We start from the raw sequence: 57,671 nt of genomic DNA, 5'->3' as shown, positions 1-57,671 counted from the left end.
CATTATTGTGGGGTGGGATTGGAAGAGCAAGATCAGGTTGTGGAGCAGCTTTGGTTGGTACGCCAGAGCAAATTCTTTCTAAGATGAATCGTTATATGGATATGGGTATCCGAGCGTTCATTTTGTCAGGTTATCCTTTGATTGAAGAATGTCAACTTTTTGCCAAGCACGTTTTGCCCCACCTACCCACTGTTAAATTATCAGTGGTGCACAATCGGATGCACCCCCCTGTAGTCCCCCCTTATAAAGGGGGGACGGCGTTAGCCGGGGGTTAGCTCTTGGTTGGTAACGTATATCTTTTTACCTATGTCTAGTGTAAAATGTAGTGGAATTGGTGAATCAGCTGCTTGATTGCTACGATTGATTTGAAAAGACAGCGATCGCACTTGTTCTAAACGTAATTGAAAGTTGTCAAAAACTCTACCACGAATCTTTGGTCTAAAGTGACTTAAAGGAAGTTTCACCTTTGTCCACTCTGTTCCAACTACAAATTCTTGCTCAAACGTGAGAGTACCAGCATCTTGAATTGCTTGGTCGTCTTTCAGTGATAAGGTATAAACAACTGTGGGATCGTTGGAGCGGGCATAAAATTCTATGTACTTGTACTCGCTTAAATCTAAGGATAAAGGAGTCTCAACAAACGCAAATCCAACCAGTCCACCGTTCCCCTCAATTGCCGCAAGTTCGCCTTGAAATTGCAATTCTTGATCGGACTTGCGCAGTGTTGCTTCGCTGCTCCCAACTTGTGGTCTTTCTGTTTTATCAGTTTTGACTACCCAATCAGCCTCCACCGTTGAAATTGCTGTGGGATCTTCAGAACTGCTGGGTTGTGCGCTGGCAAAATTTGAGTTCATCAAAGAAAGAAGGAATAAGGCTACAACTATATTTTTTCTCATATCTAACTAAAATCTCAACCCAACGCCACCCTGTAAAGAGAAAGCTGTACCACCACTATCGCGGTAGGCATCAAAGGCAATAATGGCGTTACCAAAAATCACAGTGTTGCTATTTGGAATTACGTAATCAATTCCTGGTTGTAAAGCAAAGCTAATTTTATTACCTACAGGGGAAGGTGTATCACCACCAGCTAACACCAATCCAGCGCCTAAGTAAGCATCTGTTTGCCAGTTGAGAGGGAAATCGTAGGAAACACTAGGCACAAGTGCTACATTTCTGCCGATGAAAGCTTGCGCACGGAATGAAATTGGTACTTCCAACAATTTGTAACGTCCAGCAATTACCCCTCCAACTTGAACTTCATCTGTAAGACCTACCGATGGACCGATACCAACATAGCTACCATATGCTACTTGAGCTTGTGCTGGTTTAATGAATTGAGCAAAACTCAAAAGAGAACTAGCTAAAAAAACCGACAACAAATACTTAAGACGCTTCATTAAGGTGATCCCCACACAATTTTGTTAGTTGTTAATTGTTAATAGCTAATTGTTAAATAGTACCATTAACTATTAACAATTAACTATTAACCATCATTATGGACAACGAGGATGAATGCCTCCTTGAGTACAAATATACGCTAATTGCTTGGGATCTAAATTTTTTACTTGACTAAAATCAACATCTTTGATTACAGCCGATTGTATGCCTATAGCGGGTGTTTGCACAAATTGATCTGTGGCATCTTGTTTATCAGGAGTGAGAATTGCGCCCTGAAAATCAGCACCTGTCAAGTTTGCCCCTCGTAAATCTGCTAAACTCAAGTCAGTATTGCGTAAGTTAGCGTTCTCCAGATTGGCAGAGCGTAAAATAGCACCAGTCAGACGAGTGGCGCTCAGGTTCGCATCAGTGAGATTGGCGTGATCCAAATATGAGCCAGATAGGTCTGCTGCTTGCCAATCTGTTTTGGTTAAATTAGCGTATGATAATTGTGTACCTACAGCAATAACGCGACTTAAACGAGCCGCATACAATTCGGCTTCATTCAATTTCGCTTCGCCTAAATTCGCTCCAGTCAAACTAGCATTTTCTAAAACTGCTCCACGCAAATCGGCTCCTGTTAGCTGAGCGCTACTTAAGTTAGCACCAATTAGACGCGCATAGGAGAGGTTAGCTTTGTTGAGTGTGGCACGGCTCAAATCAGTGCGGTTCATCAAAACTCGACTCAGGTTAGCTTCGCTCAGATTGGCTCGTTTCATCTGAGCTTGGCTCAAATCGGCAATCCAATCATCGTAGGTATCCAGGCGATCGTCTTGTCCTGGTCCGCGAAAGCGGCTACCTTTAAAACTAGCTTGGTTGAGATTTGCTGATTTAAAATTGATGCCCCATAAATCAGCTTTGTCTAGTACCAAGTTAAATGAGTTTGCATCTGTTCCAGTTTGACTTAATTGAACACGGCTCAAATCAATGTCATTGGTTTTACCGCTATATACAGCTAGAATTTTGTTGATTGCTTGTTGGTTATGAAGTAGTTGTTTTTGCTTTTCTTCGTTATTGTTGGTGTCTACTTTGCTAGTAATAAATTGATTTTTCTGTTTTAAATTAGGGATAGCGTCAAGTCCTACGTTTACCAAAGCTTGCTCAATTGTATTCAGTAGAGTAGGATCTGTTTCTAGGGAAAGTAAATCGACGAGATATTGAGTCGCTTGCGGATCTTTGAGTGTTCCCATTGCGAGAATTGCATTACGCCGCTCTTGGGTAGATGCACCAGATTGAGGATTTAATTGTTTGAAGAGTGTGAGAAACTGTTGGCTGTTCCGCTGTTGTGTTTCTCTTTGGTTTTGCTGATTGTGAATAAATATTTGAGTACCGATTAAAGTTGCCAATACAGCAGTCATGCTGACGAGAGCTACTCCGAGAAGAGTCAAACTTGGATTTTGCTGTCGCATCCGCAACCAAAGGTTAGGCTCTTGGCTTGGTGTCATGACAACTGATGCGATCGCTTCTTCTTCCATTCCTTCTGTCCATTGTCCATGACGAACACGGTCGTGAACAGGGAAGGGTGTATTAGCATCCACTGTATAAGTACCTGCTATTCGATCATGTAATGCACGACGCCCTTGTTGCCCGGAAAAACCTAATCCTTCTGCCAGCATCAGCAAACTAGTCAAGGCGCTAAGACTAGCTAAATCTGGAAAAGCGAAGCTGTTACTCCATATGATGTAAGCAACCGAACCGGTGACAGTCCATCTACCAATTACTTCTCGTAGCAATACTGCTTTTAATCCTGGTGGCGCACCGCTACTGTTGACAACTTTAACACCAAACCAACGTTTAGGAATGGTACTACCTGTTTTTGCAAGTTCGTATATTTGCCAACCTGATAATGTTAGAGGTGCTAATAAAGCTATTGTCCATAAGAAATTCGTGGGCCATGCTACATTACGAATGCCGTAACTCACAGGTAGAGCTAAAGGGCGTGCGATCGCTCTTTCTGTGACTACTAGCACCGGATTTAGTGGCACTCTGTTGATGTTGCTAGAATTTGCATACACACCAATACCATAAGGCACTAACCCACTAGTAACAACGAGTGTGATTTCCGCTGCCCATGCGGCAATCCTTCTATAGGTTAAGGGCAGCAAGCTGGATTCTGGTTTTTGCGTGCGATGCGATTGATTACTACTAGTTCTCCTCACAATTGGGGTTGCCATTGGATTATTCCCTTTAACTTACCTGAGCGGACTGACAATCAGTTATTGATTAGATTGATGATTAGATACTAGAAATTTGTATCCTACGTATACAAGTAATGACAACAGTGCCAAACTAATTACTGCCGCAACTAGTTTGAGAACTGCTTGTACCAAAACAAAGCCGAGTACAACTGCTACACCCCCAAACCCCAGCTTTCCCGTTGTGGAAAGGTTGTTAAACCAAGTGATAAATTTTACTTTTGCCGCTTTGAGACGCTCATTACCTGGCTGGGAGGAATTAATTTCCACCTCCATTTGCTTGAGGCGATGGTGTATGTCTTCTTTTTGTTGAGGATTCATAAGTTTATTTACCAGGTTGGGATTGAACAACACAGCCATCATGGTTGGTGACTTTCTGTGATTTTAGCGACTGTTTCGGGCAATTACTCTAGTACTACCGCACGATAATGGCGATGATGGGCATAACCTCTAAGCTTGCTCGTTCCTTTATATAAAAATTTGTATTTCTTAACATTACTACTTAATATTTAGTCATAATAGGAGTGAGAATATACTTCACTCAATCAAAAATTATACTTTTTATGAGGGAACAAAGACTGTTTCTCAACATCTATCCAATATAGAATATGTGCAAAAATTCGGCTCTTGGAAGTTTCAATCTTCATAAATAAAATGAGTACTCGTTCGTTATTAGCGATTGTTAGAGCAGCGTTGGCGGCGATGAGTTTAGTTTTTTGGGATGCATCAGCTTATGCACAAATAGTCAGCATTAGTCCCAGCTTTAAACCAGATCCCCTGGTTGTGAATGGTAAATCTGGGGGAAATGTGAAAAGTAACTGTGGTAACATAGCTACAGCACCCAATCAAGTTATTCAAGTAACAGAATCAGTGCCTTATTTAAGGTTTACAGTTGAAAGCGACGGACAGCCAACACTATTAATTGAGGGACCTGGAGGACGCTTTTGTGTACTGCCTGATACCTACTCTGGCGGAAAGCCGGAACTATCTGGCTTTTGGCGGAAGGGAAAATATTCTTTATATGTAGGCGATTTATCTCAGGCACAGTATAACTATAATTTGTCAATTTCGCAACAGAAGAAATAGCAATATAATGAAATTTTATGTAGCAATTCAATTGTTCAGTGTTCAGGGTCAAAAGCAGCTAAACTAGACAAATGACAAAGGACAGTCCTGATTCATCTGCTCTTTTTAATTTAAGATGACATTTTCCCTGAACAAACTACTTCGGCTATTAATACTAACGCTGCTATTTCCTCTATTTTTTCTCAATGGTTGGCTAGTATTTCGATTTTTCCAATATTTTCAACCTATAGTTACCGTTTTTGTTTTGGCAACTTTGCTTGCTTTTATTTTAAACTACCCTGTTTCTATCTTACAGCAACGTGGAGTAAAACGCAACTATGCAGTTGCACTAGTTTTTATCGCAACAGTAGTAATTTTTGTGGCTATAGGAATCACCTTAATTCCTATAGTTTTACAGCAGTTTAATGAAATGGCTAAACTACTTCCCCAACGGATTGATTCTAGCCAACAAAAACTTCAGATTCTTAACGATTGGGTTGCTAGCCAAGGATTAAAAGTTAATTTGAGTCAAATTTTTACTCAAATCACAAATCGTTTACCGGATGAATTGGAGCATCTGGCTGATAAACTTTTTAGTATTGTGATCGAAACGATTGATAGTATTTCTGAATCATTAATCACAATAGTACTAACTTTTTATCTTTTATTAGATGGCGAAAGGCTCTGGCAAGGTTTATTTAAAAAGTTATCTGGTAATTTTAGTCAGAAGTTACAGCAGTCGCTACAGCAAAATTTTCAAAATTATTTGATTGGGCAATTAGCTTTGGCTCTGCTCATGGGAGTTTCACTGACTTTATTGTTTTTCGCTTTCCAAGTACCGTTTGCTTTACTCTTAGGTTTGGGCGTAGGTATTTTGAGCTTAGTTCCCTTTGGTGATGTAGTGAGTCTTGTTGTAGTGACTTTAATTATAGCATCACACAATTTTTGGTTAGCTGTCAAGGTGTTAGCTGTAGCTGTTGTCATCGATCAATTGATCGATCAGGCGATCGCACCCCGACTTTTGGGTAGTTTTACTGGACTTAGACCGATCTGGGTAATTATCTCTTTACTGATAGGGACTTATATTGGCGGTTTGCTAGGTTTGTTAATTGCTGTACCCGTGGCTGGGGTAATCAAAGATGCCCTAGATGGTTGGGGGGAGGATGTATCTGAAGCAGTACAGAATGCTGTGGAAGGTGAAGAATTACCAGAAATTTTCAGCAAGGATTCAGCATCTTAACCTTAGTAGTCCTGTCTAGCGATACAGCGATCGCACAATAGTCTGGTGTATTTACTGAATTGATTATGGAGATTAATGAATCATATTTTTCATTTCAGTAAAATCTCTCATAGGCAGATTTTGCTGAGTATGTTAAAAATTATTTAAGAGTAATTAGCTATGTAAAAATATGAAATTAAAAGTTAAGGCTGTTAATAGTTAATAGCTAATGGTAAAAAAGCAATTAGCAATCTTCTATTAGCAAATTGAAGACATGGTTACGCAAAAAACAGAATTAGATATTTATATTGGCAAGTTTTTAAATAATCGTTACCTAATTAGAGATTTAATTGGTAAAGGGGGTATGGGTAGAGTTTACCTAGCAGAAGATATTGCCAAAGGTGGAATGCCCATAGCAGTCAAAATGTTATCTCTAACTATGGCAAATCAGCATATGTCCCAACGCTTTGCCAGAGAAATTTTTATTGGCGCTCAATTAGGTAGAAAAAGTAAACATATTGTCCGGGTGTTGAGTTATGGTTTTACTGAAGATAAAATTCCCTTTTATGTCATGGAATACCTCCAAGGTAAAAACCTAAAAGAGATTCTCAAAACTCAACCTTTAACAATACAAAAATTTTTAGATTTGTGTCATCAAATTTGTTTAGGTTTGTATTGTGCTCACCAAGGTGTAAGTATGAAAGGTGAGATTTATCCAATTGTTCATCGTGATATCAAACCAGAAAATATCTTTATTACTGAAGATCCTAAAAAAGGGGAAACTGTCAAAATCCTAGATTTTGGTATTGCCAAGTTCTTAACAGAGCGTTCGGGAATGACGCTGACTGAGTCTTTCATTGGTAGTTTACCTTATTGTTCTCCAGAACATATGGAAGGACGTAAACTATTAGATGTACGCTCTGATATTTATAGTTTGGGTGTATTGATGTTTGAAATGCTGACTGGAAGACATCCATTACTAACAAAAACTAACTCTTTCGGTAGCTGGTATCAGGCACATCGCTTTCAGATTCCACCCAACTTTGAAGAAGTTATTCCCCAGGTAAAGATACCACAAGAATTGAAAAAATTAGTGATGACTTGTTTAGCTAAGGAGATCGGCAATCGCCCACAAAATGTTAGTCAAATTTTAGAAAAAATCGAAAATATTCAACGTAATATTGATAGTTATACTAATGATAGTATTACCTTAGAAAAACTAAACCCTAAATATTTAGTACCAGTAACGTCAATATCTGAAAAAGCTTGCTTACAAAAAACTTGGCCAGAAAATAAACCAATTGCATCTATTTGCTTTCCACATATGTTACATTTACCTCAGGGAAGCGTGCCAACTTTTTGGGCAATGTTACCTAAACAAGAAATTACTAAATTTTTAGATAAAACAATTAGTACTGAATTCATATTTAAAATAGAGTTGTATCCGATTTTATTATGGATAACAGTTTTGTGTGATACCTCCTTTAAACAGACACGTTGGCTATCATACTTTTTAGATCTAAAAGATAACAAGGGAGAAAATCTCGTCAAGTTTTTAGCCAACACTGGTTATTATCATCTACTTTTATTCTCACTAGAAGAACCTACTCGTTGCGCACATGTCATGACTTTAAGTCTATCTACTTGTCAACGTCAGCAACTTGTAAATTGGCTAGAATGTAGTAAAAAGTTAACTGCTAATATTCCTGCAGGAGAAAGCAAGAAGATTTTAAAAGCACAGTATGAAAAACTCAAACCCGAAATTCTCAAAACTTTAATAGCAAATCAACCAATTAGGAAAGTAACCGTAAAAGTTTGGTTATCTAAGCTATTAGCTAATTTTTTAACTTTTTTCTCTCATCCTTTAAAGTCAGCTTAAAGAATTAGCAGCGGAGGTTCTCAAAGTGAATAAAAATGCATTTGCATCTTCAACTGGTACGGGTTTAATTGCCAATCGTTATCAACTTAAACAGTTGATTGGCAGGGGTGGTATGGGTGAAGTTTTTTTAGCCAACGATTTATTGTTAGGCGAAGTACCAGTTGCAATTAAGTTTCTATCTCAAACAGTAACAGATATAATAATTAAACAAGATTTTGCTCGTGAAGCGCGTATTTGTGCAGCTTTGAGTCAAAAAAGTTTGCATATAGTGCGTGTTACAGATTACGGAGTAAGTCCAGAGGGTAAACCTTTTTATACAATGGAGTATTTGTTGGGCAAGAGTTTAAAGGATTTAATTCCTCTGCCTTTGCCCCAATTTCTAGCTCTTTGTCGTCAGATTTGTTTGGGTTTACAGTGCGCCCATCAAGGGATGAATATTGATGACAAAGTTTATCCGCTTGTACATAGAGATATTAAACCAGCTAATGTATTAGTTATTCCTGACCCTATATTAGGTCAGTTAGTCAAAATTTTAGATTTTGGTATTGCTAGATTTTTAAATTATTCAGCAATGAATGCATTTACAAATAAAGGATTTCAAGGCACTTTACCCTACTGTTCTCCTGAGCAACTTGAAGGAACCGAATTGGATAGTCGCTCTGATATTTATAGTTTAGGGGTAATGATGTTTGAAATGCTGACGGGTGAAAAACCTTGGCAACCAGAAACTAACATGTTTGGTGCTTGGTATAAAGCTCATCAATTTGAAACACCGCGATCGCTTTCTCATGTTAATCCCAATCTCAGATTACCAAAAAAACTTGATCATCTAATTATGGCTTGTCTGGCTAAATCACCAAGCTCCCGCCCTCAAACTCTCGCAGAAGTTTTAAAAGTTTTGGAAAGTGTGGAGTCAGCAGTCAGCAGTCATTATTCTCCCCCACTCACAAACTCACAAACTCACAAACTCACAAACTCCCCATCACTAGAGCTTTGTGGGAAACTTGTATGGCCTAAAGATAAGCCAATTCAGGAAATTGTGTTTCCTCATTTACTGCATACTCAACAAGGATCTGTGGCGGCATTATCATTGATGATGCCTCAACAACAAATCAAAGGCTATGCAGTTTCTACACCCTACAATCAGTTCAGCTTTGTCTCGTCTCCCTATCCGATGCTCCTGTGGGTGACTGTACTACATACATCAACAGGTACTAAGTGGCTCAAGAGTTACTTGGATATGCAAAATCCGCAAAATCACATACTTGTAAGTTCATTGGTTGAAAATGAACGCTATCCTTTGATTTTCTTTTCTTTGGAAGCACCTCATTCTTGTACCAATATTATTGGTAGTGTTATTCATCCATCCGATCGCCTCAAGTTGAAAACCTGGGTAGAGCAGAGTAAACGCCTACCACCCTGTCAAGGTTTCCAGTTGAGCAAAAAACTTTTACAAGAACAATATCAACTTTTGCAGCCGCGAATTTTAAGTCATTTGACATCAACCCCAAAGGCTGTGGCATGATAATTTATAATTAAGTGTTTTAATCCCAGCATAGGCACGGGTGAAAGGTTGAGTCGCTTATGAAATTATACCCTAGCACAATCAATGAACTGGTAGAAATACTCGTACCACTGGTCAATGGTGATATAAAACGTCAATCTTTATTAATTGCTGCTTTGGGAATCGGTGCACCCGTGCTACAACAAATTGATTACAGTGGTGCGCCTTTAGAGTTCATCATACATTTATTGACAGTGCTTGCACAATATGGAGAAGTTACTGCGGGCAAACAAGCACTTGTGGCATTACTGGAATACGTCCAAACGCAAGTAGGACTGGATGTACAGCAACGTATTGATAAACTATTTGATAAATTAAACGAGCAATCTACATCTCTACCTCAATCTCCATCATTAGCAGAAACAGAATATAGAAAAGTAGTGGAAAAAGTTGCTAGTGATGGTAAAGTTTCAGTTGCAGGTCGTTACCTTTTGGAACAATCCAAGAAAAATACAGGTATTTCCCAGGAAAAGGCTGAAAAGATTGAGAAAGAAGTTTTACAGCCCTTTTACGAATATCAAAAGCGGTTTGATGAATTTCGACAGGTATTGGTTGAGCAGAGTCAGAAGGAGTTACCATTTTCTAAAACAACCCGAAGCGATTTAGCGACGCTGTATTCGCAACTCAAAATCGCAGAAGTTGAAGAGCTTTATATTAAATTAGCTAAAGCATTTTATAAATCAAATGAGCTAAGAAAATCAATTGATGTTTATAGAGAAGTAATTCTTCTTAATCCAAACAATGCTATTACTCATCAAAATCTAGCATATATCTTGTTACAGTGTGAGCAATTAGATGATGCGATCACAGAATATCGAGAAGCTATTCGCATTGAACCAAATAATGTTAAACTCTATTTAGTTTTAGGAAATATTTTTGACTTTAAAGCTGAGTTTGACAAGGCTATAGAGACATATCAACAGGCAATTAAAGTTAACATTAATGATGCATCAAATGATTTAGCAGAAATACACTATTTGTTAGGATGTACGTTTTCTAGATATGAACGTTTAGAAAATGCGATTGCAGAACATAGGCAAGCGATTCAGATTAATCCGCAATATGCTGAAGCATACGCTGAGTTAGGCAAGTGTCAAAACTGGGTAGAAAACTTTGTAGATGCAGCTAGAAACTTACGAAAAGCAATTGCGCTCAAACCAGATAATTCAGAATTTCACTACTATTTAGGAATAGTTCTTAATAGCCAGGCCAAATCTAAGGAAGCAATTGTTGAGTTTGAAGAAGCTATAAATCTCAATATCATAAATAGCACTCCAAATCCAATTGCCTATACACACTATGCGTTTGCACTACTGTCACAAAATAAACAAAAGAAAGCAGAAGATGAAATTGGGTTAGCTATCGAACTATTTCAGAAGCAAGATATGGGTGATGCAGCTAAACAAATGGAACAATTATTTGAGCAAATTAAACAAGAAGGTAGTTGGAAAAGCTTTTTCAAACAATTTTTTAAATTTAGCTTTTAAATCATCATTCATTACGTATTTTTCTAGGATAGCGATTTCGAGGCAAAGTTTGCTAGTTGCGGTTCTCATCATTTGCCTGAACCTTTGATATGGCAGATTGAAGCGCAATTCTACCGAGCACGAAGATTGTCCTACTTCTTAAAATTAAGATCTTTTTTTGACTTTGCAGTTCTTGAATAGCTTGCTTTGCAGCTAACTCAGCATCTTGTTTGTCTTGATTGCTGAACACCCTTTTTCTATCTGTGTAACGCGCTGCTAGTACTTTACTAGCTGCTTCACTTGCTAGATAATAACTCTCTTCTACTTCTTGAAATGCTCGCTCGGTTAAGTTTTGAATTTGAGCCTCCTGATTGCTTAAATCACTGGTGATTAAATTTGCTTGAATCTTGGTAGTAGCAGCGGCAGCGGTAATGTCATCATTCATGGGTTGTAAGAGAATTTTCTCATTCCTCAATGACATATCCTTCAAAAGTTTTTGTACCGATTGCCTCTGCTGGGTTTTAGATATTACGTTGTCAACCAAACGGCTAACTGCCTTATTCTTCAAGCTGGGTTTTGGTAAGGGTCTAACTCGTCGTCGTATAATTCTTAGGAGTGGTTTAAGTTTAGGTATACGTTTACCAGTCTTAAAGCAATTAATAACTGGTTTCTTTAAAGGTCGTACTAAGTTATTATTAACAACTGGCTCAAAAATACTTATATGTATTATTTTTGTATTTAATTTAAGTAAATTTCCGGTGTAATGACTACTAGCTTCAAGTGAATTTTGAAAGTAATTATCTAACGCCAAACTTGATGCTGATGATAGTGAAACATTGCTCAACAAAATGGTAGCGAATAAAGCCTGCTTGGGTAACTGTTTCATACTTTCACGTGGCTGAGCGTGTATATAAGTTGACTTTCTTACAAAGAATTTAATTTTTGGGCGCTATATTTAACTTAAACAAGCTTTCTACTTGCAATTTCGGACAATTATATATTTATTATGATGTGATTTTATATTAATTTTTATTTATGTAATACTTAAATATACATTCTACCCTTTCAACTAGCAAACCCAATATTTACAATAAAGTAACACTTTGCCAATGTGTACTAAATACCAAATTTATACTTGTTATAGGAGTAATAACATTGACTGTCCAACTATCCCAGCCTGACTTCCAACGCCTCACCCGCATTGTGCAGAATTTACCCGACTTTGCTAATGTACGCGATCGCCGTCGTCTAGTTGCAGGTGCATTACAAGGTGTAGCTCAAGCAGATGTTATTTTGGCGCGGTTAGAGTTGGATGGTACGCCAATGGGTGTCTCTGTGGAAGTAGTAAGATTTTTATCGCAATTTGGACGAGTTGCTTATGATAAAGAAGCCCTTGCTGTCTTTCTCAACTATATTCAGCCCTATACAGGGGATGAGGATAAAGATTTTATAGTTGAACTTTTTCAAAATTATCCCCTTGATGTTCCAGCTAGTCCTAGCCGTGGAATTAATAACTGGAAGGGAATGGATAGTACAGCCGATATCAAAGAAAAGATTATTGGGGAAAATACGTTACGTGATATTTACATTTTAAACTTGGCTTTGGAAGCATCAAAAGCTGTAGTTCGTATAGCTACTCCCAACGGTTTAGGTACGGGGTTTATGATTGCATCTGATTTATTGATGACAAACAATCACGTTATTGAAAGTCAGGAAGTAGCGGAAGAAAGTAATTGTAGCTTTAATTATCAACTGGATATCAACGGTAAAGAGTGTCCAACACAAACTATTGGCACTTTACCTGAAGGTGCTTTTTATACTAACAAAGAACTGGATTATACAGTAATAACCTTGAAGGATTCACTCAATTTCGGCAAACCCTTAATCTTTAAAAGTAAGTTGATGCGGCAAGATGAGCGCGTAGCCATAATTCAACATCCAGGCGGTCATCTGAAGAAAATCTCTATACAGAACAACTTTGTTGCTTACGCAGACAAGCAAGTATTGCAATATACGACAAGTACAGAACCAGGTTCATCAGGATCGCCTGTTTTCGATGATGATTTTCAAGTGGTTGGTATTCACCACAGTGGTGGAATGCTTGCAGAACCAAATACACAACGAAGGTATCTACGTAATGCCGGAACGAGTGCGATCGCTCTTTTAGATGACCTGAGAAACAATGCACCAGCAATTTATGCTCGTTTGGCTAATTAGGGTAATTTTGTTTGAAAAAATCCTTGACAATTAAGCTCAGAGTAATTATTATAGAAAAGTACCAGTTGAGGGACTGTAGTTCAATTGGTTAGAGCACCGCCCTGTCACGGCGGAAGTTGCGGGTTCGAGCCCCGTCAGTCCCGTTTTTTTGTAGAGACGCCCCGGCGGAGCGTCTCTATCATATGTGAAATGTGGCGAGAAATCTGCCAAAGCATCAGTTATATAGTAGTAAATTAGATTTGCAAAAGAGAGAATAAACTGTGACTGTAAGAGTCCGTATCGCACCCAGTCCAACTGGGAATTTACACATTGGTACAGCAAGAACTGCTGTATTTAACTGGTTGTTCGCCCGTCATCATGGCGGTAAATTCATCTTACGTGTAGAAGACACTGATCTTGAGCGATCGCGTCCAGAATACACCGAAAACATTGTCCAAGGATTGCAATGGTTAGGACTAAACTGGGATGAGGGTCCATTTTTCCAATCCTCACGATTAGAAATTTACAAACAAGCAGTTAAAACCCTCTTAGAAAAAGGGTTAGCTTACCGCTGCTACACCACCACAGAAGAACTAGATGCTTTGCGAGAAATTCAAAAAGCTAAAAACGAGGCTCCCCGTTACGATAACCGTCACCGCAACCTGACACCAGAACAAGAAGCAGCATACAAAGCCGAAGGACGAAGCTTTGTCATTCGCTTTAAAATAGAAGATGACAGAGAAATCATCTGGAATGATCTAGTACGGGGTAAGATGGTTTGGCGCGGTAGTGATTTAGGCGGAGATATGGTGATTGCTCGTGCCGCAGCAGATGGGATTGGTCAGCCACTGTACAATTTTGCTGTTGTGGTTGATGACATGGATATGCAAATTACCCATGTCATCCGAGGAGAAGATCACATCTCGAACACGCCGAAGCAAATTCTGTTGTATGAAGCGATGGAATCAAAAGTGCCAGAGTTTGCGCACGCGCCTTTGATTCTGAATATGGAAGGGCGCAAACTATCCAAGCGAGATGGAGTAACATCAATCTCTGACTTCAAGTCTATGGGGTTTACGGCACCTGCCTTAGTGAATTATATGACATTGCTGGGTTGGTCACCGCCAGATTCAACTCAGGAAATTTTTACCCTAGAAGAAGCGGCAAAGCAATTTAGCTTTGAACGAGTTAATAAAGCAGGTGCAAAGTTTGACTGGGCAAAACTGGATTGGTTGAATAGCCAGTATATCCACCGTATGCCAGTAGATCAATTGACAGATTTACTCATACCATATTGGCAAGAAGCTGGGTATGAATTTACAGCAGGACGCGATCGCACTTGGTTAGAGCAGCTAACAACATTAATTCAACAGAGTTTAACGCGGTTGAAAGATGCTGTAACCATGACTCAACTGTTTTTTACCGACATTGAGTATAGCGATGAAGCTTCAGCACAACTAAATCAAGAAGGTTCTGCCACCGCTCTCCAAGGAATTATCACCCTTTTAGAGCAACAGCAACTTAGTGAAAGTGTTGCGCAAGACATAATCCAACAAGTGGTGAAAGAGCAAAAAGTTAAGAAAGGTTTAATCATGCGATCGCTGCGAGCCGCCCTCACAGGAGATTTACATGGTCCCGATCTGATTCAATCTTGGTTATTGCTCAATCAAATCGGTCAAGATTTGCCACGTTTGTCTCAGGCAATAGGGAAGTAGGGGAGCACAGGAGTAGGGGGGCACGGGAGAATTAGAGTTGATCTTCTCCCCCACTCCCTTACTCCCCCAATCAAGATCTTCCCGGAAAAAATAAATAGTCAAATACCCCCAAAACGGGAACTTGTTGTGTAAAATTCATGTCATCAAAAACACTGACAAAATAGTGTAATAAGAATGCCAACAAAAGTGATTAACCGAAAGATAAGATTATCGTTCTTAATAGTTACACTGGCGTTCACATCAGTGATTGATGCCAAGCTTCATGCTCAGGAGACGCCAATGCCCATATTTTTTGGGGATGTGACTATCGGGCGCAAGTTTTCCCCAGATCCTTGGACAGTACGTGGTATGAGCGGTGGCACATTAACAGGAAGGCAAGTTGCTGGTAGAGGAGAAACTCCCACAGGGCCATGTACTGGATTTTTTGATCAAAAACCAGACCATACCTTAGAATTAACAAGTAAATTCGACTATTTAAAAATTAAAGTAGAAAGTCCAGAAGATACTACTTTAGTAATTAGTGGTCCTGGCGGTAGCTGGTGTAATGATGATTTTGATGGTAAAAATCCTGGTATCATTGGTGAATGGCTTCCAGGAACTTATAATATTTGGATTGGTTCCTACAAAAAAGACCAGTATTTACCTTACACCTTAGAAGTTACAAAAGTTAAGTAAAGGTCTTATATTCGCTGACAATACCAGAGGTATTTATAATGATAGCCACCACATCCCCAGATTTATCAGAAGACTTTGCTGAACGGGGCTGGCGAACTGAAATTATCACCCAGCCTGATGGCAAAGAGCAGCATCATTGGCACAATTGCTCCGCAAACAAGGAATTGATCCAGACTCGGTTTGACTAAAAGTCACTATACCCCACACCCTCTGTTGTGGCAATTAGCAATTTACCTATAGTAAATAAGAGCAAAATTAAGTTAAATTTAATTAAGATTATTAATGATGTTACTGTTCACCGACGCTAAAGTTAGTGTTCGGGCGATCGCCGTCACATCTTGAATAAAAAACGTAGTTATAGACATCTCCCCTAGTTGGGGACGGCGTGCATTTACGCGCCGTGTCATGTTTCCTCCGTGGGTGGTTTAAGCGCACGGTTTCCACAACGCACAAGGGAGTTTTAGATGAAATTTTCTTGGAAAGTCCTAGTACTTTGGACATTACCTGCTTTATTAATTGGCTTTTTCTTCTGGCAAGGAGCATTTAGTAGTGCGCCTACAGATATGAGTAAGAATGCCGCCAGTACGCGCATGACTTATGGTCGCTTTTTGGAATACTTAGATTCCAATCGGGTGACAAGTGTTGACCTTTATGAAGGTGGTAGGACAGCAATAGTCGAAGCCGTTGATCCAGAACTGGACAACCGCGTACAAAGAGTAAGAGTCGATCTACCTGTGAGCGCTCCTGAGCTAATTACCAAGCTCAAAGACAAAGGAATTAGCTTTGATGCCCACCCCATGCGCAATGATGGCGCAATCTGGGGACTTTTGGGTAATCTAATTTTCCCAATTCTATTGATTACCGGACTGTTCTTTTTGTTCCGCCGTTCTAGCAACATTCCTGGTGGGCCCGGTCAAGCTATGAACTTCGGTAAATCCAAGGCACGCTTCCAAATGGAGGCAAAAACCGGAGTGAAATTTGACGACGTAGCAGGGATTGAAGAAGCTAAAGAAGAACTGCAAGAAGTTGTTACTTTCCTTAAACAGCCCGAAAAATTTACAGCAGTTGGCGCACGGATTCCTAAAGGAGTGCTGTTAGTAGGACCTCCTGGAACTGGTAAAACTTTGCTCGCAAAAGCGATCGCAGGCGAAGCTGGTGTACCCTTCTTTAGTATTTCCGGTTCGGAATTTGTCGAAATGTTCGTGGGTGTGGGTGCTTCCCGTGTACGCGACTTGTTCAAAAAAGCTAAAGATAACGCTCCTTGTATCATCTTTATTGATGAAATCGACGCTGTAGGAAGACAGCGGGGTGCGGGAATTGGTGGTGGTAACGATGAACGCGAACAAACCCTCAACCAATTGCTCACCGAAATGGACGGGTTTGAAGGAAATACTGGCATCATTATTATTGCTGCTACTAACCGTCCCGATGTTTTAGACGCGGCATTACTACGTCCAGGACGTTTTGACAGGCAAGTAACTGTAGATGCGCCCGACATTAAAGGTCGTTTGGAAATTTTAAAAGTCCATGCCCGGAATAAGAAGTTAGATCCAACAGTTTCCTTAGAAGCGATCGCTCGTCGCACTCCTGGTTTTACTGGGGCTGACTTAGCTAACCTACTCAACGAAGCGGCAATTTTGACAGCGCGTCGTCGTAAAGAAGGCATCACCTTAACAGAAATTGATGATGCTGTGGATAGAGTTGTCGCTGGGATGGAAGGTACTCCTTTAGTAGATAGCAAGAGCAAACGCTTAATTGCTTATCATGAAGTGGGACATGCTTTGGTGGGTACTGTACTTAAAGACCACGACCCTGTACAAAAAGTTACTTTGATTCCGCGAGGACAAGCACAGGGTTTGACTTGGTTTATGCCCAATGACGAACAAGGGTTAATTTCTCGTTCTCAGTTGAAAGCACGAATTACTGGTGCTTTAGGTGGTCGCGCTGCTGAAGATATAATTTTTGGTACTGCGGAAGTGACCACAGGTGCAGGCAATGACTTGCAACAAGTGACTAACATGGCACGGCAAATGGTAACCCGATTCGGGATGTCTGATTTAGGACCTTTGTCTTTGGAAAGCCAGACAGGAGAAGTGTTCTTGGGACGTGATTGGATGACTCGCTCTGAATATTCGGAGGCTATAGCCTCGCGGATTGATGCTCAAGTCCGCGTCATTGTTGAAGATTGTTACGAAACAGCAAAGCGCTTGATGCGAGAAAATCGCTTTGTCGTGGATCGCTTGGTAGATCTGCTGATTGAAAAAGAAACCATAGATGGTGAACAATTCCGGCAGATTGTAGCTGAGTACACTAGCGTACCTGAAAAGCCACAATACGTACCACAGTTTTAATCGTCTTTTTCAAACTAAGTATTACTTGGGTATGGTTCAAACACCATACCCATTTTTATTAGCAACAGCAGAAATCGCTAGAAAAATAAAAATAAGTAAAACAGAAGAAAAAATTGTAGCTGTTTTTTTTTGGTATAAAGCTTGACAATATCTAGTAAATCCGTTAAAGATTTATAGTTGTTATTCTTTACACTCTGAAAAAATGTCCGAGTCCAATATCATCGGTATAGATCAAAGCCCTCAACCAGCGACAGCAAATCCTAATCGTATACTTAATAAAGCTTGGATGATTCCAGATTTTAACGGTGATGGTAAAACCGATGTCTTCTGGCAAAACGAACCAACTCAAGGGCAGTCTCAGGCGGATATCGGTAAAAATGCCGTCTGGATCATGGATGGTACAAACCCTACTGGAGCTTTTCTACCCACACTTGGCTCACCCTGGTTTTTTGAGTTTGCCGATTTCAATGGCGATGGTAAAACCGATCTCTTCTGGAACGATCTAGAAGATGGTCAAAACATAATTTGGCTGATAGACGGCACAAATGCGACTCCCACTAACCTGTCATCGTCACTCGATCCAGTTTGGGCACCTCTAATTGTCGATTTGAACGGTGATAGTAAGACAGATATATTCTGGCGCAACATCCAGACTGGTGAGAACCAAGCTTGGCTCATGGATGGCACAAATATTACTGCTCAAGTTTTTTTGCCGACACTAGACACAAAGTGGGTTCCACTCATCAAGGATTTAAATAGTCCAGTTAGTGCCGATTTTAATGGCGATAATAAGACGGATGTATTCTGGCGCAATACTGAAACTGGTGAAAACCAACTTTGGCTCATGGATGGTGCCAATATCATCAATCAGAATCAAACTTCTCTGCCACAACTAGATACAACTTGGATTCCATCTCTTGCAGATTTCAACGGTGATGGCAAAACTGATGTTTTCTGGCGCAATCAGGAAACATCTCAAAGTGCTACCTGGATTATGGATGGTGCAAACCCCCCTGCTGGCTCTTTTTTACCCACACTAAGTACAGACTGGAATTTCTTAATTGTCGATTTTAACGGCGATGGCAAAACTGATGTTTTCTGGCGGAATAAAGAAACATTTGAAAACGCTACCTGGATTATGGATGGCACAAACGCCACTGGTTCTTTTCTGCCACGGCTTGATACAACGCCAGAACTTGAGAGATTTTGGACTGCGGGCGTTGCCGATTTTAATGGTGATGGCAAAACCGATATCTTCTGGCGCAATGAGGAAACAGGCGTGAATGCCGCTTGGATTATGAATGGCACAAACGCTACTGGCTCTTTTCTGCTGTCAGTTGCCCCTGAATGGAATTCTTATACTTTTTAACAAGAAAGCACCCTATAAGGGTGCAGCTATACATACAAAGCCTGCCTACGCAGGCTTTATTTTATTAGGTGTATAATTTGAATTTTTTCTGACTACTGAGTTCTGAGTTCTTTTTCAATTAAATCATAAATAAAATATTAAACATAATTAAAATTATTAGCTCAATCTTGTTTTTTTTTCAACAGATTAATTAACACATAGTAAGTGTTATTGAATAACATCTTTTATAAAAAAAATATTAAACAATAGCAGATGTTCTTATTAAACACTTGAATTTATTTTTGATTAGCAGTTAAAAGATTTATAACCGCTAATGTTCACCAAACAAAATGTTTACATCAAACAGTAACCTCGGCTCTGCAAGTCCTACTGCATTACAAACAAGTAGTTTTACTCAGACAAATAGTTTTGCAAATAATGATTTAAATACTGATTTGTACTTGGGTTCTTCACAATCAATCAATGAACAACCATCAGAGACAGCAATATCTCCTACGCTGAAGAATCCTAATCCGATCTTTACTAGTTCGGCAATTTTTACTGATTTTAACGGTGACGGTTTCAATGATAGGTTCTGGCGGAACTCTCAAACTGGTGAAAATGCCATTTGGTTAATGAATGGTACAAATATTGCTTCTAACACTGCTGTAAAGACTCTAGGTTCAGAGTGGAATTTGAATATTGCTGATTTCAACGCTGATAATAAAACAGACCTAATTTGGCGTAATAGTAACACCGGTGAGAACCTCATTTGGTTGATGGATGGCGCCAATATTGTCAGCGAAGTAGCTGTGGCGACACAAAGTCCAGAGTGGACTATGGATATTGCCGATTTTAATGGCGATCGCAAAACAGACGTTCTCTGGCGCAATATTCAAACCGGAGAGAATGCTATGTGGCTAATGGATGGCGCAAATGTTGCTAGTGCAACTGCTCTAGAAACATTAGGTACAGATTGGACAGCTAGTGTTGTTGAATTTAACCGTGATGGCAAAACAGACATCCACTGGAAAAACACCAAAACCGGTGAAAATTTGGCTTGGACAATGAATGGCACAAATGCCACTGCAACAGCATTACCAACATTGGCTCCAGAATGGGAAGCTACTTACGGTGATTTCAACCTTGACTATCAAACAGACGTGGTTTGGCGCAATAAGTCAACCGGTGAGAACCTCATGTGGCTCATGAATGGCGCAAATGTTGCTAGTGCAACTGCTCTACCTACACTTGGCGCAGGCTGGGAGTCTAGTGTTGGTGATTTTAACGGTGATGGTAAAACCGATCTGTTTTGGCGGAATGAACAAACTGGAGAGAACGCTGTTTGGTTAATGGATGGTGCTAACGTTGCTAGTGCTGCATCTTTGTCAACCCTTAGCCCAGCCTGGAAAGCTAGTATCTCTGATGTTGACGCTGATGGTAAAACCGATCTCGTCTGGCGTAATTACCAAACTGGAGAAAACGCTGTTTGGCAAATGAATGGTACTAACGCTACTGGTACTGCTCTGCCAACACTTGCTCCTCAGTGGTTCACATTCTAGGCAAAAATTAGAACCCCGACTTTGCAGAAGTTGTCGGGGTTCTTTATCGGATCTTTATAGATGTTATGCCTTAACAGAAACATATAAAAAAAATAGATAAAAGATGTATAAATACCAAAGCAAAAGAACATTATGTTGGCATCTGAAAATACCTTAAGTACAAATTCAAGTGGCTTACAATCTCCATTATTATCCACTAGTCTGACAGACATCATTGATTTAAATACTTATGGGATGGGGCATTCTGCGCAACCTGTAGAAGAATCATTGATGGGATCTGTTCAAGCGACAAAAAACCCTAATCCAAGATTGAATAATCCAGCAGTTATTGCTGATTTCAACGCTGACGGTAACACAGATAAATTATGGCGTAATGCTCAAACAGGTGAAACCGCCGTTTGGTTGATGGATGGGACAAAACCAACTGGCGCTTTCCTCAAACAAATGGACTCGTCTTGGAACTTTGCTTATGCTGATTTCAATGGCGATAATAAAACAGATATTTTCTGGCGTAATCAGACAACAGGTGATAACCTCATTTGGCTAATGAATGGCACAAATATTGTTTCTGAGACTTCTTTACAGAACATTGATTCAAATTGGACTTTTAATGTCGCTGACTTTAACAGTGATGGTAAAAGCGATATCTTCTGGCGCAATACTCAAACAGGTGACAATGCTACTTGGCTGATCAATGGCACAACTATTACTACTGCGGCTTTTTTATCTAACTATAATTTAGCCTGGAATCATAGTGTTGTTGATTTTAACGGTGATGGCAACAGTGATATCTTTTGGCACAACAAAACTACTGGGGAAAACGCCGTTTGGTATATGAATGGAACAAAATCATCAGAGTATTCTCTAGCAACAGTTGAACCAGCTTGGGACTATAGCACAGGTGATTTTAACGGCGATGGCAGAACTGATCTTTTCTGGCGTAATCCTGAAACCAGTGAAACTTCTATTTGGTTGATGAATGGTCTTTTCATTAGTAAGGAGTCTTTGGTAAAAGTTGACTCATCTTGGAAATCTAGCATTGGTGATTTTAACGCTGATGGCAAAACTGATATCTTCTGGCACAATGAAAATACTGGTGAAAACACTGCCTGGTTGATGGATGGCACAGAAGTTGATACTGCTGCTTTTCTACCTGCAACTGACATCGCTTGGAAACCGACAGTTGGTGATTTCAATAAAGATGGTAAAAGCGATATCTTCTGGCGCAATACTCAAACAGGTGAGAACGCTGTTTGGTTAATGGATCGTACTACCGCCAGTGGAGCTTTTGTTGATACTGTTCCTCTAGAGTGGAATGTTTTCTAAAGATTTGTGGTGATATCTCGAAAACTCGTTGTGCTTTAACGCAATTTACGCAGCAGCAATGCTAAACGAATTTGCACTGCATCATCAAAGCAACGAGGATCGAGTCCAGTGAGTGAGGTAATTTTATCTAATCGGTAACTCAGAGTGTTGCGATGAATTAATAACTTACTGGCGGTGGAAGATGGGCAGCAGTCTTGGGCAAAGAAAGTATCTAAGGTTGTCAGCAATTCCGGCTCGTGGTTGAGGGGACTGAGTAGATACGTGGCTAATTCAATTTTTGTCTGTTCATCAGAAACACCAATAAAAGCAGCAATTCCCAATTGATCTAAACAATGTACTTGGTTGCGATCGCCAAAGCGGCAACCCAGAGACAAAGCTGCCCGTGCATCTTGGTATGATGAAGCAAGTCCCTTAATTCCTGGGTGATACCGACCAATTCCAACGCTAATTGAAGCACCAGTATCACGACCTAATCCCCTCATTAACTCAAAAGCTGCCCGTTTTAGTGCTGTTAGATTTGCCCAAGAGGAACTGCATTCTGGTACATCACCACAATTTGCCCAGTAACCTAAGTTTTTTGTGTCACTCGCCTTCAGAACCGCAACTTCACCATCACCCAGATAAGCACAAATTGTATCATTAGGCAGATGAAAAAAGCTCACAACGCTACCAATCACCAAAGTAGCCCTACGTCGTGCTTGTGTTTCTAGAGAAGACACAGAGTCGTTTTTGCTTTGTACGTTACTATTGGAAACACTATTACCTAAAATGTAATCAGCAGCATCAATTAAAATCACCGCACGGGGAGGTGTTAAATCCAAACCCAAAAGCTTGCTATGGCGTAGAACAGTTGCCTCATCCTCAATCAAACCGTGAAGTAAATCGTAGATAAACTTATTCTTTAACTGATGTTGATTCGGCAACTCATCAATCATCGCTGTCTGATTAACTACTAACTCTACAATTACCTGTGCTAAACGCGGAGAAATTTCCTCGCCATTGTTTGGTTTGCCAATAATTACTTTTCCCATTTGTGTATCAAAAGTTAATTGTACTTCTAAGTAGTCAAGGGTAAGTTTTTTACTGACACGGTTGAAGGAAAGTCCTAGTAACTTGGGGTTGCTGCTAGCAACAATTATCCAATTTTGATCGATTACAAAAACCGTAGCACACAACAGCTGTGCCATTCGTTCTGCAACTATTTTGGCAACTCGCTCAAATTGTACAGTAGTAGTTAACACTGTCATCTATTAGTATCCAATGGTTCGCTATTGCTGACTTATCGAATGCAGTATGAAAGACATTTCGTGCATAAGTCATCACTCTTACGGTATAGCCGAGTCGTTTAAATACTGAGCTAAAGAAATATTTTGAGTCAGAAAAAAATGTATTTATACTACTCATTATTTACATAATTTAACGGATAAAAATATTCTGCCAGTAGCGGTATGTTTATTTGCTTAGCTTTATGTAAAACAGCTAGCAGTATAGTCATGTAAAAACATTTATGCAACTCTCAGGTAAAGTAGCACTAATAACCGGAGCAGGTTCAGGAATTGCCAAGGCAACTGCAAAGCTGTTCGCTAAAGAAGGTGCTAAAATTGGCGCACTAGGACGCACAAAAGAAGAATTAGAGGAAACCGTTGCGCAAATTCAAAGTGATAATGGTGAAGCAATACCAGTGGTAGCTGATATATCTGTGCCAGAAGAAATGCAACAAGCAGTAGAGCAAATTATAGATAAATGGGGACGCTTAGATATCGTCTTTGCCAACGCTGGCATTAATGGTGTATGGGCACCGATTGATGAATTGACACCCCAAGAGTGGGATAAAACAATCAACGTTAATCTGAAAGGAACATTTCTCACAGTTAAATATGCTGTGCCTTACTTAAAAAAGCAAGGTGGTTCTGTGATTATTACTTCCTCAGTTAATGGCACACGTATATTTAGTAATACTGGTGCGACTGCTTATTCTTGCTCAAAAGCGGCACAAGTAGCTTTCACAAAAATGGTTGCTTTGGAACTTGCTAAAAACCGAATTCGTGTGAATGTAATTTGTCCTGGTGCAATTGAGACAAATATAGATGAAAATACACAAAAACGGGATTTAGAACACGTTCAAGAACCAGTGGAGTTTCCTGAAGGAAAAATTCCCTTAACCGACGGCAAACCAGGATCATCAGAACAAGTAGCACAATTAGTGCTATTTCTAGCATCAGACGCTTCCAGCCACATCACTGGTACAGAAGTTTGGATTGATGGCGCGGAGTCTTTGCTCAAAGCGTAATCTACCGCCCCAGAAATTAAACGTACACAACCAATGTTTGTAGAGACGTTCCGCCGGAACGTCTCTACATAATGATCGCCACCCTCTAAATTTGATAGCATAGATTATCTGCTGTAAAAATTATTTCAATCGTGTGGGTAGTCTACCATTTCCTTCACCCAAAAACCGTTTCCTTCTGTTAGTTGTAGCAGCAGGAATTTTGTTATTTATTTTAGGCAGTTGCAGTAATAACCAAAATACCGTTACCCTATCCAGTGGTATCGCGGATGGATACTATAACCGTTTGGGAGATCAGATAGGTAATACTAGCACCACGGTGAGACTCTCGGTGCGCAATATTGAGTCACTCGGTTCCCAGCAAAACCTTGAACGCCTACTTGAGGGCAAGGTAGATTTCGCGATCGTACAGTTAGATGTTGCAAATCAAGCAATGCGCCAAGGAAAAGTCCAAGCAGTTGCAACATTGGCAAACGAATATGTTCACGTCATTGTACCCAAAGATTCTAGCTTAAAAACCTTTGCCGATCTTCAATCTAAGCGAGTTGCTGTTGGCACTAGTGGTAGTGGAATGAACTACACTGCTAACCAGTTAATTAAAGCAGATAACTTAAACATTCAACAGGATACTTCTGATTTTGATCAAGCATTCAACAAACTGCTAAATCAGCAAGTAGATGCAGTTATCTATGTAGGAAGTCTGGGTGCAAGTAAAAAGCTGCGGGAACAATTTATGCAAAACCCCAGTTTGACGCTGCTTCCAATCCAAACTGCATTAGTGAACAACTTAACTGTACTCGATCCCGGTTCCTACCAATCAGCCACCCTACCTACTGGAACCTACATGTCGCGCCCACCCATTCCAGAGCAAGAAGTACCAACTCTCTCCACTGCAACCGTTTTAGTCACTCGTCCCAACATGAATCAGTATAAAGTTGGGTTGGTCACTTGGTCAATTCTCTCTACTGCCCGTACCTATTCTCAATTTTATCCAGAACTACAAAACCAAGACGCGGCATTACTTTTACGAAAAGGACTATTCTATATTCACCCAGCAGCAGAACAAGTTTTTGAAAAAGGCGATCCCCGTGCGGGACTCATTCACTACTGGGAACAAAACAACGACTTACAAGCAGGAGTTTTCATCTTCGGGACAACTAGTTTTGTCGGATTACTATTGCAACAGTGGCGTAGACAAAGATCAAAAAAAGTATTGACGACAACCGCCAACAGAATCAGCGAACTGCGATGGTTACTACCAGATCATGCACAACAAGCATTAACAGGAATCGAAGACTTAAGTCAAGAACATCGACTCATGTTCATAGACGGAGCCGTAACAACAGAAGTATACGAGCAAATACGCCAAAAAACACAAACCTTTGCCGATCAATGCCGTAAAATCCTCGAACAACAACGCAAAAAATTTGTCATGGATACCCTCCTACTACTAGATGATTGGCAAGCAACATTGCAACAAGATCCAGAAACTGCCTTACAAAAGCTCAGTCAAATCAAACAGCGATACCGAGAAATGCTGCTATCAGATCAAATTGACATAGAAGCATACGCCGAACTCATGGAACTCACTCTTATATCCCTCATGACACTCATGCCAAAAAGCGATCATCGCCCCACTTAAGAGGCGGAGCCTCTAAGTAGGCATTCCCAGTCGGAGACTGGGAACGAGGGGAAAACTGAGATACCCGACTTTTTTAAGAAGTCGGGTATCTTAAGATACTCGTTGCACGACGCCGCGATTTGGTAGCTCGAAGGAGACGGTGGTAGTAATTGGTGCGTTAGGATCGCTGACTGTTGCCCCAGTTGGTGGTGATGGAGCTAGTAGTCGGTAGTCAGTACGCCATCGCTGTGGGTTCAAGTCGCAGACAACATAGCCGCGCTGTCTACCGTTGAAGTACTTCACCCAGGGGCTTTCTGGTAAGGCAGCTTCAATGCGATCGCTCGCTGTAAAATTAGAGGTAATCGACGTCCCGACAAATTCCGTGCCTACAGTAGCAGAATTTGGCTGGTTAAAGTCAGCTTTCAGGTCATTTACCCAGTTAGAATGGGTATCACCAGTAAGTACAACTGGGTTCGATGGCTTGCGTCGAGCGAGGAAATTGAGGATGCGCGATCGATTTGCTACATAACCATCCCAAGCATCAACATTGAAAGCTGAATCTTCACCTGCAGTCCAATCGTGCTGAGCAAACACAACTTGCTGAGCGATGACATTCCATACTGCACGAGAACGATCTAAACCCCTAAATAGCCAATTTTCTTGTTCAGAACCAGTTAAAGTAGCACTGGGATCAAGAGCTTCTGGGCAGCGTGGCTTGATACCATCATCACAAGGTTGGTCAGTGCGATACTGCCTAGTATCTAACACATTGAATTCTACCAGATTTCCGAAACGAAGACGCCGATATAGCTGTAAGCTAGAGCCTCTAGGTATGGAAGATTCACGCAGAGGCATGTTTTCATAGTAAGCTTGGAAGGCAGCCGCACGCCGTGCCAAGAACTGTTCCCGTGATTGTAGTTGTGGATCTTGAGGAATGTCAGCCGCCCAGTTATTATCAACTTCGTGATCGTCCCAAGTTACAATCCAAGGGAAAGCAGCATGTACTGCTTGTAAATCTGAGTCACTCTTGTATAAAGCATAGCGATTGCGGTACTCTTCGAGAGTAACTGGTTCTGGTCCGTTATGCTGCCTAATTTGATTAGCTTGTGCTGCCCCTTCGTAGATATAATCACCGAGGTGAACAACAAGGTCGAGATCTTCTTCTGCCATGCGTTTGTATGCAGCAAAGTAGCCTTGCTCGTAGTTTTGGCATGAGGCAAAAGCAAAGCGGAACTGTTTGGCTAATTTTCCTGATGCCGGTGCTGTGCGAGTACGCCCAATTGGGCTCGTTTCATTACCTACTTTAAATTGATACCAGTACCATCGCTCAGGCTGTAATCCGCCGACATTCACGTGTACAGAGTGTCCCAATTCAGGCGTTGCCATGACTTCCCCGCGCAACACCACTTTGCTCATTTTCTCATCTAGAGCAACTTGCCATTGTACTGGCACATTCTCTGATGGCATTCCACCGCCATTAAGTGGATCGGGCGCTAGTCTTGTCCATAATATGACACTATCTGGAAGCGGATCGCCAGAAGTGACACCAAGACTGAATGGATAGGCGGAAAACTTTGGTTGTGCTAATACTGAACGCCATTGGCTAGCAACGGCTAAACCTGTAAAGAATCCTGCACCCAGCAAGATATTCCGTCGGTTGCACTTCTTTAATAGCAAGCGATCAAAATGTGTGTTCATAAACACCCCTATTGAAATGTTGACGCAGTTGGCATTTAATCCAAATCCAGCTTGCTCAACTACGCAATAAAAATTTACCAATGTATGATCAAATAGGCATTAAGGTAACGTTAAAACTAAGTACCAATATTTTGTTGCAGTGGAATACTTACCACAAACTCAGATCCTTGTCCAGGTACTGAAATGCAATACAATTTTCCTTGATGTTTTTCTACAACAATTTTGTAACTAATAGATAATCCCATACCAGTGCCTTTACCTATTGGTTTTGTAGTGAAGAAGGGATCGAATAGGTGTTTTTGTACTTCTTCTTTTATACCAGGACCATTATCAGCGATGCGAATAATCACATCATTGTTTTTTACTGAAGTGCGAATAATAATCTGGGGATGATCATTTATACTTTGTTGAAAATTTAATGACAAATGATCAATGACTAGTGATTCTTTGAGCGCATCAATTGCATTAGTCAACAAATTCATAAAAACTTGATTTAGCTGTCCAGCGTAACACTCAACTAGTGGCAAGTTACCGTACTCTTTAATTACCTGAATTTCTGGATGTCCTGGTTTAGCTTTGAGTTGCTGCTGTAACAACAGTAAAGTGTTGTCAATGCCTTCATGAATATCAACTGCCTTCATTTCAGCTTCATCTAGGCGAGAGAAGTTGCGTAAAGATAGGACAATCTGACGAATGCGTTCAGTTCCCATCTTCATAGAATTCAAGAGTTTAGGCAAATCTTGACTAACAAACTCCAAATCGATCGCCTCGATTTCTTGTTCAATTTCTGGTACAGTTGTAGAATGGTGCTGCTGATAAAGTTGAAGCAGACGCAGTAAATCTTGAGTATATTCACTGGCGTGAGTGATATTTCCGTGGATAAAATTAACTGGATTATTAATTTCATGAGCAATACCTGCAACTAACTGCCCTAAAGAAGACATCTTTTCAGTTTGAATGAGTTGAGATTGAGTTTCTTTGAGTTCGCGGATAATTTCTTCTAATTGTTGTGCTTGCTTTGTCGCAGTTTGTGCTGTTTGATGTAAAGTTTCTTGTGTTTGTTTGAGATCACTGATATCACGAGCTACAGCATAAATTAAATTTTTATTGAGTACTGTTTTCGATTTCCATAATAACCATTTATAGGAACCGTCTTTACAGCGGTAACGGTTTGTAAAAGAAATGGAGTCAGCACCAACTGACATTTTTTGGACTTCAGCAAGGGTGTCAAGGCGATCATCTGGATGAACAAATTCAATGAAGGGTGAAGCTTTGAGTTCTGATAAACTCCATCCCAGAGTTTCTTCCCAAGCTGGGTTCAGTTGCTGGAAGTAACCATCGCCATCGGCTATACAAAGCATTTCTAACGATATTTGAAAAAACTCCTCGCTTTGTTGCATTGTTTCACCTAGCAATTGCTTTAAGATCTAATTTTTACAGCTAAACAATTTGATGTTAGTGTATTCAGCCCACCTCCAATGGGTTTTGGTAAGCATTATCCACCATACTTTAGTAGTTTTTTTAGCTCATAAAAACTAGAGTAAAAATACTGAAATTACTAGGATTGGGGACGAAATTCTACAACGTCACGCTTGATGGTAATGTCATATTTACCAAAAAAGTCGTGTCCGAGCAAGCCTGTGTCTAGTTCTGCTCCGGCGATCGCCACTGCTAGTTGATTCACCGTTAGTCCACCGACTTCCACAGAATTGACATAACCGATTTGAAATTCCACTGCTTTAGAGCTAGCTGTGTTTGCCTTGGCTTTGCCCACGGGAGTAACAGCCAAAATACTTGCCATTTCTTGAGTAATGACTGTACCACTAGCTCCCGTATCCACAATCATCTCGAAGCGTTCGATCCCATTGAAGGTAACTTCGATAATTGGTGTACCACCAACACGTCGTTTAATGGGAACTGTAAATACTTGTGGTTGCTGAGTGAGAAACTCTGGTGGAGGTACAGGTATTGGTACTGACTGTTTTCTTTTTGCTAATAATGAAGGACATTGACGGTTGTTGGTTCTTTGAGTAATATCATTACAATCTACTTTTGGTTGTACGGATGGGGCAATGGTTGGAGATGGTTGGGGAACTGCTACTACCACTGGTTCTAGTTCTTGTGGTGGTGTGACCTTAACTAGACGAGTAGCTTGACGTTTGGCATACTTAATTTGGCGTTGGTATTCTTTGATTTTTTTTTGCGCGTTGGCAAAGTAAATATTGTCAGCTTTTACCTGTTTCATAAATGCGATCGCATTTTGATACTGGCTGACTACTAATTGCCAATCTTCTGTCGAATAAGCTGATTTGCTGATACTAACTGCCCCTGCTGCTTTATCTAAGCCATTTTCATAAGAACTTGGATCAATATCTAACTGTGGTGTTGCCTCAGGTGTGGGACTAGCTGAGTTAGAGGTTGTTGCTACTGGTGTAGACTGTTGATGAGTAACAGTGGCTGTAATCTGTTTTTCTTGATTACAGGCAACAGTAAAAATAGCGACCGTAGTTGATAGAACAATTAGCGGTACACGGGATAGATAGGAATTTAGCATAATTACTTATTATATTACTCTTCTTTTTCCAGCAGATAAAGCCATCTCTATTCAAACTTGATTAAAGATTGGTGAGATTTTTGCTAAATTTTTAATTAACTTTACCGCTGATCTCACGCCGACAACTAACTCATGGCATAATTAGTTTTCACAGTAGAGTGCATAATGAGAAAAGACAATTCCCAATTGCCAGATCTCAAGAACTGAATATTGTTACAATGCAAAACTTATGCCTGTTGTTGACGCAATCCCAGCTCTGTTAGTTCTAGAAGATGGAACTAGTTATCGAGGTTGGTCTTTTGGTGCCACGGGAACAACCATTGGAGAAGTGGTATTTAACACTGGAATGACTGGATATCAAGAAGTGCTGACAGATCCCAGTTACTGTGGTCAGATAGTGATTTTTACTTATCCTGAGTTGGGGAATACTGGCGTCAATCCAGAAGATGAGGAATCAGAAAGACCCCAAGTCAAGGGAGCGATCGCCAGAAATATTTGTACTCGCCCAAGCAACTGGCGCACAACACAAACCTTATCAGACTACCTCAGACAGCACGAAATACCGGGTATATATGGGATAGATACGCGATCGCTCACCCGGAAACTCCGTTCTCATGGAGCAATGAACGGTGGCATTTCTACAACCATTCTTGATGAAGCTGAGTTACTAGAGCTTGTTCAAGCAGCTCCTAGTATGAGTGGATTAAATTTAGTTGGCGAAGTAACTACCCCAACCGTTTATGAATGGTTTCATCCTACAGAGCCAAATTGGGAATTTAACACAAACAAGCGTACTGAACCAGAATTCACAGTGGTAGCCATTGATTTTGGTGTAAAACGCAACATTTTGCGCCGATTAGCAAGTCATGGTTGTCGCGTCATAGTTGTGCCAGCAGATACTAAACCCGAAGAAATTTTGGCGCTCAATCCAGATGGAATCTTTCTTTCCAATGGACCTGGCGATCCAGCTACTGTAACAAAAGGAATTGAAACTACCAAAGCGCTGCTTTTAGCAGAAAAACCCATGTTTGGCATTTGTATGGGACACCAAATATTGGGACATGCACTGGGAGCAGAAACTTTTAAGCTCAAATTTGGTCATCGTGGTTTAAATCAACCAGCTGGTTTACAACAAAAAATAGAGATTACGAGCCAAAATCACGGTTTTGCCATTGACGCAGAATCAATACCAGCTAGTATTGTAGAAATTAGCCACCTCAACTTAAACGATCGCACAGTAGCTGGGGTACGTCACAAGTCCCTGCCTGTGTTTTCTGTACAATATCACCCAGAGGCTAGTCCTGGACCCCACGACGCTGATTACCTGTTTGAGCAGTTTGTTCAAGCCATGAGAACTGAGCGTCAAAGTGGACAAAGGGAGTGAGGGAGTTTGTGAGTTTGGGAGATATTTTCTCCTCTACCCCCCGACTCCCCTGCATAGCTCCGCCTTTGAGCGATCCTTCCATGCGGTTGTAGACAAAATACACCAAAATTATCTATACTTGAGCGTTCACCATAACTATGAGGAGGGAATTATTGCTGAGCCATTGAATTTAACCGTTAGCCTGAGAGGCACTCGAGAAGTGCGGGATAACTGCCAGCTATTCCGCCTCACAGGTTTATTAGATGCCTTTTCAGAGCCGACATTTCGCAAAGTACTAGGAAGCAAGATCGACGAGGGACCAAAGCACATTATTCTGGATCTCTCTAATATCGACTTTGTGGATAGCTCTGGTTTGGGTGCGTTAGTGCAGTTAGCTAAGCAAGCGCAAACCGCAGAAGGAACTTTGCAAATTGTCACCAACGCTCGCGTTACTCAAACAGTCAAGCTTGTGCGCTTGGAGAAGTTTCTCTCTTTGCAAACTTCGGTTGATGCGGCTCTAGAAAACGTTCAGTAATCTAGGCTTGAGGGCGTGAGCAAAAAATAGCTATCCAACTCAAATCTGGATAGCTAAATTTTTATGAGATTACCGTTTTACATGTGCCAATTTCCAAAGAAAAAGGTAAAATGGGAAATGACTTTTTTAAGAGTCATGAGTAGGTTGGCATTAAGACAATCGCACCAAGACTGATCCCTATATGTAGCATACGAGGAATGATGAACTTGTGAAATCCAAGGAGGATGAGTTAGAACATGAATCTGAGCAAGCTTTAAACCAAGATTCATACTGGAATCAAAAGATAGAAGCAACCACAGATTCGTTGTCTGTTCATATTTCTCAGTCACAACTACAGCAAATTTCTCCTACTGCTTTAGCCTACCTGGGGGATGCAGTATACGAACTGTACGTCAGAATGTTTTATCTATTTCCACCCAAGCGACCAGACACTTATCATAGTTTAGTTGTGTCGCAGGTGAGGGCAGAAACGCAAGCGAAAATTATGCGTGATCTCAGTCCCCATTTAGTTAGTAGCGAGTTAGAAATAGTTCGACGGGGACGCAACGCCGCAGGTGGACGCCGGCATCGGCTTGAAGGCGAGATTTATCAACAAGCATCTAGTTTAGAAACTTTAATCGGCTATCTGTATCTCACTGATTGTCGGCGTTTAAAGGAATTGTTGCAAAAACTACGGTTAGAAAAGTAGCGTACTAACCTGAATACAAGCATTCATTCTTTAATGCAATTTGAGTAAATAAAATTAACAAAGGATGCCTTAAATTTTGGTACCCAAAAAACCCATGACTAATAAAACCAGAAAAATCAAGCTCGACGGTGAAAAGAGTAGCAGACAACCGCTGAAAATAAAGGGCGATCGCGTCCTGAGTCCCATCCGTCATCCTAGACGGAAAGATGGCGATGCTGCACCATCATTATCACAAAAGCAAAATCGTTCGCCTCATCCCAGGATAGAGCGAAAACCAGCAGAAGAGACGGATTTAATCTATGGTAGATATCCGGTGTTAAGTGCACTAGAAAATCAGCGCGATCTCAATCGCATCTGGATTACTTCCCGCCTACGCTACGATCCCCGATTTCACTCCCTGATTTTACAAGCAAAAGAAAACGGCACGATTATTGATGAAGTAGATCCCAAGCGCTTAGATCAACTTACCTCCCTTGCTAACCACCAAGGTGTCGCCGCGCAAATAGCACCATACTCCTATATTGATTTGCCTGAGTTAATTACCAGAGCAAAAAAACATAGCGATCCTGTCATTATCGCTGCTGATGGGATCACAGATCCCCACAACTTAGGCGCAATTATTCGTACAGCAGAGGCGATTGGCGCTCAAGGATTGGTAATTCCTCAACGTCGAGCAACTGGCATTACTTCTACAGTGATGAAAGTTGCCGCAGGTGCTTTAGAAAATTTTCCCGTAGCTAGAGTTGTCAATTTACACCGTGCTTTAGAAGAACTTAAAGAAGAAGGCTTCTGGATATACGGTACAGCTACTGATGGAAGTTTACCTTTGCACACGGTAAATTTTACTGGTGCTATGGTTTTGGTAGTCGGTTCTGAAGGCGAAGGGATCAGTATGCTGACACAACGCTCCTGCGATGTTTTAGTGTCAATTCCGTTACAGGGTAAAACACCCAGCTTTAATGCTTCAGTAGCAACGGGAATGGCGTTGTATGAAATTTATCGCCAACGTTGGACAAACACTTTACATTTAACTTAAAGAAATTGCTAAGAAATGCTTTGAAAAAATTAGCGTAAAAGAGTATAAAGAAATGTAAATCATACAAAATCAGTAACACGCCCTTTAACACGCTGTACCACATTTAGAAATTGGTGAAATCCATGAAAAGCATTTGGAATAACCTGAAGGAATTGTTGATTAATACTTTTCACAATTTTGGTTTGGCTTGGTGGGTTGAGATTATAACACAAAATCCCCGTTGCACATACTACTTTGGACCATTTCTCAGTGAAGTGGATGCCAAAGGCGCAATTAAAGGCTATGTGGAAGACTTGGAACAGGAAGGAGCACAGGGCATTGTGATTAATGTCAAGCGCTGCAAACCCCAAGCTTTGACTATTGCTGACGACTTGGGGGAACGGATTGACCGCAAAGTAAGGCCTGTCTTTAGCGGTCAGATGTAATTACTTCAAGGCTAATAGGTTGACAAATGTCCGTATTTATGTAATGTCGCTTTTAACAGGTCATTAGCGATCCGCATCTACCCCCTCCTCCGAATTTTTTCTTTGGAGGGGCGTTATTTCAATTCGTAATTCGTAATTCGTAATTATGAAGCTAGGGTATGGGCTGGGTTTTGATAGGAAAATCATTCAGCGTCACTTTTGGGAAAAAGTCGGTTTAAGTCTAGTAAGGTATCTTCAAAACCAGGAATTGGCACTGATTGGTTAGATAAAGAAATCTGCTTGCCCAGATAGCTAAACTTCTTCTGAGCATTTTGATACGGTTGGTTGTAACGCTCAAGTTGACGCTCCGGCAAATTCACAATCCAGTAATTGGAAATTCCTGCTTCCGCATACAAACATAGCTTTGTTGTTTGATCGTAATCTAGCGTTTTGTCCGAAATTTCGATCACTAACAAAATATCTTCAGGATAAGGATGATGAGCGAGATAGTCCTCATCTTTTCCTCGTGCAATTACTACATCTGGCTCAGGCTCACTTTGATTGGGAAGGGTGATGGGATCTTGTCCACGAATAACAGCGCTTTCACCTAATAGCTGATCGAGTTGGCGGCATAGAATGGAACTACAAACTGTATGCGGCGTTCCCTTTGCAGTCATTTGAATCAGTTCTCCGCGAATCAATTCAATGCGATCGCCTTCTGTTATAAATCCGAGTTCAATCAACCGATGATACTCGTTTACAGTAAATCGCTTTGGTATAGCAATCATGGACATCCATCAGATAAATCTGTTTTCACTTTAGCTTGCGTTACAGGAATTCGCAGTGTTGCTTTTTCAAAGAACTCGTCCGTCAATGGTGGGATGTCAGAGTAATCAATATCCTCATCTGACAGGGATGCCACAAATAATTTTTTCTCACGATCTGCGGCAAAAGCAAGACAAGCTTTGATATCTTCGTCCGTGAGTTCAGAAAAATCTTCCAAAATCTCTTCTGGTGTCATCCCACCCGCAAGATATTCTAAGATGTCGGAAACTGTGATTCGCATTCCTCGAATGCACGGCTTACCACTGCGTTTACCTGGTTCAATCGTAATAATTTTGTCGTAATTCATGTATCGGTACTTATGCAAGATTTATGTTTATGATAGTTGGAGGTTAGGGAACTACACAATCTGTGCCTCAAACTGTTGCCAACAGAGGTATAATGCACGGGGTACGTGAAAGCAGCCTTTCCATTTGCCACCTTTGAGGTTTAACAGTACTTCCCCACGGCGATTGAGATAGCCAAACCACTCACCGTGCTTTTGATCGCTAAAGTGTGACCAAGCATATTCATGTACTTTTTGATACCAATCCCAACAAGCCTCGCGTCCCGTCAGGCGTAAGCCCATTGCCAATGCAACCAAAGATTCTAAATGTACCCACCAAAGCTTTTGATCCCATTCCAGTTGCTGTGGAGGATAACCGTTTGCATCCATAAAATAATACAACCCACCGTACTCGCTATCCCAAGCAAAATTCAAGATATTTAGTACCACATCAACAGCTTGGTTAATAGTTTTGGTATCGTTGTTCCTCCGGGCAATGTCCATGATAAACCACATTGCTTCGATCCCGTGACCTGGATTAATTAACCTTCCCTCAAAACAATCAACGTGAGAACCATCGGGAGCAACATTTTCATACATCAACCCCTGTTGTTGATCGAAAAAATCCGTCATCACTTCACTGACGGTTGCAGCAAGTACGTTTTCCAATGTTTCCTTGGGCAACAGCCACTCCATTTCCAGAGTTAAATTGGCTAAAATCATCGGTACTGCCAAAGCTTTCATTGGACGTGTGCCTGGATAAGTCTTGTTATAATTCCCCTTCGGGTTATCCTTACGACGCAAAACGTTGTTGTAAGCTTGCATTGCCACATCCTTTGCCCAATCTTCACCAGAAGCAAGAGCGTATTGACTAAATGCCATTGCAGCAAAGCAATCAGAAAAGATGTTGTAAGGTTGAACCAGTGGCTTTCCTTCACGGGTGAGTGCAAAGTACCAGTTGCCTTCAGCATCTCTACCATGTTGGGATAGGAATGTAGCACCAAGTTGAGCAATTGTCAACCAGTTTTCGCGTTTTTCTAATTGGTTATAAAGCATGGAAAAAGTCCACACTTGGCGGTTTTGCAACCAGATGAATTTGTCTGTGTCGTAAACTTTACCAGTGCGATCTAAGCAGGTAAAATAACCGCCAAGCTCCCAGTCGAGGGAGTGTTTTTCCCAAAATGGCAGTACGTCGTTCAGGAGCGCGTTTTTGTAAAGTTCAGCTAGTGCTTTAAAATCGTGTTGCATAAATTTCCTCCCATGAATATGCCAAAATCAATAGCGTCAATTATCGCCTTGCTGTGGATGGACTAAATATTGGGAACCACAGATGCACACAGATAAACACAGATAATTTATCGGTGTTTATCTGTGTTTATCTGTGGTTAATTATCATATCAGCGACTTTGGCAAGAGATTTAATTTCTGTCTTGTGAGTGAGGAAAGTATTGATATTTGCAGCTTACTGTGGAAACCATGTTGTACTGGTAAAGAAACTGTATGCAACTGATTGAAGCAGTCGTCGCTAAAGTTAATGATTTGCAAGATGGTGAAAAGCGGCAGGTTACTGTTGGTGATAAAGACGTACTGCTGATGCGTGTGAATGGTACGTTTCACGCGGTTGGAGCATACTGTACCCACTATCAAGCACCGTTGGTAGAAGGAGTGCTGAGTGGAGAGCATGTAGTTTGTCCTTGGCACAATGCTTATTTTAATATCATCACAGGTGACCAACTAGAACCACCAGGTTTAGATTCTTTACCTTGTTATCAAGTCAGGGTAGAAGGTGAAGATGTTATTGTCAGCGTAAAAGAATTAGCGTCTGATACCAGAACGCCAGTCATGGCACAATATAATAGTAGTGCTGATGGACGCACTTTTGTAATTTTGGGAGCGGGTGCGGCAGGTGCTCATGCAGCAGAAACTTTGAGAACTGCAGGCTACCAAGGGCGAGTTATGATGGTGACAAGTGATGAGCAACTACCATATGATCGCACTTGGTTGAGCAAAGACTATTTTATCGGTCAAGTTGCCAAAGAACAAGTACCACTCAGATCCAGTCAGTTCTACAAAGACCACAATATTGAAGTACTGTTAAATAAACAAGCAGTAAAAGTTGATAGCGGGACAAAAACTATCACCTTTGCCGACGGTGACACGATAAATTACGATGCACTGCTGCTAGCCACAGGTGGTAAACCACGACAACTAGATGTTGAAGGGGCAACTTTGCCAAACGTCTTTACCTTACGCAGCTTTGCAGATAGCGATCACATTCTAGCAGCAGCAGAACAATCCCAGCAAGCTGTAGTGGTTGGCTCAAGTTTTATTGGGATGGAAATAGCTTCCGGTTTAACCCAACTTGGTGTAAAAGTAACAGTAGTTTCACCTGATATACCATTCAAGAAAATTTTAGGCGAAGAACTGGGACAAATATTTCAAAAAGTTCATCAAGAAAATGGCGTATCCTTCCAAACAGGCAAAATTACCAAGTTGCAAGGTAATGGCAAAGTAGAAGCAGTAATTTTAGATAACGGCATAAATCTCAAAGCTGATATGGTTGTCGTCGGGATTGGCGTACAACCTGCTACCGAATTTATCTCAGGCATCACCTTAACCAAAGACAAAAGCGTGCCAGTAGATGAATACCTTTGTGCTGCAGATGGATTGTATGCAGCAGGTGACATCGCCAGCTTTCCTGACTGGCGCACAGGAGAGACAATGCGCATCGAACACTGGCGCGTTGCCGCACAACAAGGACGCATTGCCGCATATAATATGGTAGGCAAACCCACTAAATTTAGAACTGTACCTGTATTTTGGACAATGCAGTTCAAGTTTCCCTTACGCTATGTCGGACATACTCAAGAGTGGGATGAAATTATTATCGATGGTAAATTGAGCGATCGCTCCTTCATTATCTTTTACATTAAAGACAACCAAGTCTTAGCAGCAGCATCCAGCCAACGAGATACTCAAACAGCAGCAATTACCGAATTGATGCGCTTGAATCAAATGCCACATCCAGATGTTTTGCGTCAGGGTAATTTTGATTTAGTTAAGTTGTTGGAGGTAACCGCAAACTAGAAATACGTAAGCGTAAATCTACAATTGCAGTTTGAATATCTACCGAGTGCCAACGCTGCGTCCAAATTCCTTCTTCTATTGAGCGTTGTTCAACTCGTTCAAACAACTGCCCAAAGGTTTGGGGTTGGGTTAGTTCTTGACGCAGCCATTTGCTTGACACACCCAAAGTGTTTGCTATAATTATAATGTCGGCAAGAGAGTGCTGATAGCCGTTTAAAATACGCTCCCAGAGTTTCCGTAGTTGGTGACGACAAAGCAAGCGAGTTTCAATTGCATCTGCTGACTCTACCAAAAAGGTTTGCTTCTGTTTTCCCATTGAAGTCCACTCATTTAACTGGTTTGCTAAGCCAATGTCGGTGCGCCCAGTTTGTCTTGCAGAAGTTACTACCTTTACTAAGGGACTATGACGAAAACGGGCATTTACTCGCAATAGTGCTTGGTAAAATGCTACATCTTCAGGTGTGCGCACGGCTGGTAATCCTCCAGCTAAGGCATACATTTGGCTTGTTACTGCTAGGCTTGCTCCGTAGTGTTGGTAGTGGCGGGGAAAGGGATCGTAAGGATCGGGATCGAGGTATGATTCTAGTTCGGCAATTAAATAACGATAGCCAACCTCTCGCAGATGACAAGCTCTGGCGTAGGGGTGTAGTGCAGTAAGCTCAGTAGTTTCGGTGAGAATTCTTCCTCCTACAGCATCAGCGCCGCAGCTAATTTCATACATAATAGCGGCAATCCAGGTTGGACTAACTTGCGAGTCACCATCGGTGGAAGCAATAATTCCTTGTTTATGTGCTAAACTATTGAGACGACGATATGCTTCATCCATCAAAATCTGTCTTACTCTACCAATGTAAGCTTCTGCTGGAGGAAGTGTTTTCTCAACTACATGCAGTGCTAAGTCTGGATGTTGTTGCGCAAAACGATTGGCGATCGCCGCTGTATTATCGCTACAATTATTTGCAAGCACGATAATTTCGTAGCGTGTCGGATCTAACCGATTTCCTTTTAAGTCTATTTGATTTGCCAGGGCAGTAAGAGTAGCTTCAATTGTTTCTGCTTCATTGCGCACTGGTACAATAACGCAGACTTCACACTGAGGTGAAGGTGGTGTCGGCACTAGTTGGGATAAGTCCCTATTTATTAATATAGCTTCCAAGTCAGCGACTGTTAGCAAACGCTCACTTTCCACATAAACCATTTTTCCGTCTCCACCGAAAACAGACACCTATTCATGCCAAAATTAAAATATTTAAATTTCTTTATATAAATTATGTGTATGAAGTCACTTAATTTTAATCCGCCAACGGAAAGACTTAGTGATAATTAAAACTCTACCAAGAGATTAATTGAGAAATTTTAGCTAAGTTATATGTTGAGCTTCGACGCGGGAGCAGATTGTAGTATTATTAACGGTGGCAACCTTTTTTGTACAGGAGTAAAGCAGCAAACGCAAAGGAGAAAAAGGTGCAACAAACCGTTGAGAAATGCCGCTTAGGTGTACGGGGAACAGTTTTGACACCAAAAGCATCAATCTTAAAGACAAGAAAATAAATGTATTGCTGCTGTGCTTAGAGTACGACTATTTATAAATTGTAAGAACGGTTACTAATGGAACACTTAAATTCTTCACAACAAACCCAAAGCGTTGCTGAATTGTCAGAACAAAAAACTTCACTTATGGAGCCGACAGCAACCACTCCCACAGAATTACAAAGAGATATTAATAAACCAGAAAGAACGCGTCGGCGGTTCCAACCTCTGGTAGTATTAGGAGTGTTTTTGGGAGCAGGTGCGATCGCATCGGGAGTTTACGCCTATCGTTGGTTGCAGTATGCTCAACAATATCCTCAAACAGATTACGCTTACGTCGCCGCAGATACTTACAGCGTTACTTCCCGTGTCGCGGGGGTAGTTACCTCTGTGGCAGTTAGTGATAATCAAATGGTATCTCCGGGAATGCTGTTGGTCAAGATAGATCCCGGTGAATATCAAGCAGTTTTGAATCAAGCAAAAGCATCACTAGAATTAGCCAAGCAGCAAGCAGCCCTAGCACGAGAAAACTTGCAAGCAGCAACTAGTATTCCTGCACCTGCACCAATTCCCACTCCCGTCACTAAAAATGCTTCTGGAAAACCAGCAGCAATCAAACCAAGAATAGTACAGCCACCAACTATTAACCAACAAACACAAATTAATCAGCAACAGTACAAAACAGCTTTAGCGGCTGTTGCGCAAAAGCAAGCAGAAGTCAAAGCGGCTGAGCTACAATTATCTTACGCTAACGTTACTGCATTAGTACCTGGAAAAGTCGGGAGCAAAAATGTTACGGTAGGACAACGGGTACAACCAGGGCAGACTCTAATTACAGTAGTGCAACCAAATCCTTGGATTGTTGCCAACTTTAGAGAAACTCAGTTAGAAAAAATTCAGCCAGGGCAAAAAGTATCAATTAAAATCCCTGCCTTCCCCAATCAGAAGTTTCAAGGCAAGGTAGATAGTATGGCTCCGACTTCTTTTGGCAAAGTTTCCCCTTTACCACAAGAAAATGCTGCGGGTAATCAAGTTAAGAATAATGAAGGCGTGCAAAGAATTCCCGTCAAGATTTTGTTAGAGCCTCAAAGTATTAAAGGTTATGAAACTAGACTAACTCCGGGAATGTCAGCAGTGGCAACAGTACAGACGAAATAATCAAAACTAGTGGGAATTAAGTGAGCGCACGACGAGCTAGTTTAGCATAAGTCTTGACGGTTTCATAGGGCATTTCTAAATCTTGAGCGATCGCCAGTAACGATTCTCCCATTTCACGCCTTGCCAAAATTGTCGCCCTTGTCTCACAAACAGACTGGGCACGACTTCCACCTGTGCGTTTTTGTTCAGACATTAATAAGGATGTCAATTCCGAAATACGTTGGGCGAGTACATTTTCTACAGAATTGGCTACTGGCTCTGTTTTCCCTATCCAACCCAAACGAGTTTGCCCCAAACCAAAAGTTGTTTTATGTCCAGTGCCACAGTAAGGAGCTAATTCACCTAAACTATAAAATAATTGCGTAAATTCTACATTTTCCTGGGCAGCTTGAGATAAACCATACTCAATTGCACCCGTAAACCCAGTTACTGAACCTTTCTTCCCAGCCGCCACTTTCAGTGATTCTAGTTGGTGACGATGAATAATTACTCCTTCATCCACCCACTCTAAAAACTCTTCAAAGTTATATTCTTTTCCCGAAAAGTCATTCCACCGACGCAAATAGCTGTGGAAAACATTAACAGGTATGGGTAAAGGTAGGTGATGCCCTTTGCGACGAAAACTTGTTGGGGTGAGAAAGCTGAGAGTTAAGGTGGATGATTTGGGTGAGTGATGGAATAAGTCTAAGTAGGTGGTGGGGGGTAAGGCGATTTGACAACTTTTAATTTTTAATGGTGCGTTACGCAACTCCAGCACATCTGGTAATTGTTGTACCCATGACGCCAACCACTGCACCACTCGTTGAGAAAGTACAGTTACATACCAAAGATATGTTTGGTCACTTTGTAATTGTAACTGTTTGCCTGTGCTTGATAACGCTCCTTCTAAGCTGGAGATGGTGAAAGGCTTTTCTGATTCACCATTATGGAGATACGCAGAGAGTTCGGAATTATGCGATCGCACTTGGTCAAGGAACCAAGCGTGTAAGCCTATGGTATACTGTGGGTAAACATAGGCGTTCTCTTGGGGTGACAGTTCAAATACTAACCCTACTAATTCTGTATTATCTGACCAATTGAGAGATGTTTGTTGCTTGTGTTGCGTTTTCCTGGGCATTACCCCATGCCCTTTTTAAGCTCGTCGAATTTGGGGAAGCTTGATGTCGTAACTCCTAAACAAAATCGCGGCGATGTTTGTCAGCAGACAGGAGATTGCCAGCCACATGAGGATGTACGTGGGAGCCATGACTACGCCAATCATGAACCAGGTGTAGACGTGGAGTATCATGATTGAAGCAAAAAAGCTGGCAATTGCTGCAGGAAGCCAGATTTGTGGTAGGGGGCGACGCAGTGCCGCAAAAATCATCGTTACTATTGTGGTACACAAGTTTGCTGGTACGAGAAATGCACAAATGCTGACGCAGTTGGCACGGGAGAATTCGGCTATGCTGTTGAAGTCAAGCATTAATATTTTGGCAATGTTGTCCACTCTAATATAAAACGGTGGATGAATTTTTGCAAAAATGCAACATTATTTGTGGTGTTACTTGAATTATTTTTGTATAACTTAACATTTTTTATTATAGTTTCCATCTGATGGTGGAGACGCCCCACCGGGGCGTCTCTACGGCAATGTAATTCTCCTGTATACTCATTATCCCATCAAAATTACTGTATCTATAACGTGAATTACGCCGTTATCTGCTTCAATGTCTGCTGCTAAAACTGTGGCATTTTTAACTTCAAACCCATCAGAACAATCTATTCTAATCTCTGAACCTTCTACAGAAGTCACACTATTAACTTTCGCTAAATCAGCTTTTGTTAGTTTTCCAGAAACAACATGGTATTTTAAAATTCTGGTTAATTGGGGAATGTTTTGTACTAAAGTTTGTATAGTCCCTGGTGGTAGTTTAGCAAAAGCGTCATCATTAGGTGCAAACACCGTAAAAGGACCAGGACTTTTTAATGTATCTACTAACCCCGCCGCTTTTACAGCTGTCACTAGAGTTTGGAATGAATCTGCACTTACTGCAATATCAACTATATCAGCCATTTGGGTGTATGGAGTGCGCACAACGTTATATTTTAGCAACGAAGCGACAGGTTAGTAGAGCAAATTGTCCATCTAGCTCAAACTAATACCAAATAGAGTAGAAAGCACTACATTAAGATCGCTGGGAACGGCGTATGTGTTAATATCTTTGTGAACTACTTTTTCTTGGCGCTCAAAAATGCCAAATTTCCAGGTATCCCCTGTTGTCACAGTACCATAGAGCATGGGAACTGTTGAGTCAGTCCATTGATCTAGGGCAATTAATTCTACAGCTAACTGGGTAAAACCTCTTGATAAATCGGCATTTTTCGCTTCAATCACTAATAAATTTTGCCCAGTAGGAATGAAATAATCAAAACTGCCTTTGAGCCAATTACTCACTCTTACAGGATATTCGATTTTGAGTGGTACTTGAATAAATTTGCAAACTGTCTTGAGAATCGGAAAGATTAATGCTTCACGTCTAGCCATTTCTGAAGCAGGATCTACCAAGGTAAGATTTTCTTGTAGTTCTATTTTCAGTGGTTCAGGATCGATTGGCAACTGTTGTGGGAGTTGAAGTGAGTTATTTTTGAGAGCAACACCAAATTCAGCTAGGATATCGGCGCTATCGTAGGCTAATTCGGCGTACTTGCTGAATGTATAGCTCTCTGATGGATTGAGAATCCTGCCTCTACTCATGAGTTAGGCGATCGCACAAAAGCGAAGACAATGGTATTGATTATAATTATACTTCTTCACAGCCATTTATATCCTGACGCAAAGGCGCATCGCCAAGATCTTTTTGCGTCAGGGCGTAGAGGGTGAGATTTTCATTATGAATCAATTGATCGCCGTGATATTATACCGGGGGTGAAAAACACAATACCCCAATCAAAATGTACATTAATGCGTCGATTTTGCAAAACTTGTGCGATCGCTTTCTTCGTCTGCCTATTAATTTCCTTACCTCAGCTAGTTGTGGCTTCAACTATTGAAGGTTCTAATGGTAGCAATCAGTATTGGAATTTATTCATTCAGTATGGTCCGGTTTCCTTGCTAGGATTGGGATTAACTATCTGGGTAATCACCAAACCAACACTGTTTCGGAAATATGTGGGCAAAGCTACTCCTGAATCTTTGGGAGTAATTAGAGTAATTGTTTGTGGAATTGTACTTGCACAAACACTTTGGGAAGATTATGCTAGTAGCGCCCTACTTCCCATAGAGATGCGTCTACCGATGGGAATGTTACAGTTATTTTATGCCCTTCCCATCAGTTTTGATCGATTAGTCAGCAGTGAGATTGGACTACAATTTCTCAAATGGCTGACGGTGGTGTTTGTTTTTTTAGGAATGATAGGCTGGCGAACTCGATTTGTTCTACCTTTAGGTGCTTTCGGCACTTTTATATTGGGTGGTATACTTCGTCAGTATGACCACTTTTATCATACAGGTTTAGTGCCACTGGTATTAATGGTGGTTCTTTGTTGTCTACCATGTGCAGATGGATGGTCATGCGATCGCTTGTGGAAAATCTATCAAGGTACCACCCCCATTGCTAATCGCCCATCATTATTATATGGTTGGTCTAGATATGCTTGTTGGGTGGTAGTTGCTCAAGTATATTTGGCAGCAGGTTTGAGTAAGCTGCGCATCGGCGGATTCTGGTGGTGGAATGCTACTAATATCAGAGCCACCCTCTATGCAGATGGTCTTAATTCCACGCAGTTTGATTGGGGATTATCACTGTACTTCACTAATGTACCAGATTTACTAGTAGCATTATTTGGTATTTTCGGTCTGGTAAGCGAATTATCTTTTCCTTTAGTCTTATTTTCCAGTTTCGCTCGTCGGATTTTGCCTTTCGGCATCATGATGCTACACACGGGCATATTTTTTCTCCAAAATGTGCCATTCTTTGATTTGATTGCATTACAGTTGATATTCTTCGATTTCACGAAATGGAGAATGTGGGTGGCGAGAAGAATTGCACGTCGCACTCAGCCAATTGAAGTTCTTTACGATGGGTTATGCCCTTTTTGCCGTCGGGTAATTCGTCTGCTTGACGGTTTCGATTTGTTTGATAGACTGGAGTTTGTTAATTTTCGCGGATTAAACTTGACGCAGTATAATCGCGATCGCTCACTCAACTTAAAGTTAACCGAATTAGATGAACAGATGTACGTCATCTATAAAGGAAAGCCATACCCTGGTTTTTACGGCTATAGAGTTATGGCTTTAGCGCTCCCGATATTTTGGCTGATTGTGCCATTGCTATTTTTTCCCGGAGTTGACATTCTCGGTAGGTTAATTTACGGTTATGTTGCTCGTAATCGTCTCAAGTTAGTGAGTTGTGATGCAAATTGCGCCTTAGTGCCAGAGGAAAATGACAGTTATGTTGTCGTTGAGGTACAGCAATTAGACAGTTACTCTCGACTAATTACTGGCTTATTCAGCATTCTCATGTTGATTTGGTTGTTTGGCATTGACTTTTATCCATTTAGTGCATGGCAAATGTATGCTGAGAACAACACTTCTGGTATAATTACATACTACAAAGTGCTAGCACATCGTCAATCTGGGGATAGTGCTCGCTTCCAAATAGAAAATGCTATTGGTGCAATGGCTGATGGAAGATACAGAGAGGTAATTCCCCGTTGTTTTGAGCCAAAGGGTGTGCAACTTTGTGAAAAGTTTCTCCACTCTTGTGCCACTGCTTACAATCGTAAGACAATCCCTAGTTTAATGGTAACACAATTTGAGATTCAGAAATGGCGCTGGGATTTCCGTTCCCATCCTAATGATCCCAAGTATGGTAATTTAGTCAATCGTTTTATTTTTGAGAGCAAAAAAGATTAGTAGCCGATAATTATAAGCATGATAATCAAAACTTAGATTAACTACTAGTGTAAAAAAGGAGAATTAATCATAATGGAAGATTCTACAGTGATTACAACCGAAGATTTTTCGTTAGAAGGTTGGATGCATAACCCAATCAATGATACTGAATGGGTACATGGCCAAGTTATCGAAAAAAAATCAGCAACTCTTAAGCAAAGAAGAATTCAAGGGAACTTATACTTCTACTGGAGAAGTTACAATGATTCTAGAGCAATAGGGGGACAAGTTTATACCCATGTACCCTGTCGCACTGGTAAACACGGACGTTCACCTGATGTTGCCTATCTTACATCAGAACTACTATTTAGATTTGGAGAACCTTCTGTGTTTCCTCAGAGTTTTCCACTAATTGCAGAAATTGTCTCCCATCATGATTTGGCGGAAGAAGTAATCACTAAAGCTCAAGAATATTTATATTCTGGTAGCGAAGAAGTCTGGCTGGTGTTTCCAGAAAATCGCTGGATTATTGTAATGACACAAACTCAACGACTTGTGTTTACGAATAATGAGATTATTAGCACTCAAAGTGTGTTGAAAGGTTTTAGTGTCGCTGTTGATGAGTTACTAAGCTGATGTACATTCATAGGGATTAGATACCCGACTTCTTAAAGAAGTCGGGTATCTACGAGATCTACTATAATAAAACAATGCAAATAACTCAGTGTCTTCATACAGCTATTACCGTTACTAACCTAGAGCGGTCTGAGCATTTTTATGGCACAATTCTAGCATTAGCCAAAGTTGATCGCGCTCTCAAGTTCCCTGGTACATGGTATCAAATCGGTGAATATCAACTTCACTTAATTGCCGCGCCAAATGTTAACCAAGAAACTCAAAACGAAAAGTGGGGGCGCAATCGCCATATCGCTTTTTCTGTAACTGACTTGGAAGCAGCTCGCGCACAACTACTATATTATAACTGCCCTATCCAATCCAGCGCTTCTGGTAGATCTGCCCTCTTCACCCAAGACCCAGATGGTAATATTATTGAACTAAGTCAACAGTAATGAGGGAGTTTGTGAGTAGGGGAGAATAAATGCTGAATCTAAAAAAATGAAGATTGTCGCTTACTCTTACACCAATCCTCTGTTAGAACCAGCCTTCGATATTACTACTTGGGTATGGGATGTGGATCGATTTTATCAAGATTTGGGTGATCGATCGCAACTTACTCAATTATTGCATGACTGTCAAACCGAGCCATTTGACTATTTATTAATTCCTAGCTTTGCCGAATTAGGAGATACTTTAGAAACTGTAAACGATACACTTGCTCAGCTAGAAAAGATGGGTGTGTCAGTTATTGCTGTTGCATCTGACAGTTCTACGATTCGCGCTGATTTGCTCAAATTAGCACATGAAATCCATCAACAGCACCGCAGTCAACTTATCCGCGCTGGACATGCTCGTAACCGACTAGAAACTCTTCCCCCTCCTGGAAGAGCGCCTTATGGTTATCGCAAATCTGAATACAAGTATATCATAGATCGCAGTACTTCTACAATAGTTAAAGATTTTTTTGAAAAATTTCTGCTCTATGGTTCTCTTAGAGGAGCAGTTAGATACATAGCAAAAAAATACGGTAAGAAAATTTCTGTGACGACAGGTAGACGCTGGTTGACTAACCCAGTGTACCGTGGGGATACAGCATATCACAATGGGGAAATTATCTCCAACACTCATGCGGCGATCGTTTCTCGCTCTGAAGCAGCACAAATTGATCGACTATTGCGGCGTAACAGTCATTTATCGCCTCGCACGAAGAGCGCACCTCGTTCTCTTGCTGGTTTAGTTGTGTGTGGTGAATGTCAGTCACATATGACAATTACTCGTGTTACTATACGTAACAAAGACAAAGAGTATCTTTATTTACGTCCTATTAGTTGTCCAAAATGCCCAAAATGTCGTGCCATATCTTATCAAGAGGTGTTAGAAAATACCATAGAAGTAATTTGTCGCGATTTACCTCTAGCGGTAGCATCCATGAATTTTCCCCAATTAGATGAGCTTAAGAATAGTTTATGTCAGTCCATTGCTCGTCAAGAACAAATTCTTGAGCAGTTGCCTGGTTTAATCGAGAGTGGGGTGTTAGATACCCAAACAGCAAAGCTAAGAGCATATAAACTCCGCACAGAAATATCTGCTCTGTTGGCTCAACTAGCGACTTTACCACCAGTTAATTTGCGTTCTGTTGCTCAAGCTGTTTCCATACCGCAATTTTGGTTAGATTTGTCAGAATCAGAACGAAGGTTTTACTTTCGTGAATTCATTCGACAAATTGAGATTATTCGTCCTCATCAAGAATTGCGAGTAATTTTTATTTTTTAATAAATCGTACAGACGTTCCGGCGGAACGTCTGTACAGCCGAAATTTTGGTACAGGAGGCGCAGATTGTTACCAATTAGCAACATTTGAGGCGACAAAGCGTCTGTGTGTAATCTAAGCAGTAAGTAAAATGATTGTCCTATATTATGCAATTCGTAAGCTTTATTTGGGGTCGTCTGGAAAAACAGTATCGTACAGTTGATCAAAGAGTAGATCAGTTATGGATGATAGTACTGTTGTTAGCAGCAGTATTAATGTTTACAATAAATTTAGGTGGGTTACCATTACGAGATTGGGATGAAGGTACTGTAGCACAAGTTGCACGTGAAATTTGGCAAGCCCCTTTAGGTTCTCTGCATTGGCTTTACCCAACTTTAGGTGGTGAACCATATCATAATAAACCACCGCTCATGCATCTGTTGATTGCTTGGGCTTACTCTTTGGGGGGTATGAATGAATGGACAACACGGATCAGCGGAGCATTACTGACAGCTTTTAGTGTACCATTATTATACTGTATTGGTCGGGAGATATTTCGTCAACGGTGGGCATCAGTATATAGCGCCCTAATTTATTTAACAATGCTACCTGTGGTACGTCATGGACGTTTAGCAATGTTAGATGGGGCAGCAGTATTTTTTTTGCTCGTGATGTTGTTGTGTGTTTTGCGATCGCGTCGGGATTTACGTTACTGTTTAGGTATAGGCATTGCCTTTGGGTTAATTTGTTTAACAAAAGGTATTCTTGGTATATTATTTGGGGCGATCGCAATTATCTTTCTGTTTTGGGATACACCAAGATTACTTACCAGTCGCTACATGTGGATAGCCATACTCATTGGTTGTATACCTGTGGCGTTGTGGTTTAGTGCGCAGTGGATCGAGTATGGTGATAATTTTACCTCCACTGGCTTGGTAGATCAATCCATTAGTCGTGTTTGGAAACCTGTTGAAGGTAACGCTGGAAAACCTTGGTATTATATTCTCGAAATTCTTAAATACACATGGCCATGGTTACTTTTTTTACCACATAGTCTGCGTTTAGCTTGGGAAAATCGTAACCTGAGCTGGGCAAAACTTGTCTTAGTGTGGAGTGCTGTATATTTAGTCAGTATATCCCTGATGGGAACTAAACTGCCGTGGTATGTATTTCCAATTTACCCCAGCCTCGCCTTAGCTATTGGCGCTTTGTGTGGGGAGATAGAAAATTTACCTGTGCTTACGCCTTATCCCCGTCCTTGGGTAGTTCTTTTATTTACACTATCTATAGTAGCAGGTGGTGGGAGTATTTATTTTGGTTGGGGTACACAACCACAACCAGACTTACAAATAGTTTTTGCTACAGTAGCTGCCACTATGGCTCTAGCCGCCATATTAGCACAAAGAGCTGATAAACAATTCCTGATAATTTTATTATGGGGAACTTATCTAGCACTGATGCTATTTATGATATCCGATCATTGGGTATGGGAATTAGCAGAAACTTATCCAGTTAAACCTGTGGCGACAATTTTGAAAAGAGGAACACCATCAAGTACAAAGGTTTACACCTCATATCCTCATAATCGCCCATCGCTAAACTTTTATAGTCAACGTACTATTATACCCGCAACCCATGTTCAATTAGAACATTTTTGGCAAAATCACAAACAACCCTACTTTCTACTCAACGATACTGCCTTAACTGAAATCAAACTAGAGTCAATCAAAGTAATTGACAAAGCCGAAAGTTGGACACTGGTAACAAAAGGAGTGGGGGAGAAAGGCAGTGAGGGAGAAAATTAACTTTAATACTCACAGACTCCCCTACTCACAGACTCCCCTACTCCCCTAATCTCTCCGTCTTCGGCAGAGCTTTAATTTCAAAGCTTGTATTTTGTTGAGTTATAGTAATCATACCTAAAACAATAGCACCTCCTACTGCCAAAGCTAGCATTGGGCGCAGGAGGACAAAATCTCTTAAAATTCTAGCTACAGGTCGGCTTTGACGACGTAGCGAAGATGACATAATTATTTGTCTTAATATAAATGGGTCACGAACATAGTGACCACTTTGACATACTACTAATTTTTCCTGGCAGTACGGACAATTAAATAATCCTGTGCAAGTCTTTACTAGTTTGGGGGTAGCATTTTTTTGGCAAATTGGGCAAGTAACATAATGATTATCAAAAGTGTGTGTATTCATTTAACTCGTCCGCCTAATCCACTTACTCGCTCTGGAGACATATCTACATAGCATTTTCAATAAACATGGGTATATCGGCTATAGTCTGATATAAACCATGAATCATAGAGATGGTATCTGTGTTCCCACAATAAACATGCTTAGTGGCAAATAATTCCACATGCTTCCATGTGTTCCCAATTTCTATAATAAACGCGCTTGGGGTTGCACAACACGAGTATAGCTAGATATATATCAAGATGGCTCCTTGCTACTCTATAAGACTGCTACTAACTACTAATTCTCTCCCATTTAAGCATTGTCCAGACAAAAATTTGGAGTTTGAGCAGATTTTTTACCAAAGCTTTGCACAAGGCATGGCTCCTCTGCATAGCTGCCGCTGGCTTTCTCAAGTAAAAACAAGGCTGTGCAAAATATTCACTTGTCTGAGGGCTAGATGATCGCTCACAATAAAATGTGAGACACAAATTTAAATTTTTTATTAAATTTACTCCGGCTATCAATGACTGTCCTACCTCCTACACAGTTGAGGAAGGTAATGGAACAATCTGTTTTTCCTTTTCCTTCCGTTCATTTAACTCATCTACTCAACCGTTTTCAACCATCTCCAGAAACCATCGTGCTGCTATTAGCTGTACTTATAGGTGGTGGTAGTGGTATGGGAGTTGTCACTTTTCACTATTTAATCGATCTAATTCACCACCTGATGCTAGAAAATTTTATGGGTGTCATAGGCAATTGGGGAGCTTGGACTCTAGCCTGTGTACCTACCCTGGGTGGATTAATTGTCGGATTAATGCGCTGGCGCACCCAAGATTTTGGTCCTGGGCTGTCAACGCTAATTGCCGCTTCTCAACAAGGAGAATTTAATCGTCCACTTCGTCCTGTAACCAAAATGATAGCAGCATCGGTGTCTTTGGGCAGCGGTGCTTCTTTAGGCCCCGAAGCACCAAGTGTAGAAGTTGGGGCAAATTTTGGTGTGTTGCTTTCTCAAGCTCTTCAAGTATCCCAAGAACGACGACGTTTGCTTTTAGGCGCTGGGGCTGCTGCTGGCTTAGCTGCTGGATTTAATGCCCCGATTGCCGGAGTGTTTTTTGCTCTGGAGGTAGTGTTGGGAGCAACATCTTTTGCCACTTCTGCTGTTAGTGTAGTGTTACTAGCAGCAGTTGTAGCAGCGTTAATTTCTCACATTGCTTTGGGCGCACAACCGGCTTTTGCTTTACCTGCTTACCAAGTGCGCAGTCCTTTGGAATTACCACTTTATATCGGTTTAGGTTTATGGGCAAGTGTGGTTTCGCTTGCCTATGCTCAAGCGATTAGTTTAGCAAAAGCCTGCTTTGATGGAAAGATACCTTATTTAAGATGGCTCGCTCGTATTCCTAACCCGATTCATCCAATTATTGGTGGTGCGATCGTTGGTATAGTAGCTTTACGTTTGCCACAAGTTTTAGGTATCGGTTATGGCACTGTGGAAGCAATGCTTCAAGATCGGCAGTTTTCTCTGAGTCTATTAATTGTATTGCTTGTGGTTAAGCTGCTCATGACAGCAATTAGTGCTGGTAGCGGTTTCGTCGGTGGTTTATTTGCCCCAGCAATGTTTTTGGGTGCTTCTTTAGGAGCAGCTTACGCCAAAATTTTGGCAAATCTAGCTCCTGCCATTAGCGATTTGATGGCTGCTCCCCCTGCTTACGCAATGGTAGGAATGGCGGCAGTGTTAGCTGCTAGTGTGAGAGCGCCGTTAACTGCAATTTTACTACTATTTGAATTAACGCGAGATTACCGAATTGTTTTACCGTTGATGGCGGCGGTTGGTTTAAGTGTGTGGCTGATTGAACGGCTTAAACCTACTTCTAACTCTAATTCTAACTTACAACAAATTGGTCTTTCTGAGTTGAAAGACGAACAAGCGGAAATTTTACAGCAAATTTTAGTAGAAGATGCTATGGTTTCTAGTCCGAAAAAGCTGCCAGCAAACATGAAAGTTGTGGAGGCAGCTTTGGAAATGACAAGCGATCGCTCCCTGAGTGCTTTAGTAATTGATGAAGCAGGGCAATTGGTTGGGCTAGTCTCTTTAGAAGATATTAACCGTACCCTTTCTATTTGGGAAACTTACCAAAATCCACCCGGAGAATTTCCTAGTAATTTATCCAATCAAACAATCATGGATATATGTACCACTGAAATTCTCTATGCCTATAGGGATGAACCTCTATCTGAGGCATTAGATCGGATGGCTCCTAGAGGATTGAATCAGTTACCTGTGGTTGCTCGTGACAACCATGAACGCATTTTAGGTTTGCTAGAAAGAGAGCAAATTGCCTTGACTTGTAATGTTGCTGTTACACGCAAGGCTCTTCGCCGCTATTTGCCTATTTCCCTGAAAACTGGTGTAGCTCTGAGTCAGTAGTCAAAGGGAATGGCTCATGGCTGATTGCTAATTGTTAGACCGCGCTCTCGCCATTAACCATTAACCATTAACCATGAGCCTCCCATAGACTATTTAAGCAGTTGCTTCTAGGTATTCTGCCTCTTCTCTATCTTCTGCGTCTACTTGTCTTAAACGAATGTGCTTTTTGCCCAGAGTAATTACAAACTCATCACCTGGTTTGAGGTTCATCTGTTTGGTGTAAGCCGAACCGATGAGTAAGTTGCCGTTAGACTGCACGCTAATTCTATAACTAGCACTGCGTCCTCCCCGCCCATTTAAACTGGGTGCGCTATCTAATTGTATGCCTTCAGCATCAATTAGAGCGTTTAGGAATTTCATCATATTGACGCGCTCTATACCGTTTTTGGTAACGGTATAGTAGCCGCACTGTTTAGCTTTTTCTTCCTTACTAAGGTTCTCTAGCTCTTTGACTTTGCCGAGCAGTTCCTCACCGATTAAGGGTTCAATTTTTTTCTGTTTAGCCATCAACTTAGAGCGAAAACGAATGGTCAAATTGTTTGAATCGATTTTATTTTAGCTGAGGTTGAGCGTTGACGAACAGAATAATTTAATTTTTATTTGCCACTTCACCCAAATTATGTTGCATCTACTTGGGAATTTTTGCGGGATTAGCATTATTGCCAACAAAAAATTTTTTTTAAAGAGAGTGGCAATGGTGATAACTATAGTTAGTGAATGACTGCTACACTGTATTTGATCAAGATTGCTACCAGCAACCAGGAGGGAAGGCTACCCCTAAAATAGGGATTATGGGCAACACAATGATAAGCAAAGCTGAATCATTGGTCATAGCTCATTAGTCATTGGCATCATTTTTTTTAATTAAGCGCCAATATGAAATTAACGACTAGAGGACATTATAGTGTCAAGGCGTTGCTAGATTTGAGTTTACAACCCAATTATGGTCCTGCATCTGTAAAACTAATTGCCAGACGCCAAGATATGCCAGCTCCTTACCTAGAAAAACTGCTAATAGAAATGCGTCGTGCAGGGTTAGTCAAATCTAGTCGTGGCAGCATTGGCGGTTATCAACTAGCGCGAGAACCACATAAAATCTGTTTAGGAGAAATTTTAGAAGCTGTTGGTGAAACAATAGAACCGTTGCCACATCATCAAGCAACCCCTGCACAAACAGAAGATTGGGTGACTTTTAGTCTTTGGCAAAGACTACACCAAAAACTTAAAGAGGCTTTATACAGCATAACTCTGGCCGATCTTTATTACGACGCCCGCTCTTGGCAAGCTTCTGTTGGAGAAGAAGCAAATTTTGTGGTTTAATTATTGGTCATTAGTCATTGGTCATCATTTTTTCTATTACCTATTCCCTATTCCCAAAGGACAAAGGACTATTGACTAATGACTGAAGCTGTTGTTTTAATCATTGCTGCTACTCTAGATTATTTGATCGGCGATCCGCGTGGTTGGCTTCATCCTGTACAAGTTATGGGGTGGATAATTACTCGTCTGAGTAAATTTACTTTGACTTACTGTCATCATCCTCTCACACAGCGAATAGCAGGGATCGCTCTAGCTCTACTCCTCATATTCGGTAGCGCCCTAAGCAGCATATGGATGATTCAAACTGCTAGATGGCTACATCCACTTTTGGGAACTGTCACTGAAATTATTCTTTTAGCTAGTTGTTTTGCTTTAAAAAGTTTACGAGTAGCTGCCGAATCTGTTTTACAACCTTTAACTCTAGGGCAGCTCACAGAAGCTCGTTCTATTTTAAGTAATTACGTGGGAAGAGATACACAAAAGTTAACAGAACCAGAAATTTTGCGAGCAATACTAGAAACAGTTACAGAAAATGCTACTGACGGAGTGATGGCTCCTCTTTTTTATGCCATTGTTGGTGCTTTTATCCCTGGAGTAGGCGCAACTCCTCTGGCTTTAGCATACAAAGCTAGCAGTACTCTTGATTCAATGGTGGGCTACAAACAAGCACCATATACTTATTTAGGGTGGTTTAGCGCCAAAAGTGAAGATTATCTAACTTGGATTCCTTGTCGATTAACAGTGATAACTCTAGCGCTTTTATCTGGAAAACCACAACATGTTTGGCGTATTTGTTGTCGAGATGCAATAAAAGATCCCAGCCCCAACTCTGGTTGGAGTGAGTGCGCCTACGCTGCTATTTTTGGTGTGCAGATGGGAGGTACGAATTGGTATCGCGGGGTGGCGAAAGACAAACCTTTATTGGGAGATGTCATTAATCCGATTACTCCAATTATTATTCAAAAGGCATTGCAATTAACTCGAATCGCATTTTTGCTGTGGTTGGGAGTGGCTTGCGCTCTAAATCCCCGACTTCTTGAAGAAGTCGGGGATTTGATTTGTGCGATGTTTTCATAAAAAGTCAGATTCGGGGTGATAGAAGAATATATTCCTCGACAAAGTGGTGGAAACAAGTGCTGCGTATTATCTGTATCTTAAAGTACGTCCCCATACCCCAAACTCAGTACCCTGCCCAAGTAAGGCGAACTGCTCAGACTAGGGAGGAACATTGCGGTGGATGAACAACTGCAAAACCTCATTCAGGAGTTATGTCAGCATAGCGAGTCATCTCCAAAGCGGCGGCGAGTTCTCAATCAACTACTGTTAACCATACAGCAATTACCAGGTCTTTACAAAGATCATCATCCCGACTATCCCATAGCTTTGAATCAAACCTGGGAATGGGTATGTCGCAACATTTGTCAATTTGAGCAGCGTCCCCCATCACTACAAGCAAGTTTAACTGCTTGGATCAATGGACACCTCAAATGGAGAATTCAAGATTTGTATAGCAGGAGGCATCCAGATTATAGGGGGAGGAATCCAGGTGAGATTAGCTTAGATAAAACTATTAGTAATGATAATGGAAATCAAATCCCCTTAAGTGAGCGATTGCTTAGCTCTCAAATGACGATAAATTTACTAGATGAGCTAATTGAAGAACTTCACAAAACAAACCAAGAGCGACTGGGTGAGAAGGTAAGGAAACACATTTTGCAAGATCGGCAAAATCTCAGAGCTTGTCATCCGCGTAAGCATCCAGAATGCCATTGTCAGTTGTTAGCAGAACGCTTACTTTTACAAGAACCACCCGATGCGATCGCTAACATTGCCAGAGAATTCAACATCAATGAGCAAACCCTTTACGCCCATTGGAAAAGGAGGTGCTTACCTCTATTGCAAGACATTGGACTAAACTACGGATACGAAAAATGACCAACACACAATCTGAATATATCACTGTTCTTCTCAGTGAAGATGCTCATCGCTGGGCAAAGGAATTTGCCACCCAGCAAGCGACAATTGAAAAAAGTAAACGAGTATATCTTAATACCTTAGCAGTCTACGCTGTTCACAGCTATCTTAAATGGCTGATGATCGAGACAGATATTACTCAAGGTGATAGCTGGCAACCAGGTTTAAGGGTACTTTTTGATGTTGCTGATTTAGTTGTACCAGGTGTAGGTAAACTGGAATGTCGTCCTGTGCTACCAGGTGAGGATGGCTTTAGTTTCAGTTGGCATGTGACAGACAGAATTGGTTATGTAGCTGTTCAGTTTCAGCAACAATTAGACTCAGTGCAGCTACTGGGATTTGTGTCGGCGATCGCCACCGATGAGTTACCAAAAAAGATTCATCTAGCACAATTGCAACCCTTGGATACTCTGCTCTATTTAATTGAAACTAATTCCGTTATTTCACCGGAACCATCTCTAGTTAACCTACGTCTCTGGCTTGAAGGTATCTTTAATCAAGACTGGCAACCCGCAGCATTAGTGCTAAATAGTAACTTTAAGAGTTTTAGAGATAGCACTAAAATAACTAATTCTCTTAGACGCGCTAAGAATATTAATTTAGCTGAGCAACTACTAATACTGGTAGTACAGCCAACACCTATTACGGAAAAAATAGATATTTGCTTGCAGCTTTATCCTGGTAATAATGGGATTTATCTTCCAGAAAATCTACAAATAACTGTTTTTGACCAGTCAGAAACTGCCTGTATGGAAGCGCGAACTAACAGAGATTCTAATCGTATAGAATTTAAGTTTAGTTGTCAACTTGGAGAAAAGTTTAGTGTCAAAATTATGTGGGAAAACTTCAGTGTGACAGAACAATTTATTGTTTGAGCCATGATGAGTAAAAGGGATGTTTTTTTTATCGTCCTTTAACCTTTTAATAACCTATTGATCTAATATCTGGAGTTAAACTGCAATTGCAACGTAAATATGTCGGCATTATATCCCAAACGAGTAAAAACATCTAACCATGTGTGAATGTTAGGGAATCAATTTTTAGGACTTATTGCCTTAACTGGGCGCTCGTTTTTGGGTGAATATTAAACCACAGGAAACGACTATGGCAATTGTTAAGCTGAGACTCAGAAGCAATTCTCAAGGTGGATTCGACGTTCTTTTAAGAACTAATACACAAGATATAGACGGTACTTTACCGCCTCTACCATCAGAATTAGAAACATCTTATATTCAATGGCAATTTGGCTATCGTCAAATAGATGAAGTGCGCTCGTGCATTGCTCCTCAACCAGGAGTACGTTTAACACCAAATAGTATAGAAATTCATTCCAATCAAGCTTATGCCGAAGCAGTAAGAAAACACCTAAATGAATCTGACTTTTCCCGTTAAGTCTCGAAAAGCTTACTCACAAAGGATTATGAAGAAGGGACACTATATACGGTACAGTA

53 protein-coding genes, 1 tRNA gene and 1 pseudogene (1 of these 55 running past the window's edge) are annotated in these 57,671 nt (G+C 40.9%); 35 read left to right on the top strand and 20 right to left on the bottom strand.

What is annotated here, in order from left to right:
* A protein-coding gene (locus ICL16_RS36070; protein ID WP_190836394.1) for an LLM class flavin-dependent oxidoreductase crosses the window boundary here: on the top strand, positions 1-275 show its 3' end. Its footprint begins 895 nt before the window's first position; only the last 275 of its 1,170 coding nucleotides appear in the window; its start codon lies off the left edge, out of view; the stop codon is at positions 273-275.
* On the opposite strand, the gene ICL16_RS36065 is transcribed toward ICL16_RS36070, so the two are convergent.
* The 4 genes from ICL16_RS36065 to ICL16_RS36050 form a co-directional block, all read right to left on the bottom strand.
* Complete coding sequence (locus ICL16_RS36065; RefSeq protein WP_190836393.1) at positions 261-896, bottom strand: CIA30 family protein; 636 nt, start codon at positions 894-896, stop codon at positions 261-263. The two genes, ICL16_RS36070 and ICL16_RS36065, sit on opposite strands and share 15 nt — an antisense overlap.
* Before the next feature lie 6 nt (positions 897-902).
* Positions 903-1,397 (bottom strand): hypothetical protein, encoded by a 495-nt coding sequence (locus ICL16_RS36060; protein WP_190836392.1) that lies wholly within the window; start codon positions 1,395-1,397, stop codon positions 903-905.
* Positions 1,398-1,493: 96 nt separating this feature from the next.
* On the bottom strand, positions 1,494-3,611 hold the full coding sequence (locus tag ICL16_RS36055) for a pentapeptide repeat-containing protein (protein WP_190836391.1): 2,118 nt from the start codon (positions 3,609-3,611) through the stop codon (positions 1,494-1,496).
* A gap of 42 nt (positions 3,612-3,653) precedes the next feature.
* Entirely contained in the window at positions 3,654-3,953 is a 300-nt protein-coding gene (locus ICL16_RS36050) for a hypothetical protein (RefSeq protein WP_190836390.1), read from the bottom strand.
* A gap of 333 nt (positions 3,954-4,286) precedes the next feature.
* Here ICL16_RS36050 and ICL16_RS36045 point away from each other — a divergent pair, with 333 nt between their 5' ends.
* The 5 genes from ICL16_RS36045 to ICL16_RS36025 all read left to right on the top strand — a co-directional run bounded on the left by ICL16_RS36045 (position 4,287) and on the right by ICL16_RS36025 (position 10,846).
* Positions 4,287-4,718, top strand: a complete 432-nt coding sequence (locus tag ICL16_RS36045; protein ID WP_190836389.1) for a hypothetical protein — start codon at positions 4,287-4,289, stop codon at positions 4,716-4,718.
* 115 nt (positions 4,719-4,833) lie between these two features.
* Positions 4,834-5,937, top strand: a complete 1,104-nt coding sequence (locus tag ICL16_RS36040) for an AI-2E family transporter (RefSeq protein ID WP_190836388.1) — start codon at positions 4,834-4,836, stop codon at positions 5,935-5,937.
* 253 nt (positions 5,938-6,190) lie between these two features.
* On the top strand, positions 6,191-7,795 hold the full coding sequence (locus ICL16_RS36035) for a serine/threonine protein kinase (protein WP_190836387.1): 1,605 nt from the start codon (positions 6,191-6,193) through the stop codon (positions 7,793-7,795).
* A gap of 25 nt (positions 7,796-7,820) precedes the next feature.
* A complete protein-coding gene (locus ICL16_RS36030) occupies positions 7,821-9,320 on the top strand; it encodes a protein kinase domain-containing protein (protein WP_190836386.1) in 1,500 nt (499 codons plus the stop codon).
* 59 nt (positions 9,321-9,379) lie between these two features.
* Positions 9,380-10,846, top strand: a complete 1,467-nt coding sequence (locus ICL16_RS36025; protein ID WP_190836385.1) for a tetratricopeptide repeat protein — start codon at positions 9,380-9,382, stop codon at positions 10,844-10,846.
* Positions 10,847-10,898: 52 nt separating this feature from the next.
* Here the strand turns inward: ICL16_RS36025 and ICL16_RS36020 are convergent, their stop codons facing one another.
* Positions 10,899-11,711 carry a hypothetical protein gene (locus tag ICL16_RS36020; RefSeq protein ID WP_190836384.1) on the bottom strand — a complete coding sequence of 271 codons (813 nt, stop codon included), beginning with the start codon at positions 11,709-11,711 and terminating at the stop codon, positions 10,899-10,901.
* A 269-nt stretch (positions 11,712-11,980) separates the two neighbouring features.
* Here ICL16_RS36020 and ICL16_RS36015 point away from each other — a divergent pair, with 269 nt between their 5' ends.
* The 5 genes from ICL16_RS36015 (at position 11,981) to ICL16_RS35995 (ending at position 15,599) form a co-directional block, all read left to right on the top strand.
* Positions 11,981-13,042, top strand: coding sequence for a trypsin-like peptidase domain-containing protein (locus tag ICL16_RS36015; RefSeq protein WP_190836383.1), 1,062 nt, complete (start codon positions 11,981-11,983; stop codon positions 13,040-13,042).
* Between the two features lie 69 nt (positions 13,043-13,111).
* A tRNA-Asp gene (locus ICL16_RS36010) sits at positions 13,112-13,185 on the top strand.
* A gap of 117 nt (positions 13,186-13,302) precedes the next feature.
* On the top strand, positions 13,303-14,736 hold the full coding sequence (gene gltX / locus ICL16_RS36005) for a glutamate--tRNA ligase (RefSeq protein ID WP_190836382.1): 1,434 nt from the start codon (positions 13,303-13,305) through the stop codon (positions 14,734-14,736).
* 174 nt (positions 14,737-14,910) lie between these two features.
* Positions 14,911-15,411 carry a hypothetical protein gene (locus tag ICL16_RS36000; RefSeq protein WP_190836381.1) on the top strand — a complete coding sequence of 167 codons (501 nt, stop codon included), beginning with the start codon at positions 14,911-14,913 and terminating at the stop codon, positions 15,409-15,411.
* A gap of 38 nt (positions 15,412-15,449) precedes the next feature.
* Positions 15,450-15,599 (top strand): hypothetical protein, encoded by a 150-nt coding sequence (locus ICL16_RS35995; RefSeq protein WP_190836380.1) that lies wholly within the window; start codon positions 15,450-15,452, stop codon positions 15,597-15,599.
* A gap of 78 nt (positions 15,600-15,677) precedes the next feature.
* On the opposite strand, the gene ICL16_RS35990 is transcribed toward ICL16_RS35995, so the two are convergent.
* Positions 15,678-15,818, bottom strand: coding sequence for a hypothetical protein (locus ICL16_RS35990; RefSeq protein ID WP_190836379.1), 141 nt, complete (start codon positions 15,816-15,818; stop codon positions 15,678-15,680).
* Between the two features lie 57 nt (positions 15,819-15,875).
* Between ICL16_RS35990 and ftsH2 the strand changes: the two genes are divergently transcribed.
* From ftsH2 to ICL16_RS35970, 4 genes are all read left to right on the top strand, one after another.
* The gene (ftsH2, locus tag ICL16_RS35985) at positions 15,876-17,762 is read left to right on the top strand and encodes an ATP-dependent zinc metalloprotease FtsH2 (RefSeq protein ID WP_190836378.1); all 1,887 of its coding nucleotides are present in this window, start codon (positions 15,876-15,878) and stop codon (positions 17,760-17,762) included.
* A gap of 202 nt (positions 17,763-17,964) precedes the next feature.
* Positions 17,965-19,131, top strand: a complete 1,167-nt coding sequence (locus ICL16_RS35980) for an FG-GAP repeat domain-containing protein (RefSeq protein WP_190836377.1) — start codon at positions 17,965-17,967, stop codon at positions 19,129-19,131.
* Positions 19,132-19,460: 329 nt separating this feature from the next.
* Entirely contained in the window at positions 19,461-20,672 is a 1,212-nt protein-coding gene (locus tag ICL16_RS35975; protein ID WP_190836376.1) for an FG-GAP repeat domain-containing protein, read from the top strand.
* 132 nt (positions 20,673-20,804) lie between these two features.
* Positions 20,805-21,998 (top strand): FG-GAP repeat domain-containing protein, encoded by a 1,194-nt coding sequence (locus tag ICL16_RS35970; RefSeq protein WP_190836375.1) that lies wholly within the window; start codon positions 20,805-20,807, stop codon positions 21,996-21,998.
* Between the two features lie 35 nt (positions 21,999-22,033).
* Here the strand turns inward: ICL16_RS35970 and ICL16_RS35965 are convergent, their stop codons facing one another.
* Positions 22,034-23,245 carry a PucR family transcriptional regulator gene (locus tag ICL16_RS35965; RefSeq protein ID WP_190836374.1) on the bottom strand — a complete coding sequence of 404 codons (1,212 nt, stop codon included), beginning with the start codon at positions 23,243-23,245 and terminating at the stop codon, positions 22,034-22,036.
* 260 nt (positions 23,246-23,505) lie between these two features.
* On the opposite strand from ICL16_RS35965, the gene ICL16_RS35960 reads away from it, so the two are divergent.
* On the top strand, positions 23,506-24,288 hold the full coding sequence (locus ICL16_RS35960) for an SDR family oxidoreductase (protein ID WP_190836373.1): 783 nt from the start codon (positions 23,506-23,508) through the stop codon (positions 24,286-24,288).
* Positions 24,289-24,421: 133 nt separating this feature from the next.
* On the top strand, positions 24,422-25,927 hold the full coding sequence (locus ICL16_RS35955; protein ID WP_337907193.1) for a TAXI family TRAP transporter solute-binding subunit: 1,506 nt from the start codon (positions 24,422-24,424) through the stop codon (positions 25,925-25,927).
* A gap of 90 nt (positions 25,928-26,017) precedes the next feature.
* On the opposite strand, the gene ICL16_RS35950 is transcribed toward ICL16_RS35955, so the two are convergent.
* The 3 genes from ICL16_RS35950 to ICL16_RS35940 form a co-directional block, all read right to left on the bottom strand.
* Entirely contained in the window at positions 26,018-27,604 is a 1,587-nt protein-coding gene (locus tag ICL16_RS35950) for an alkaline phosphatase D family protein (protein WP_190836372.1), read from the bottom strand.
* A gap of 116 nt (positions 27,605-27,720) precedes the next feature.
* Positions 27,721-29,004, bottom strand: coding sequence for a PAS domain-containing sensor histidine kinase (locus tag ICL16_RS35945; protein ID WP_190836371.1), 1,284 nt, complete (start codon positions 29,002-29,004; stop codon positions 27,721-27,723).
* A 158-nt stretch (positions 29,005-29,162) separates the two neighbouring features.
* A complete protein-coding gene (locus tag ICL16_RS35940; RefSeq protein WP_190836370.1) occupies positions 29,163-30,158 on the bottom strand; it encodes a retropepsin-like aspartic protease family protein in 996 nt (331 codons plus the stop codon).
* Between the two features lie 229 nt (positions 30,159-30,387).
* On the opposite strand from ICL16_RS35940, the gene carA reads away from it, so the two are divergent.
* From carA to ICL16_RS35915, 5 genes are all read left to right on the top strand, one after another.
* Positions 30,388-31,542 carry a glutamine-hydrolyzing carbamoyl-phosphate synthase small subunit gene (gene carA, locus ICL16_RS35935; RefSeq protein WP_190836369.1) on the top strand — a complete coding sequence of 385 codons (1,155 nt, stop codon included), beginning with the start codon at positions 30,388-30,390 and terminating at the stop codon, positions 31,540-31,542.
* Positions 31,543-31,660: 118 nt separating this feature from the next.
* Positions 31,661-32,056 carry an STAS domain-containing protein gene (locus ICL16_RS35930; protein WP_190836402.1) on the top strand — a complete coding sequence of 132 codons (396 nt, stop codon included), beginning with the start codon at positions 31,661-31,663 and terminating at the stop codon, positions 32,054-32,056.
* Between the two features lie 208 nt (positions 32,057-32,264).
* Positions 32,265-32,744 carry a ribonuclease III domain-containing protein gene (locus ICL16_RS46395; RefSeq protein ID WP_190836368.1) on the top strand — a complete coding sequence of 160 codons (480 nt, stop codon included), beginning with the start codon at positions 32,265-32,267 and terminating at the stop codon, positions 32,742-32,744.
* Positions 32,745-32,838: 94 nt separating this feature from the next.
* The gene (rlmB, locus tag ICL16_RS35920) at positions 32,839-33,780 is read left to right on the top strand and encodes a 23S rRNA (guanosine(2251)-2'-O)-methyltransferase RlmB (RefSeq protein WP_190836367.1); all 942 of its coding nucleotides are present in this window, start codon (positions 32,839-32,841) and stop codon (positions 33,778-33,780) included.
* 122 nt (positions 33,781-33,902) lie between these two features.
* Positions 33,903-34,205: a DUF1816 domain-containing protein gene (locus ICL16_RS35915; protein WP_190836366.1), complete on the top strand. Its 303-nt coding sequence runs from the start codon at positions 33,903-33,905 to the stop codon at positions 34,203-34,205.
* Positions 34,206-34,387: 182 nt separating this feature from the next.
* Here the strand turns inward: ICL16_RS35915 and ICL16_RS35910 are convergent, their stop codons facing one another.
* The 3 genes and pseudogenes from ICL16_RS35910 to ICL16_RS35900 form a co-directional block, all read right to left on the bottom strand.
* Complete coding sequence (locus ICL16_RS35910) at positions 34,388-34,972, bottom strand: Uma2 family endonuclease (protein ID WP_190836365.1); 585 nt, start codon at positions 34,970-34,972, stop codon at positions 34,388-34,390.
* A gap of 131 nt (positions 34,973-35,103) precedes the next feature.
* Positions 35,104-35,316, bottom strand: a pseudogene (locus tag ICL16_RS46390) (DUF433 domain-containing protein); the annotation flags it as partial.
* Positions 35,317-35,367: 51 nt separating this feature from the next.
* Complete coding sequence (locus ICL16_RS35900) at positions 35,368-36,540, bottom strand: n-acyl-d-glucosamine 2-epimerase (RefSeq protein ID WP_190836364.1); 1,173 nt, start codon at positions 36,538-36,540, stop codon at positions 35,368-35,370.
* A gap of 252 nt (positions 36,541-36,792) precedes the next feature.
* Between ICL16_RS35900 and ICL16_RS35895 the strand changes: the two genes are divergently transcribed.
* Positions 36,793-38,379: an FAD-dependent oxidoreductase gene (locus ICL16_RS35895; protein WP_190836363.1), complete on the top strand. Its 1,587-nt coding sequence runs from the start codon at positions 36,793-36,795 to the stop codon at positions 38,377-38,379.
* On the opposite strand, the gene ICL16_RS35890 is transcribed toward ICL16_RS35895, so the two are convergent.
* Positions 38,351-39,577, bottom strand: coding sequence for a glycosyltransferase family 2 protein (locus ICL16_RS35890; protein ID WP_190836362.1), 1,227 nt, complete (start codon positions 39,575-39,577; stop codon positions 38,351-38,353). The two genes, ICL16_RS35895 and ICL16_RS35890, sit on opposite strands and share 29 nt — an antisense overlap.
* A gap of 410 nt (positions 39,578-39,987) precedes the next feature.
* Between ICL16_RS35890 and ICL16_RS35885 the strand changes: the two genes are divergently transcribed.
* The gene (locus tag ICL16_RS35885) at positions 39,988-41,067 is read left to right on the top strand and encodes an HlyD family secretion protein (protein WP_190836361.1); all 1,080 of its coding nucleotides are present in this window, start codon (positions 39,988-39,990) and stop codon (positions 41,065-41,067) included.
* Between the two features lie 16 nt (positions 41,068-41,083).
* Here ICL16_RS35885 and cas6 read toward each other — a convergent pair whose 3' ends face one another.
* The 4 genes from cas6 to ICL16_RS35860 form a co-directional block, all read right to left on the bottom strand.
* On the bottom strand, positions 41,084-42,184 hold the full coding sequence (gene cas6 / locus ICL16_RS35880; RefSeq protein ID WP_190836360.1) for a CRISPR-associated endoribonuclease Cas6: 1,101 nt from the start codon (positions 42,182-42,184) through the stop codon (positions 41,084-41,086).
* A 15-nt stretch (positions 42,185-42,199) separates the two neighbouring features.
* Positions 42,200-42,532 carry a hypothetical protein gene (locus ICL16_RS46385; protein ID WP_238361104.1) on the bottom strand — a complete coding sequence of 111 codons (333 nt, stop codon included), beginning with the start codon at positions 42,530-42,532 and terminating at the stop codon, positions 42,200-42,202.
* A gap of 189 nt (positions 42,533-42,721) precedes the next feature.
* Entirely contained in the window at positions 42,722-43,123 is a 402-nt protein-coding gene (locus ICL16_RS35865; RefSeq protein ID WP_190836357.1) for a fasciclin domain-containing protein, read from the bottom strand.
* Positions 43,124-43,195: 72 nt separating this feature from the next.
* On the bottom strand, positions 43,196-43,804 hold the full coding sequence (locus tag ICL16_RS35860; protein WP_190836356.1) for a hypothetical protein: 609 nt from the start codon (positions 43,802-43,804) through the stop codon (positions 43,196-43,198).
* 207 nt (positions 43,805-44,011) lie between these two features.
* On the opposite strand from ICL16_RS35860, the gene ICL16_RS35855 reads away from it, so the two are divergent.
* The 5 genes from ICL16_RS35855 to ICL16_RS35835 all read left to right on the top strand — a co-directional run bounded on the left by ICL16_RS35855 (position 44,012) and on the right by ICL16_RS35835 (position 50,116).
* Positions 44,012-45,964: a DCC1-like thiol-disulfide oxidoreductase family protein gene (locus ICL16_RS35855; protein WP_190836355.1), complete on the top strand. Its 1,953-nt coding sequence runs from the start codon at positions 44,012-44,014 to the stop codon at positions 45,962-45,964.
* A gap of 72 nt (positions 45,965-46,036) precedes the next feature.
* Positions 46,037-46,579: a Uma2 family endonuclease gene (locus ICL16_RS35850; RefSeq protein WP_190836354.1), complete on the top strand. Its 543-nt coding sequence runs from the start codon at positions 46,037-46,039 to the stop codon at positions 46,577-46,579.
* 74 nt (positions 46,580-46,653) lie between these two features.
* Positions 46,654-47,013 carry a VOC family protein gene (locus tag ICL16_RS35845; RefSeq protein WP_190836353.1) on the top strand — a complete coding sequence of 120 codons (360 nt, stop codon included), beginning with the start codon at positions 46,654-46,656 and terminating at the stop codon, positions 47,011-47,013.
* Between the two features lie 46 nt (positions 47,014-47,059).
* Positions 47,060-48,334 (top strand): recombinase family protein, encoded by a 1,275-nt coding sequence (locus ICL16_RS35840; protein WP_190836352.1) that lies wholly within the window; start codon positions 47,060-47,062, stop codon positions 48,332-48,334.
* A gap of 144 nt (positions 48,335-48,478) precedes the next feature.
* Positions 48,479-50,116, top strand: a complete 1,638-nt coding sequence (locus ICL16_RS35835) for an ArnT family glycosyltransferase (protein WP_190836351.1) — start codon at positions 48,479-48,481, stop codon at positions 50,114-50,116.
* A gap of 37 nt (positions 50,117-50,153) precedes the next feature.
* On the opposite strand, the gene ICL16_RS35830 is transcribed toward ICL16_RS35835, so the two are convergent.
* Positions 50,154-50,519 carry a hypothetical protein gene (locus ICL16_RS35830; RefSeq protein WP_190836350.1) on the bottom strand — a complete coding sequence of 122 codons (366 nt, stop codon included), beginning with the start codon at positions 50,517-50,519 and terminating at the stop codon, positions 50,154-50,156.
* 502 nt (positions 50,520-51,021) lie between these two features.
* Here ICL16_RS35830 and ICL16_RS35825 point away from each other — a divergent pair.
* A complete protein-coding gene (locus tag ICL16_RS35825; protein ID WP_190836349.1) occupies positions 51,022-52,926 on the top strand; it encodes a chloride channel protein in 1,905 nt (634 codons plus the stop codon).
* A 93-nt stretch (positions 52,927-53,019) separates the two neighbouring features.
* Here the strand turns inward: ICL16_RS35825 and ICL16_RS35820 are convergent, their stop codons facing one another.
* Positions 53,020-53,433: an AbrB family transcriptional regulator gene (locus tag ICL16_RS35820; RefSeq protein WP_190836401.1), complete on the bottom strand. Its 414-nt coding sequence runs from the start codon at positions 53,431-53,433 to the stop codon at positions 53,020-53,022.
* A 369-nt stretch (positions 53,434-53,802) separates the two neighbouring features.
* On the opposite strand from ICL16_RS35820, the gene ICL16_RS35815 reads away from it, so the two are divergent.
* The 5 genes from ICL16_RS35815 (at position 53,803) to ICL16_RS35795 (ending at position 57,612) form a co-directional block, all read left to right on the top strand.
* Positions 53,803-54,246: an Rrf2 family transcriptional regulator gene (locus ICL16_RS35815; protein ID WP_190836348.1), complete on the top strand. Its 444-nt coding sequence runs from the start codon at positions 53,803-53,805 to the stop codon at positions 54,244-54,246.
* A 78-nt stretch (positions 54,247-54,324) separates the two neighbouring features.
* A complete protein-coding gene (cbiB, locus tag ICL16_RS35810) occupies positions 54,325-55,323 on the top strand; it encodes an adenosylcobinamide-phosphate synthase CbiB (RefSeq protein ID WP_190836347.1) in 999 nt (332 codons plus the stop codon).
* A gap of 156 nt (positions 55,324-55,479) precedes the next feature.
* Positions 55,480-56,181, top strand: a complete 702-nt coding sequence (locus ICL16_RS35805) for a hypothetical protein (protein WP_190836346.1) — start codon at positions 55,480-55,482, stop codon at positions 56,179-56,181.
* Entirely contained in the window at positions 56,178-57,095 is a 918-nt protein-coding gene (locus tag ICL16_RS35800) for a DUF1822 family protein (RefSeq protein WP_190836345.1), read from the top strand. The genes ICL16_RS35805 and ICL16_RS35800 overlap by 4 nt, the downstream gene beginning before the upstream one ends.
* A gap of 229 nt (positions 57,096-57,324) precedes the next feature.
* A complete protein-coding gene (locus tag ICL16_RS35795; RefSeq protein ID WP_190836344.1) occupies positions 57,325-57,612 on the top strand; it encodes a hypothetical protein in 288 nt (95 codons plus the stop codon).
* The last annotated feature ends 59 nt before the right edge of the window (positions 57,613-57,671 follow it).

The sequence above is a fragment of the Iningainema tapete BLCC-T55 genome (assembly GCF_014698965.1).
Classification (GTDB): Bacteria; Cyanobacteriota; Cyanobacteriia; order Cyanobacteriales; family Nostocaceae; genus Iningainema; species Iningainema tapete.
The sequence above is the reverse complement of the archived record's forward strand: the minus strand, read 5'-3'. Positions and strand labels throughout refer to the sequence as shown.

What these genes read in the sequence shown, in the direction of transcription:
- ICL16_RS36065 (WP_190836393.1), bottom strand. Translation starts at nt 896, where the DNA reads ATGAGAAAAAATATAGTTGTAGCCTTATTCCTTCTTTCTTTGATGAAC.
- ICL16_RS36060 (WP_190836392.1), bottom strand. Translation starts at nt 1,397, where the DNA reads ATGAAGCGTCTTAAGTATTTGTTGTCGGTTTTTTTAGCTAGTTCTCTT.
- ICL16_RS36055 (WP_190836391.1), bottom strand. Translation starts at nt 3,611, where the DNA reads ATGGCAACCCCAATTGTGAGGAGAACTAGTAGTAATCAATCGCATCGC.
- ICL16_RS36050 (WP_190836390.1), bottom strand. Translation starts at nt 3,953, where the DNA reads ATGAATCCTCAACAAAAAGAAGACATACACCATCGCCTCAAGCAAATG.
- ICL16_RS36045 (WP_190836389.1), top strand. Translation starts at nt 4,287, where the DNA reads ATGAGTACTCGTTCGTTATTAGCGATTGTTAGAGCAGCGTTGGCGGCG.
- ICL16_RS36040 (WP_190836388.1), top strand. Translation starts at nt 4,834, where the DNA reads ATGACATTTTCCCTGAACAAACTACTTCGGCTATTAATACTAACGCTG.
- ICL16_RS36035 (WP_190836387.1), top strand. Translation starts at nt 6,191, where the DNA reads ATGGTTACGCAAAAAACAGAATTAGATATTTATATTGGCAAGTTTTTA.
- ICL16_RS36025 (WP_190836385.1), top strand. Translation starts at nt 9,380, where the DNA reads ATGAAATTATACCCTAGCACAATCAATGAACTGGTAGAAATACTCGTA.
- ICL16_RS36020 (WP_190836384.1), bottom strand. Translation starts at nt 11,711, where the DNA reads ATGAAACAGTTACCCAAGCAGGCTTTATTCGCTACCATTTTGTTGAGC.
- ICL16_RS36000 (WP_190836381.1), top strand. Translation starts at nt 14,911, where the DNA reads ATGCCAACAAAAGTGATTAACCGAAAGATAAGATTATCGTTCTTAATA.
- ICL16_RS35995 (WP_190836380.1), top strand. Translation starts at nt 15,450, where the DNA reads ATGATAGCCACCACATCCCCAGATTTATCAGAAGACTTTGCTGAACGG.
- ICL16_RS35990 (WP_190836379.1), bottom strand. Translation starts at nt 15,818, where the DNA reads ATGACACGGCGCGTAAATGCACGCCGTCCCCAACTAGGGGAGATGTCT.
- ftsH2 (WP_190836378.1), top strand. Translation starts at nt 15,876, where the DNA reads ATGAAATTTTCTTGGAAAGTCCTAGTACTTTGGACATTACCTGCTTTA.
- ICL16_RS35980 (WP_190836377.1), top strand. Translation starts at nt 17,965, where the DNA reads ATGTCCGAGTCCAATATCATCGGTATAGATCAAAGCCCTCAACCAGCG.
- ICL16_RS35975 (WP_190836376.1), top strand. Translation starts at nt 19,461, where the DNA reads ATGTTTACATCAAACAGTAACCTCGGCTCTGCAAGTCCTACTGCATTA.
- ICL16_RS35970 (WP_190836375.1), top strand. Translation starts at nt 20,805, where the DNA reads ATGTTGGCATCTGAAAATACCTTAAGTACAAATTCAAGTGGCTTACAA.
- ICL16_RS35965 (WP_190836374.1), bottom strand. Translation starts at nt 23,245, where the DNA reads ATGACAGTGTTAACTACTACTGTACAATTTGAGCGAGTTGCCAAAATA.
- ICL16_RS35960 (WP_190836373.1), top strand. Translation starts at nt 23,506, where the DNA reads ATGCAACTCTCAGGTAAAGTAGCACTAATAACCGGAGCAGGTTCAGGA.
- ICL16_RS35950 (WP_190836372.1), bottom strand. Translation starts at nt 27,604, where the DNA reads ATGAACACACATTTTGATCGCTTGCTATTAAAGAAGTGCAACCGACGG.
- ICL16_RS35945 (WP_190836371.1), bottom strand. Translation starts at nt 29,004, where the DNA reads ATGCAACAAAGCGAGGAGTTTTTTCAAATATCGTTAGAAATGCTTTGT.
- ICL16_RS35940 (WP_190836370.1), bottom strand. Translation starts at nt 30,158, where the DNA reads ATGCTAAATTCCTATCTATCCCGTGTACCGCTAATTGTTCTATCAACT.
- carA (WP_190836369.1), top strand. Translation starts at nt 30,388, where the DNA reads ATGCCTGTTGTTGACGCAATCCCAGCTCTGTTAGTTCTAGAAGATGGA.
- rlmB (WP_190836367.1), top strand. Translation starts at nt 32,839, where the DNA reads ATGACTAATAAAACCAGAAAAATCAAGCTCGACGGTGAAAAGAGTAGC.
- ICL16_RS35915 (WP_190836366.1), top strand. Translation starts at nt 33,903, where the DNA reads ATGAAAAGCATTTGGAATAACCTGAAGGAATTGTTGATTAATACTTTT.
- ICL16_RS35910 (WP_190836365.1), bottom strand. Translation starts at nt 34,972, where the DNA reads ATGATTGCTATACCAAAGCGATTTACTGTAAACGAGTATCATCGGTTG.
- ICL16_RS35900 (WP_190836364.1), bottom strand. Translation starts at nt 36,540, where the DNA reads ATGCAACACGATTTTAAAGCACTAGCTGAACTTTACAAAAACGCGCTC.
- ICL16_RS35895 (WP_190836363.1), top strand. Translation starts at nt 36,793, where the DNA reads ATGCAACTGATTGAAGCAGTCGTCGCTAAAGTTAATGATTTGCAAGAT.
- ICL16_RS35890 (WP_190836362.1), bottom strand. Translation starts at nt 39,577, where the DNA reads ATGGTTTATGTGGAAAGTGAGCGTTTGCTAACAGTCGCTGACTTGGAA.
- ICL16_RS35885 (WP_190836361.1), top strand. Translation starts at nt 39,988, where the DNA reads ATGGAACACTTAAATTCTTCACAACAAACCCAAAGCGTTGCTGAATTG.
- cas6 (WP_190836360.1), bottom strand. Translation starts at nt 42,184, where the DNA reads ATGCCCAGGAAAACGCAACACAAGCAACAAACATCTCTCAATTGGTCA.
- ICL16_RS46385 (WP_238361104.1), bottom strand. Translation starts at nt 42,532, where the DNA reads ATGCTTGACTTCAACAGCATAGCCGAATTCTCCCGTGCCAACTGCGTC.
- ICL16_RS35865 (WP_190836357.1), bottom strand. Translation starts at nt 43,123, where the DNA reads ATGGCTGATATAGTTGATATTGCAGTAAGTGCAGATTCATTCCAAACT.
- ICL16_RS35860 (WP_190836356.1), bottom strand. Translation starts at nt 43,804, where the DNA reads ATGAGTAGAGGCAGGATTCTCAATCCATCAGAGAGCTATACATTCAGC.
- ICL16_RS35855 (WP_190836355.1), top strand. Translation starts at nt 44,012, where the DNA reads ATGCGTCGATTTTGCAAAACTTGTGCGATCGCTTTCTTCGTCTGCCTA.
- ICL16_RS35850 (WP_190836354.1), top strand. Translation starts at nt 46,037, where the DNA reads ATGGAAGATTCTACAGTGATTACAACCGAAGATTTTTCGTTAGAAGGT.
- ICL16_RS35845 (WP_190836353.1), top strand. Translation starts at nt 46,654, where the DNA reads ATGCAAATAACTCAGTGTCTTCATACAGCTATTACCGTTACTAACCTA.
- ICL16_RS35840 (WP_190836352.1), top strand. Translation starts at nt 47,060, where the DNA reads ATGAAGATTGTCGCTTACTCTTACACCAATCCTCTGTTAGAACCAGCC.
- ICL16_RS35835 (WP_190836351.1), top strand. Translation starts at nt 48,479, where the DNA reads ATGCAATTCGTAAGCTTTATTTGGGGTCGTCTGGAAAAACAGTATCGT.
- ICL16_RS35830 (WP_190836350.1), bottom strand. Translation starts at nt 50,519, where the DNA reads ATGAATACACACACTTTTGATAATCATTATGTTACTTGCCCAATTTGC.
- ICL16_RS35825 (WP_190836349.1), top strand. Translation starts at nt 51,022, where the DNA reads ATGACTGTCCTACCTCCTACACAGTTGAGGAAGGTAATGGAACAATCT.
- ICL16_RS35820 (WP_190836401.1), bottom strand. Translation starts at nt 53,433, where the DNA reads ATGGCTAAACAGAAAAAAATTGAACCCTTAATCGGTGAGGAACTGCTC.
- ICL16_RS35815 (WP_190836348.1), top strand. Translation starts at nt 53,803, where the DNA reads ATGAAATTAACGACTAGAGGACATTATAGTGTCAAGGCGTTGCTAGAT.
- cbiB (WP_190836347.1), top strand. Translation starts at nt 54,325, where the DNA reads ATGACTGAAGCTGTTGTTTTAATCATTGCTGCTACTCTAGATTATTTG.
- ICL16_RS35800 (WP_190836345.1), top strand. Translation starts at nt 56,178, where the DNA reads ATGACCAACACACAATCTGAATATATCACTGTTCTTCTCAGTGAAGAT.
- ICL16_RS35795 (WP_190836344.1), top strand. Translation starts at nt 57,325, where the DNA reads ATGGCAATTGTTAAGCTGAGACTCAGAAGCAATTCTCAAGGTGGATTC.